This is a genomic window from Staphylococcus sp. Y174-1 (assembly GCF_049897865.1).
Taxonomy (GTDB): Bacteria; Bacillota; Bacilli; order Staphylococcales; family Staphylococcaceae; genus Staphylococcus; species Staphylococcus saprophyticus.
Map to the genome: position 1 here is coordinate 1 of NZ_JAFCXB010000003.1, position 57,671 is coordinate 57,671.

Genomic DNA, 57,671 nt, shown 5'->3' on the forward strand with positions numbered 1-57,671 from the left:
TTTGATTAGCTCATAAAATACTAATTTGTGTTATCTCTAACACTTGTTTTGAACCAACAATTTAATGTTGCGTTCGGAATTAACGTTGACATATTGCAATTCAGTTTTCAATGTTCATTAATACGTTACAAGAATTTATTATAACATTAAGTTTTTGTTAAGTCAACAATAAATTTTTGTTGTTTTTTATTAAGTTTGTTGCGTTTTTTAACTCAACATTTAATATTGTATTATCTTTCAACTATATTAACAAGTGTCAAATTTACACTTTTGATAATTTCTGTTGATTCGATTTATATTGCAGTGCGTCGTGTTTTGACGACTTTTATATAATATCAAGATTATTTATAACCGTCAATAAAAAATACAGATCTTTTTAGTTTAATTTTACTACGGATATTACCAAATATCGTTTAAATGTATTTAAATTTTATTTTGTGTAAATAGATTGTGTAACCAATTTCACATTTTGATTACTTTATTACCTTTTCTTATTATCATTAAGTTAAATTCATATTAGTTAATGTTGAAAAATTAAATTCACCTTTTTAAAAATGCACTTTATTAAATCACTTACTTCTATAATAACTAAAAGTGAAAGAAGGGACTTACTGAATAGTAAGTCCCTTCTTCATGATTAAAATTGATTTTAAAAATAGCTTTGCTTAATTATTTCTCATCATCAAGTTTATTTATCTTGGCAATCTTTGCATAACCCATATATTTCCATACGGTGATGCGTTACATTAAAGTCTGTTACGTGTTGTGCTAACTGTTCCACTTCATCTAGTTGTGGATAATGGAAGTCAACGATTTTACCACATTGTTCACATATAACGTGATAGTGATTGTGTGTACTAAAATCAAAACGACTCGAAGAATCTCCATAAGGAAGTTCTTTAACGATACCAATATCTTTAAATACACGTAAATTATTATATATAGTAGCAACACTTATATTTGGAAAATCAGGTGAAAGTGCTTGATAAATTTCATCTGCTGTCGGATGAGTATGTGAAGCAATTAAAAATTTAAGAATTGCCTGTCTCTGTGGAGTGATTCTTACACCATTATTTCTCAATGAAGTAATCGAATCCTCTAATTGATGCTCTATCGTTTCCAACTCTGCACTCATTCCCCTCACCATCTTTCTATTTAAGAATTATTATTACTTAATATTAATATAACTGTTCACATGGGGAAATGTCAATAAACAAAGCTATAAACACATCAATAGCCATTCAAAGGATTTACGACATTCTCAATTAGTTCATTGTTATTGAGAATGGATTTTAAATTTTTCTCAAATATACCTGTCACTTCGCTTTTATTTTCATTACCATTACCTGTAATATGCGCTGTAATCGTTACATTATCCAATTGATATAGGTCATTACTCGGTTGCAATGGTTCATTTTCAAATACATCTAAGTATGCATGTCTAATTAATTTTTCTTTTAAAGCTTCTATTAAAATTTCTTCTTTAACTACTGTGCCTCTGCCTACATTGATAAAAAGACAATTATGGTCCATACATTCAAAATGCTCTCTTTCAAGTAGATGAATTGTACCTTTGGTTTCTGGCAAAGTGTTTATTACAATATTCGCTTCCTGCAACGCTTCTTTCAATTCATTGATTGGATATATCTCACTAAACCCTTCAATAGTATGTCCAGTTGTATTAACACCCATCACTGTCATGCCCATAACATTTGCAATTCTCGCTGTTTGTTGAGCTATGCTTCCTGTTCCTATAAACAATATCTTTTCTCCACTTAATCTTGATCCAGTTAACGAAGAATCATAATATTTATTTTTTTGATTTATGTAGGAAGTTTTCATCTTTTTATAATCATCTAATATGTACGCAAATATAAACTCCGACATCTGTTTTGCATGTACACCTTTAGCGTTCGTTAGTTTAATATTATGCTTGCTTATGTATTCTAAAGGCAAGTTGTTTACACCTGTGGCATACCAAGCAATCCAATTTAAATTAGGACATTGTTTTAAAAACGATTCATCCAATTTACCATCATAACCAAATAATATTTCTAAAGTTTCTCTGTCCTTGTCATCTATATCTGAGAGACCATTGCTAAACACAAAGTCTACATTTGGAAAGTGTGCTTTCAATTCATTTTCTAAATCGCCCAATTTCATTAGACTGACTGCTTTCATTTATGCTCACCCCAAGATTTGTTTTAATTCATCTATTTGCGTTTTCACTTTAACTTTTTCAATTATATCAATAATTTGACCAGTTTCATCTATTACAAAGGTTGTTCTCACTATACCCATGGATTCTTTTCCAAATGATTTTTTCAGTTGATATACACCAACCGCTTCAGATAATTTATAATCTGTATCTACAAGTAAGTCAAAATTTAGATCTAATTTGTCACTAAAATTTTGATGTTTCTTTTTGCTGTCACCACTAATGCCATAGACACTGGCATTAAGATCATTAAATAAAGCGATATTATCTCTAAAATCGCACGCTTCTGTAGTACATGTTGGTGTATTATCTCTTGGATAAAAATACAAAACTGCCTTTTTACCTTTAATCGTCTCATTCGTGATTAGCTCACCATTTTGATTTTCTAATTCAAATGAAGGAAATTGATCTCCTTTTTTCAACATATAACTCACCCTATTTCTTTTTATGATTAATTTTATGATACGATAATAAGCGAAAATATTAAATTAAAAGAGGTTGATAATAATGAAATTTACTGAAAGTGAAAAACTTCAGAAATTATCTGATGAATACATTTTGGGTGGCGTTAACTCTCCATCGCGTTCTTATAAAGCAGTAGGTGGTGGCGCACCTGTAATGATGCGTTCAGGTAAAGGCGCTTATTTATACGATGTGGATGGTAATAAATATATAGATTATTTACAAGCATATGGCCCTATCATCACTGGTCATGCACATCCACATATTACAGAAGCAATACAAGAACAAGCAGCGTTAGGTATACTATATGGCACGCCAACTGAATTAGAAATAGAATTTGCAAAAAAATTGCGCGATGCTATTCCTTCCTTAGAAAAAATCAGATTCGTCAATTCTGGTACTGAAGCCGTTATGACGACAATTCGTGTAGCACGTGCTTATACAAAACGTAATAAAATAGTTAAATTTGCTGGTCAATATCATGGACACTCTGATCTTGTTTTAGTTGCAGCTGGTAGTGGCCCATCACAATTGGGTTCGCCAGATTCAGCAGGTGTACCATTGAGTGTGGCTCAAGAGGTCATTACCGTTCCATACAATGATATAGATGCTTATAAAGAAGCAATCGATTATTGGGGAGATGAAATTGCCGCTGTTTTAGTTGAACCTATCGTTGGTAATTTTGGTATGGTTGAGCCAAAACAAGGCTTTTTGGAACAAGTTAACGAGATTACACACAATAATGGAAGTCTTGTTATTTACGATGAAGTCATTACTGCTTTCCGTTTCCATTATGGTGGCGCTCAAGATTTATATAAAGTTTACCCTGATTTAACTGCTTTCGGTAAAATTATTGGCGGTGGACTCCCAATTGGTGGTTATGGTGGCAAACAAGAGATAATGGAACAAGTAGCACCATTAGGTCCGGCATACCAAGCTGGAACAATGGCTGGTAATCCCCTTTCAATGAAAGGCGGTATTGCATTATTGGAAGTATTAGAACAAGACGGTGTTTATGAACAATTAGATGCACTAGGTAAACGATTAGAAGATGGTTTACTTTCTTTAATTAACAAACACAATATAACAGCAACAGTCAATAGAGTATACGGGGCACTTACGCTATATTTCACAAATGAAACGGTTGTTCATTATGACCAAGCGGAAAATTCAGATGGAGAAGCTTTCGCTAAATTCTTTAAACTAATGTTAAATCAAGGTATAAACTTAGCACCTTCTAAATTTGAAGCTTGGTTCTTAACTACTGAACATACAGAAGAAGATATCGATTCTACGTTAAAAGCTGTCGATTATGCTTTTAGTCAAATGAAATAAACTTGAAATTTACTGCTAATAATTGTATAACAAGTATAAACACAATTATTATTAATATATTAAGGAGCGGTACATTTGAAATTAGGAGCCCGTATTCTCAAGACAGGTATAGCCATTATACTTGCTTTGTTTATCGCTTCTCTACTACCTAATGAAGCTGGTTTGAAAGCAATTGCTGGGGTCAGTGCGGTTGTTGCAATGCAGCCTAGCGTATTTCGATCAATTAAAACTGTCTCTGACCAAGCAATAGGTAATGTTTTTGGTGCATTACTTGCTGTAGCAATGGTTACGGTATTTGGAGATAATGTTGTAATTATGGGTGTAACCGTAATATTATTAATTGCTGTACTTTTCCGCTTTAATTTAGCACATGTTGCTACCTTAGCTAGTGTGACAGCATTAATTATTATGGGACAACACACAGGAGATTTTTATGTTTCTGCATTTTATCGTTTTGTGCTCGTTATGATTGGTGTAATCAGTTCTTCAATCGTTAACCTAGTATTCTTACCACCAAAATTTGAATCAAAAATTTATTACAACTCTTTAAATATTTGTTCCGATATATTTGTTTGGTTCAAATTAGTCTTAAATGATACATCTGAATACCATCATATTAAAGAAGATAGAGGCGTAATTAGTGATAGAATTAAAAAACTAGAACAAACATTTGTTTATTATGAAGAAGAACGACCTTTAACTAAAAAACAAAGGTATGCCCAAAACAGGAAAAAAATACTTTTTAAAGAAGTGGTTAGAAGTACGCGTCATGCCTATGACGTGCTGAAAAAAATGAATCGCTACCAAAACGATTTACACAATTTGAATCATGAATTGCTATTACAGATTAAATTAGAAATTGATACGTTGATTGCATATCATGAACAAATATTTATTAGCCTTTCTAAAAAAGCAAAGTATGACGTTGGCCAATTTGAAAATCAAATTGAAAATCCACAAAAGAAAGAACTAATGGATGCCTTCCAAAAGGAACTTATTAGAAATCCTTATCAAACGATGTATTCATACGCAAATGTCATGCAAATCATTTCAGCTATTGAAGAATATCGTTACACATTAGAACATTTAGACAGATTACGTATTAGTTTCTTCTCATACCATAACAATGACAATGAAATTGATATTTTAGACGAAGATTTTGATTTATAACTAATTATCGCATAGTGCAGCTAACATAAGCTGTACTATGCGGTTTTTTTATCAAGCGTCATTCCACAATGATATGCCATGTTTAAAATACCTTATTATCTAGTTAACAAAGATAAAACGAACGATTTTTGTGTATAAAAAAGCGAGACAAATATCAAAACTGATTCAGTTTGATTAGTTTGCCTCGCTTTTTTTAATTTTTATAAACATCATTAACATAATTAAATATAACTTATAGATTTAATTGTTCACATATTAATTGATTATTTCGAATAACGAATATTTATAAATTTTGAATACTATATAAATGTTCGTAAGCACCTTTTTTAGCTAATAAAGCTTCATGGGAACCCACCTCTACAATTTCACCATTTTCAACTACCACTATTTTATCTGCATGTGTGATCGTCGACAATCTATGTGCCACAATTAATGTTGTTCTATTTTCACTTAATACTGTCAATGCATCTTGAATGATAGATTCACTTTCTAAATCTAATGCACTTGTTGCTTCATCTAGGATAATGATTGGAGGTTTATTCAAGAAGATACGCGCAATGGATACACGTTGTTTTTGTCCTCCTGACAATTTAACGCCTCTCTCCCCGACTTCAGTATCGTAACCCTCAGAAAGTTCCATAATAAAATCATGTGCGTTAGCCATTTTCGCTGCTTTAATAACCTCTTCATCCGTAGCATTCGGTCTACCCAGTAAGATATTTTCTTTAATTGTATCTGAGAATAAGATATTATCTTGCTGTACTAATCCAATTTGATTTCTCAAACTGCCAGTTAAATAAGATTTAATGTTCGTACCATCTATCTTAATTTCTCCGCCTGAAACATCATAAAATCTCGGAATAAGATTAATTAATGTCGATTTACCACCGCCACTCATGCCAACGAATGCAACTGTTTCACCTTTATTAATCTTCAAATTAATATTATTTAATATAGTTGCTTCTTCTAAATTATACTTAAAGCTCACATCGTTTATCTCGATATCGCCTTCTTTAATTTCAAGCGGAAGTGCGCCTTTTTTATTTTTAATATCATAACCTTCATCCATCAATTGAAAAACACGATCCATGGATGCGAAACTTTGCGTTAATGTAGTAAATGATGACACTAATCTACGTAATGGACCAAATAATTGTTCTAAATATCCTACAAACGCAGCTAAAGTACCAACCGTGATAGATCCATTAATAGCTAAGAAAGCGCCCGAACCAATAACAATTAATGGGCCAACATCTGTCACAGTATTAATTGCTGAAAATGAATACGCATTCCAACGCGTATGATTAAACGCTCTCTGCAAGAAATTTTGGTTATGTTTATCAAAATTTTGTGCTTCATTATCTTCAATTGCAAAGCTTTTAATTACTGACATACCTTGAACACGTTCATGTAAGAATCCTTGAACTTCAGCCAACGCCTGTGATCTTTTTCTGGTTAAATTTCTTAAACGCCCAAAGAAGAAATATACAGTCAATATATACACAGGGAAAATAACTAATGCTGCTAACGTCAGTTTTACATTTAAATAAAACATAATCGTCAATGCGATAACTATCGTTATACAATCTAGCCATATATTCATTAGACCAGTTAATATAAAATCTTTTGTTTGCTCTACATCATTAATCACTCTTGAAATAACTTGACCTGCTTGATTATTAGCATAGAAACGTGCGCTTAATGCTTGTAAATGATTATATAATCTTTTCCGTATATCATATAAAATTTTGTTACTTGTCCATTGCGCCAAATATTGTCTTAAAAATTCAATTGGTGGTCTCACAATTACAAAGATGAATACTGCAATGCCCAATGCAATACCTAATCTAGTGAATTTTTCCTCCGCTGTAATCGCTCCATTATTTATGATATCGTCAATAACGTACTTTATTAATAATGGAATTAACATTGGAATACCGAATTTTAAAATTCCGACAAGAATTGTAGCAATGATTCGCCATTTATATGGTTTTACAAATTGTAAATATCTTCGAATCATAAATTTATTTCCTCCCCACACTTACTCGCAAATGAAACAGCCTGCGCTGAATTTCAACGAGGCTGCTATAAACGGACGATCTTTAATTGTTTATGTTCATTTGCCATACCATTTTTCAAATAAAAGATTTTGGTTGCTATTAATTACACGCATACCACTATATAGGATAATTTAATTAAAAACATTAAATGTGCTTAATAATTTCTAATTTTTTTATATCGTTCACGCCAAACTTTTATAAAATCAGGAGCAAATGGACCTTTTTTCTGTTCAATCCATTGTTGTAAGATATCTACATTGCGCCTTAAAATGACATCAATATCTGAAGAATAATTCATCTGTCTCATATGTTGTTCATATTCATCTTCATCTAATAAATGATACTTACCATTTGGATATACTTTAATATCTAAGTCATAGTCAATATATTTTAACGCTTCATCATCACACACAAACGGTGAAGATAAATTGCAATAATAATAGACGCCATCTTCTCTAAACATACATATCACATTAAACCAAAATTCTGAATGGAAATATACAATTGCTGGCTCACGCGTAATCCAAGTACGACTATCACTCTCTGTGACAAGCGTATGATCATTTCCACCTATTACAACATGTTCCGTACCTTTTAATATAGTAGTTTCAGACCAAACACGATGAATATTCCCATCATGTTTATAACTTTGTATTTTTATTGTCTGACCTTCTTTAGGTATGGATTCTTTTACCATGCTCCACACCACCTTTTCTTAATTTCACATTATAAATTATAACATAACTAAGTAGACTACACCGAGTCTATCAATGCGATAATAAAAATTTATATATTTTTGTCATGCTCACTGGAAAATTATAATCTTCTTTTTCATCTAAATTCATCCACTTCATATTGTTAGGTAAACTTATTTCATCTTTGTTATTAATTTCCTGGTCTGCTAAATAAACTTCAATGTCCCAAGTTAAATGTGTAAATTGATGTTTCAATTTATAAGCTGGTTGTTCTGAAAATTGGATATTTGTATTTAAAATTGAATTAATTTGATGTTCCGCTTCCGCTTCATACATCGGAAATTCCCACATATTATTCAATAATTTTTGCATACGTTTTTCAATTAATACTTCATTATCTTGCGTTTTAATGATGTAAACATGTTGCTTAATATGTTTCTTTTTAACTTTAGTGGTTTTCACAGGTAATGTTTCAACTGTACCGTTTAAAAATGCTTCGCAATGCTCTTGTACGGGACAAAACATGCACAGCGTATTTTTCGGTGTACAAACCAATGCGCCTAATTCCATCATAGCTTGATTAAATGTACCAGCGTCACTTTCGACATAAGACTGTAACTCTTTTTCAAATGCCTTTCTAGTAGATTGTAATTTAATATCTCGTGTATCATTATTTAGCCTCGACCAAACTCTAAATACATTGCCATCTACCGTTGCTAGAGGTAAATCAAATGCGATACTCATTACAGCAGCTTGAGTATATGGCCCTACACCTTTCAATTTCCCGAACGTTTCTGGATGATTCGGTACTTCTCCATCAAAGTTATGATGTACATCTTGAATGGCAGTATGAAAATTTCTAGCACGACTATAATAACCGAGCCCCTCCCAATATTTAAGCACTTCATCCTCCTGTGCATTACTTAAATCTGCAATAGTAGGAAATCGATCAATAAATTTATGATAATAGTCTATTACCGTTTTAACTTGTGTTTGTTGGAGCATAACTTCACTTAACCAAATATAATATGGATTTGAGGTTTCTCGCCATGGCATCTTTCTCTGATTTTTATTAAACCAGTCAACTAGATTTTTTTTGAATTTTGGTTCATTAAGCATAAAGCACATCACTTTCTATTTTCTAAAATTTTTCTATATGATATATAGTGTGTTATTTTTAATATTGGACGTATTAGATTATAATGAATATATTATAGACATGAAATGAGTGAATACTTATGGATACAGGAACACATATTGTCATGGGTATCGGACTCACAGCATTAGCGACCCAAGACCCTGCCATGGCGGGATCTTTTGCAGCCACTGCTACAACTTTAATAGTTGGTTCATTAATTCCGGATGGTGACACCGTTTTTAAATTAAAAGATAATGCTACTTATATATCAAATCATAGAGGCATCACACATTCAATCCCTTTTACAATTTTATGGCCTTTGTTCATTACATTATTAATATTTACATTCTTTAAAAATGTAGATACGACCCATGTCTGGTTATGGGCGCAACTTGCCGTATTTCTTCATGTATTTGTGGATATATTTAATTCTTATGGTACACAAGCACTTAGACCCATTACAAATAAATGGATTCAACTCAGTGTTATTAATACATTTGATCCAATCATATTTGTATTATGGTGTATAGGTATATTACTGTGGATTGTTGGCGTACATCCATATCTCGCATTTTTCCCAATCGTTGGCATACTTGTTGTATATTATATTATTCGCTTTAGAATGCAAGCGATTATAAAACAACAAGCATTGCGACAAATTAAACAAGAACACAATCCTGTAAAAGTATTTGTTGCACCAACAATAAGGTTTATGCAATGGCGCGTCGCAGTACAAACGGAAATGCATGATTATGTTGGTCGTAGCTATGGAAGAAACATCGTATTTAGTGACAAATCGAAACGTCAATCATTCCCAAGTGATGATTTAATGCAATATGTAAAAGACGATAAAAATATTAAAACATTTCTTAATTTCTCGTCAATATATCGTTGGCAATCACGCAAATTAAATGATAATACCACAGAAATTAGATTAATCGATTTACGTTATCTAAAAAATGGTCATTACTCATTTGTTGCAATTGCACATTTAGATGAACATATGGTTATCGATCATTCTTATATTGGTTGGGTTTTCAGTGAAGATAAATTACAACGTAAATTATTTGCTAAATAAAGTAATTAAAAACTGGAGGTACGCGTTATTAGTAACGTAAACCTCCAGTTTTTTTATCTTTTAAGTAACTAACATTATTTATTTTCATCTGCTTTATCTTCTAGATTTTCAGAAGTTTCGTTCTCTGCTTGTTGCTTATATGAAGCAACATATGAATATTTTTTATGCGCAATACTTCTATATAATGCATAAATAATGACACACACTATTGCTAAAAATAATAGGAAGTATATATGCTGTGGTATATTATTTAGACTCAGCGTTCCTAATACAACCGACTGTGAAATCCCTTCAATTATATAATATAAGGGATTGAGCATTAAAATATGCGACACTAATGTCGTATTTGTATTAGGTATGAAAATAATTGGAACAATGAAAAACATGACTGCACTTACAATATAATAAATTATATTGATTTTGTTACTCACAATTGCTATTAAACCTAGTACTGTAGAAATAACTACAATAAATACTAATGACATAGCAACAAAGAATAATGTAGATAGCACCGAACTTTCAATATTTACGGGTGTAGCTAAAATTATCATTATAAGTGAAATGAACATCACCAAACTAAACAATAGCGCTATGATAATATTTTGAAAAATTGGATTGATATTAAATAATTTTCCAGTAAAGTAATCACGTTTAAATGTGTTAAAACTTTGATATATCGCAATCCAAATATATGCAAAACTCATCACCGCTGCTAATCTAAAAAAGCCTCGTGCTTGTTTAATTTCTTCCGTACCATTCATTTTAAATATCAACATCATTATTAAGAGTACTAACATACTTACTATAAAGGGTATTACTAACCACATCCATTGCGATTTCAAACGCTGGTACGCATGTTTAATGAGATGTGGTGTATTTATAAAATAGTTAATCATACTATCAATCATTTTTCACACCTACAATTCGATATAAATCCATTTATTATTTTTCATATCTGCCATAAAATACCCATCACCCGATTTTGTTATCCAAAAATTAGTTTCAATATTAAATTTTTCTTTTAGTTTTTGTTTATCTTTTATAGGAATCGTAAAACCAACTAATTTATTTTGATCATTAAATAACATCGATATCGGTTGTTGAACGATGGGTACAACAAAACGGTCATCTTTACCACTTTCAGGTACGAGCGAATCGGTCACCGTGCTATGTTTTTTATGCAAATGGCTATTAAAGAACTCATTATAGTTACTATAATTTTTATGCATATAGGGTGCTAATGCACTTGCACTATGTTCTTCAAACAAGCTTGCTGGATCAAAATAGCGTAACTTGTTCTTTGCAACTTTATAGTTATTGTTATCAATTTCAATACGATAATTTTTTGTGTTTTCACCTGTTATCGTAACAAAAGCATATTTATCTGCTTTTATTTTTTTACCATTCGACATATTTTCTAAACTTATCGCATCTTTTAAAACAATGCCATATGCTAATTTTTCTTCATACGGATTTTTTTGTTGGTTTTGTATTGTCGTTTGATCATCATTTTTGCCTATTTCAAGCTTACCTAAATCATTAAACATTAATAATGCCATGATGACCATACCTAATAAGAACACAATAAACAATGTCCAAAAACGGACAAGTGCTACTGGTGGCTTAGCATGATTATAGCGTTCAATACGTTTGAAATTATAGGTTAACTCAGGGATTCTTGTTCTGCTTTTTTTCCAATCAACGTCAAAATTAGATTTTTCTTCTTCACTCGTCAATGATAGCCGATCTTTTTCATGTTCTCTAAAAGCAGGTAATACTTGGTTAAGCGATCCATCCATTCTAAGCTGACCATGTGAAATCCACGCAATATAATTACTCGTTCGTGAAATTCGTTCTATATTGTCATCGATAAGTATTATGGTCAAATTTTCATTTATGTATTCGTTCGTTAGTTCAATCGCTTTTTCAAAGTAACTTTCATCTAAATAACTCAGTATTTGGTTCATTACAATAATACTGGATTTTGATGTTCTCGCTAATGTGAATTGCAATCTCGCATAGGCTTCATCCGTCAAACTTTTAATAGGTGTATTTATATCTTCTTGAAGATGGGCAAACTTAATAATCTGTTCTACTTTATGATCAGATGTTTTATAAGGAAATAACGTGGTTACATTTTTCACATAATCTATCACCGTCGTAGATTGAAGCAATTTATCTTCGATATCTGCAAAGAATATATCTTTCTTTCTAACAACTTTACCCTTATCTGGTTTCATTTCACCACTTAATAAACGCCCTATCAAAGATTTTGAGGAGTCGCCTTCACCAATAATACCTAGTGCTTCTCCCTGATAGATATGTAGATTAATATTATTCAATTCAATATCTTCTGCATCATATCCAAATGGTAAATACCATTTTTTAGATTTTTTATTTCTATAATAATGAGTTACATTGAGTAACTTTAATATAATTGAACTACCCATCTATCGTCATCCTTCTATAATTTTAATAATGCAATTGGTAAACCTTCTTCAGGTTCTGCACTTTTTATTCTAAAGCCCCAAGCAAAAACACCTTTTAATCTTTCAACTTTAAAATAATTCTCAGTCCCGTCATTTAACTTATAAATTCTACCGATTTCTATTTTTGTTCTATCTACCAAATAGCTCTCGGCAATGATGACCTTACTTTGATAAACATCATATTCATTAAATATCCCATTCATCTCTGCTTTTCTCATTTTTTCTTTGTAACCTTGAATTTCGTGACGTAACTCAACCTCACTCATTTCACTCAATTTCTTCTGTTCCATCTACAATACCACTCTCTTCCAGTTTAGCTTTAATTTTATCATATTTATAGCCTTTTCTCATAAGACCTTCTATTGTTTTATTAATTAATTTTCTGCCTGAAAATTTTCTTGAATATTTATTGTAAACCTTCTCTAGTTCTTGTTGTAACAAACCGTCTAATTCTGCTTCAGGTTGTGAGAAGTCCATTTCATCCATCACTACTTTTATTATTTCAAAGCTATAACCTTTTTGCATCAAAGCTTGCGATAGTTTTTCTTTCCTTTTAACTGTAGGACCTTTTTTTTGTCTTAATATTTTATTTGCAACTTTAATAATATCTTCCATTGGTTGTTCGTTCTCATAACGCTCAGCATATACATCAATAATTGTTTGTTCAACACCAGCATCTCTCAATTTTTGTCTGAAAATACCTGGCCCCTTATCTGTAGTAAGTATCATAGTGTTTTTTAAACTATTAGCATAGTCTTCATGATCGATTAGTCTTTGCTCATGACAATAGTCAATGACACTTGCTATAACAGATTCGGAAATTTCTTTCTTTTGTAAATGTTGTATCACTTCATAATCTGTTCTTTTTCTATAAGATAAAAATTGGATTGCTACATTCACTGCTTGTCTATATTGGTCATACTTTTGGATTTTTTCCATGTCAGCAGCATCAACGATTTGACCTTTTTTTAAATTGAAATGTACATAAGTATCCATATCGATACCCATTTCAAATTCCTCATCTAAATATAAATTAAAACGCTCTTTATTTTTCTTTTGTACTTCTATTTTTGTAATTTTAGGCATTATCCTCACTCCACCTCTAAGAATAACGCATATTGTTTGGTAATGGAATCATAGTGACTAGCTTAATTAAAATGCTTAAAGATTTATTAATCTAAAAAGTGTGAGGATACAAAATCAATCACTCTTTTTGATTTCGTACCCTCACACTTAGTTATTTTTATTTTTTTAAATCTCTCTTATAAATACCATTAAAAATTAAGCGCTATTTTGATATTAAACACCTAGTTCTTGAATTGCATTCTCGTATTGACTATTTGAAATATAACCTTGCTGCTTCATTTTTTCTAAATTTGTTTTAACACGGTTAGTAAAATTATCTGACATGTCATTGATATTATATACACTTGGGGCATTTATCTTGCTTGCTAATATAGCACTTTGTAATACCGTTATTTGTGGTAAATTTGGATTGTTTTTATCAGTCGTTACCCCAAAATAGTGATTAGCAGCAGATTCAATCGTGTATTGGTCACTCCCATAATAGATGTTATTCATATAAAAACTTAAAATTTCATTTTTATCATATTCTTTCTCTACTCTATGTGCCACGAACAACTCTTTAATTTTTCTAGTAATTGACTGTTCATTATCATAGTAATAGTTTTTAACTACTTGTTGGGTAATGGTACTTCCACCTTGGACACTTTTGTCACTCAATGTTGAAAATAATGCACGTGAAGTTCCTTTCACATCAAAACCATGGTGTTTATAAAAGCGTTCATCTTCCATAGCAATGAAAGCACCTTTTGTATAATCTGGCATATCTGATGCAGAAACAAAAGATTCTTTTTCTGTTATATTCTTCAACTCATCTGTATCAGCACTAAGTGATAATGCATACATGACGCCGATGATTATTCCAATAATAATTAAGATGGGAATGAGTAGTTTTAAAATGATACCTTTACCTTTTTTCTTTTTCTGCGGTTTATTCACAGGTTTAAAATACGTATTATGATGTAATTGATTTGAGTCATTTGAGTCGTTTGGTTTGTTGTACGTTTTATAACGATCGCTTCTTTTCATGCGGTAGCTCCTTTACGTTGCTCTCATATCATTATAAGTGAGTGTATCAATAGTTTAAATGTTTATCTATAGCTAATTGCAAAAATCGGTCCAAGGGTGTATGAATGTGTCCACATGAAGTTTTACAACAATGCGTTTTTGGTTATTATGTCTAACTTAGACAACAAAAAAACTGGAAAACGACAGGTATTTTATACTACCTATCGCTTCCAGTTATGAAACTAACTCACGAAAAACTATTTTAATTACTTACCTATACATATTAATCGTTTAATTGATTTACAATTTCTCTATTAAAATCATCTAAATCATCTGGTGTACGGCTTGTAACGATATTTTTATCTACTACAACTGATTCATCAACGACTTGTGCGCCAGCGTTTGCTAAGTCTTTACGCACATTTAATACTGCAGTTAAAGTACGTCCATTTAAATCATCTGTATCAATTAAAATTTGAGGTCCGTGACAAATTGCGAATGTTGGTACATCATTTTTAGTAAAGTATTTCGCAAAAGTACCATATCTGCCTTCAGCATCGCCACGTAAGTGGTCAGGAGAAAAGCCACCAGGAATTAATAAACCATCAAAGTCTTCAGGTTTTGCGTCAGCAATACTAACGTCTACCGCAACTTTTGTGCCATGTTTACCTACGACTTCACTATTCGCTTGATCACCTATAACAACTGTTTCATGTCCCGCTTCTTCAATCGCTTCTTTAGGACTAGTTAATTCAATATCTTCAAATTCATTTGTTAAAATGATTGCTACTTTTTTAGCCATTAATAATCACCTTTCTCTATTTATGTTCTACGTTATATATAGACTAAAACTTGAAAGTTTAAACATCGGCCTAAGATAGCATTCAATTAACTTATTTATCTTCTGATGATTTTGAAACAGTTTTAACTTTTTCTTCAAGTTGATCGAGCAAACCAATCCACTCATCTATATCTTCTACGCGCACTTCGTCCGGATTTACGTGATCGATATCATCAATAAATTTTTCTAATCTTGCTCTAATTTGATCAATTGTTTGATTTTCATTCATTTTAAAAATGACTCCTTTTTATAAGATAGTATAATCCTAACATGGATTTGACAAAATTTGGTATAGTCTTAATAATATTAAGGTGAAATATTAGATGTGAGACACATACGATTATTCATAAATTTGTATACACCGTTCCCTATACAAATAAAGTTTAGTATATACTCATAGCAGATAAAAGTTAAAAAAGGAAGTTTTAATTATGTTGAATTTGTATGCATCAAATGTTAAGAAACCAATTTCAATTCATAACGACCCATGGGAAGCATACAATGATATGCAAGAACACGATCGTTTGACGTTAAGTAATATCGAATTTACGACGACGAATTTATGTAATATGCGTTGTAGTCATTGCGCTGTCGGTTATACATTGCAAACCACAGACCCAGACCCGTTACCTATGGATTTAATTTATCGCCGTTTAGATGAAATTCCAGACCTTAAAACCATGTCTATCACAGGTGGCGAACCTATGTTTTCAAAAAAATCCATAAGAAATGTTGTAAAACCCTTGTTAAAATATGCACATAGCCGTGGTATCTATGTTCAAATGAATTCTAATTTAACTTTACCATTAGATCGTTATTTAGATATTGCTGAATATATTGATGTCATGCATATTTCACATAATTGGGGAACAATTGATGAGTTTACAGATGTAGGATTTGGTGCCATGGACAAGCAACCTCCATTAAAAGCAAAACTGAGACTGTATGAACAAATGTTATCTAATTCCAGTACCTTATCTCAACAAGGTATGTTTATTTCTGCCGAAACGATGTTAAATCAAAGCACTGTACCCCATCTTGAAAAAATACATAATGAGATTGTCCATGATATGAAATGTCAAAGACATGAAATTCATCCCATGTACCCTGCTGATTTTGCTAGCCAACTAGAAGTGCTTTCTCTTAAAGAGATGAAAACAGCAATCCATCATATTTTAGATATTCGTGATCCAAATTTATGGATGCTATTTGGTACATTACCTATTTATCCATGTATCAAAGATGAAAATGATCAAGCCTTATTGCAAAGACTGAGAGATACACCGAATGTAACGATGAGAAATGACCCTGATGGACGCAATAGATTGAATGTGAATGTTTTTACAGGTAACGTCATAGTTACTGACTTTGGTGATGAAAATGGTACTATTTCTAACATTAAGCATGATAAATTACCAGACGTATTTAACCATTGGCTTGCGACACCTTTAGCTCAATCACTTAATTGTCATTGTTCCGAATTTAGTTGTCTTGGACCCAATGTACTTGTTAAAAACATGTACTACCCTAATACGGATTTTAAAAAGAAGGAGAAAATCATGCACCGTTGAAATGCAACGTATAACTAAAAAAGCGAAAGTTGTTATTTAATCTAAAGTGATTAACTGTACAACTTTCGCTTTATTTTATTCTATATTTTGTACATTGGATAAAAATTCTATCGTTTCTTTACTTTCTTGTCTGCGCTCTTTCCTACGTTTTACCCTAGCAAGTGCTGTGTCATGAAACCATTTTTCTGTTTGTGTTTCTGGATATACTTGTGGGACTTCTTGTGGTTTCCCATTTTCATCTAAAGCAACAAATGTTAAAAAGCTAAGTGCCGCTAAATGACGTTCGCTCTTAACAACACCTTCAATAATGATTTGTACACAAACTTCCATCGAAGACTTACCAGCATACGAAACCATTGCTTCGTAAGAAATGATATCCCCTGTTTTAATAGGTTTTAAAAAGTCGACTGAATCTGTTGACGCAGTTACCACTTGTGAATTGCTATGCTTCGTCGCCGTAATAGCAGAAATCTCATCTACATTAGCCATCAATATGCCACCAAACATCGTGTGAAGATGGTTCGTATCTTGTGGGAATATTTGTCTTTCTTTTATACTTCTAGATTCCGACATTGATTTGCTTGCTACATTTCCCATAATTTTAGCTCCCTTTTCAATTCTCAATGACATAAACTAAGGAGTGAGTCCGAAATCAGCATAATATAGATTTCATATCCTCACTCCCAATTTAAATAACATCAGACTTTATCATTTTTTGTAAATGTATTTAATATGATTTAACACCTATGCTTACTTTAATCGCTTATTAGCACTTATTTGATTTATAAAATAAAAAATGTTTCCATTACATTATTTTGACCAATTACCATTTTCAAATACAAGTTCTTTTTCATCATCTTGTGTTATTCCATAAATAGTTAGATCAGGGCTTCCAATCATAAAATCTACATGAATTAATGAGTCATTCAACCCATGCGCTAATTTTTCTTCCGTAGTCATTTCTGTGCCACCTTCAACATTAAATCCATAAGCTGAACCTAATGCAATATGACAAGATGCATTTTCATCAAATAATGTATTGTAAAAAATAGTGTTACGATTTGAAATTGGCGAATCATCAGGTACAAGTGCGACTTCTCCTAATCTTCTTGCACCTTCATCGGTATTTAGTAAATCTCTTAATACATCTTCGCCTTGATCAGCTTTAAAATCAACAACCTCACCATCTTTGAACGTTAATGTGAAGCCGTCAATGATATTACCATTATGACTAAGTGGCAACTTATTTGTGACATGACCATTTACATTTAAGCGATGTGGTGCGGTAAATACTTCTTCAGTTGGGATATTAGCAACAAAAGCTTGGCCTTCACTCGTATAACTCGTAGCATCTTCCCAAATATGTCCTTCCGGTAGTCCAATAACTAAATCCGTACCTTCTGAAATGTAGTGCAGTGCTTTATAATTTTTATCTTGTAATTTACGCGCGTGAATACTTAAATTTTCTACATGGTTTTTCCAATTTTTAACTGGATCATTACCATCTACACGCACGATGTCTAATACTTCATCAATAAATTTACTATATGCTTCTGTTTCAGTCAGGTCAGGATATACGCGTTGTGCCCATGCTTTTGAAGGGAATGCTGCCACACACCAAGGGAATTGATTCTTTTGACTTGCTTCCATATAACCTTTATAAGCAGTAGAATATTGTCTTTGATATGTCGATAACTTTTCACTATCAATACCATTCAATAGATCTGGATCTTGTGTAATGAGTGCTAAGTTGGCTGCACCACGTTTCACATAGTCCATACGTTTTTCAACTTCATATGATTTCACAGCGTCTTTCTCAAAAAATTCAACAGATTCATATTCAAATTTCAAACGCGATAACTTGTCATCGCTATATTCTACTTTAACGTCGGAAGCGCCACGTTTATATGCCGCTTCAACTATGTAATATGTTAGTTCTAATGCATCGACACTAGAGCGAATAAATACTGGTTGATCCTTTTGAACATTCATGCCCACACCAACTAATAGTTCGGCATATTGTTGAAGTTTATCTTGTAATTCTGTCATATGGTAACTCCCCCTATTTACGAATTTGACCAAGTGCATCAGCGATTGCCGATGCTTCACTCGGTGTAAATGATGCTTTTGATGTTACATATTCATGAATTTCACGAATTTCTTGTTCATCTGCTGATTTATAATTATCTGGATCAATCAAACTTTGATTCACAAGATTTAATCTATCTCTTATTTCTTCTATCATTTGTTCTATACTTTTTGCCACAAAATTCACCTCTTTTTCAATTTATTTTATCAAATTTACCTATCTTGTAAAACTTTTATGGCAATTACCCTTTTGAAATGATTAAAAAAGCTTTAAAATGGGAAAGAGGAGTATATAAATTTGGAGGTACACAAATGATTACAGTAGCATTCGTATGTTTAGGAAATATTTGTCGTTCACCTATGGCAGAAGCAATCATGCGACAAAAATTACTTGATAGAAATATAAAAGATATAAAAGTTACCTCTAGAGGCACAGGGCAATGGAACTTAGGTGAGCCACCTCATGAAGGTACACAAGCCATTCTATCTGAACATGACATACCTTTTGATGGTATGATTAGTGAACTGTTTGAATCAAACGATGACTTTGATTACATTATTGCAATGGATCAAAGTAACGTTGATAATATCAAACAAATTAATCCTAATATTAAAGGTCAATTGTTTAAACTATTAGAGTTTAGCGATATGACTGAAACAGACGTTCCAGATCCTTATTATACAAATAATTTCGAAGGCGTCTATAAAATGGTACAATCATCTTGTGATAATTTAATCAATTTTATAATTAAAGATGCAAATTTAAGAGAGGAGTAACACATCATGCAAAACAAACTCATTCCAGGAATTTTATTAGGTGCCGTAATTGGAGGCGCAGCAACATTAGCTGATAAATCAACACGTCAATCTTTAAAACAATCTATTAAAGACAGAAAAGAAGGTACGCGTTCTCAAAAACCTTCTGCAATCAATAACATTAAAGACGAAGTGTTATATTGGAAAGACGTTGTAGAAGAAATCAGACGTAACAATCCAGAATTAGAACGTTCAATCAAAGATGCAAAAAATACTTTTGTAGAGCGTAAGAATAATCGTTTAAACGGCTAATTCTACTTATTTTTGTATTTCAAACATAAGCTTCAATAAATGATTTAAGAGCCTGGGATGTATGACATATCTCAGGCTCAATCATTATGTTAACTTTGCTTTGTAATATCAATTTTGTGTTTATATACGAATTTACAAACGGTTGCATGCATTTATATCATTGTCTTAATATTATGTAGGTTTAATTATTATGATGCATTACCGTATTTTCACATTAATAACACTTCATTATTTACTTAGGTTTTAACATTCATTTGATACTTACGCATACACATATGCATTATTCTATTTTTTTATTAATCTAATTATCTATTTTTCCGAAAGAAAATAGCGTCACATATTTACCTAAACTAGATTTTAAAGTATATTAAAATGTATATTGAAAAATATCAATACATAAGGAGATTAGATATGTCTAAAAAAGATAAAACAACTTCTAACTTTTTGAATGAGGCAAAAAGTGTAGAAGAAAATGACAAACAGTCTAATGAAACAAATGGTCAACAAATCAAACGCGACCGCACTTACATCACACCTGATGAATTTAAATCTAAGTCACCTAAGAAAGATAACCAAGCATTCTTTGTTTCACGTATCAATAAACCAGCAAAATATACTAAAGATTCAAATTTTTTCTCATATCTTGTATATAGAATTGGTAAAGATGACGCATCAGGACTGTCAGCACAGTTATCTTATTATTTCATGCTTTCATTGTTCCCAATGCTACTATTCTTACTCTCTATCGTACCAGTTGTTGGTGTGAAACAGTCGACGATAAGAGATTTAATAAAAGATCATGTGCCATCTGATTATGCACCTCAAGTTTCAAGTATAATTGGTGATATTATGGACAATGCGAGCGGTGGATTACTATCTATCGGGTTAATCGCAGCATTATGGTCCGCATCTAACGGAATGACTGCGCTAATGAATGCCTTTAATGTTGCTTATGACGTTGAAGATAGCCGAAATTTTGTAGTTGCTAAACTTTATAGTGTATTATTCACGCTTGCCATGATTATCGTTATGCCAGTTGCACTCGTGTTACCTACATTTGGGCAACAAATTGGTGATCTGCTATTCGGCCCGCTAGGCCTTGGAGATCAAGTAAAGTGGCTGTTTGATACAATACGTTTTGTATTACCTGTAATTGTTGTTCTTATAGCATTCATGGTGTTATACACATTAGCTCCTAATGTTAAAATTAAATTATTGTCTGTTATTCCAGGCGCTATATTTGCAACAATCGTCTTCTTAGGTGGGTCATATTTATTTGGATTTTATATTTCAAACTTTGCTAATTATTCTAAAACATATGGTAGTATTGCCGGTATTATCATCTTAATGTTATGGTTATACATCACAGGTTTCATCATCATCATTGGTGCTGAAATCAACGCCATCTTCCATCAACGTAAAGTGGTACGTGGTAAAACACCTGAAGAACAAACCTTGGACGATATCGAACATAATAGAAATACATCTATTGCAGATAATCAAGATTCTGAAAATAAAAATACTGATATTACATCATCAAACAAAGCAGTTAATGATGTAGATACATCGAAAAATAACGGATAATATTAACTAATCCCCCTCAAACAAATGAGATGTCATTGTTTGAGGGGGATTTTAATAAATATAAAAGCTTTTATTGTTGCATAAAAATTAAAAAGCTAAAACAGCGTGTATGTCTACCATACGCGTTTGTTTTAGCTTGCTAGATTTATATTCCCTTTATTGAATTAAATTGTGCTGGAATGCATATATGACGGCTTGAGTTCTATCTTGAACTTCTAATTTACTTAGGATATTACTTACATGCGTTTTCACTGTTTTAATCGTAATATGTGAAGCGCTGGCAATCTCTTGGTTAGAGTAACCTTTAGCAATCAGTAATAAAATCTCCATTTCACGTTCTGTGAGCATTTCATACAATTCAGCTCGTTGTTTCATCCTATTTCTCATTTTAACTAGGACTTCTGCTTCAAATACTGACTCATTATTGTAAGTCTTACGAATCGCTTCAGCAATATCACTAGCACTTGTTGTTTTCAATATATAGCTATCTACACCGGAATCAAGTGCACGATAGACTTCGTTATCTTCAATATAACTCGTAAGCATGACAACTTTAATATTTGGCAAGTCTTTTTTAACTTGTTCAGTTGCTTCGACACCATCCATATCGTCCATAAGTAAATCCATTAAAATTAGGTCCGGTTTCAGTTCATGTGCTTTTTCGATTGCATCTTTTCCTGACTTACCTTCCCCTACGACATCTATATCAGATTGTGTGGATAAATAACTAGAAATACCTATTCGAACCATTTCATGATCATCAACAAATAATACTTTAATCGGCATTTGAATCCTCCTTATTTAATGGTGCCTTCACTTCAATTCTCGTACCTGCATCAGGCAAAGAAACGATATGAAATGTTGCACCTATTTCTAGTGCACGTTCGCGCATATTTTTTAATCCATAACTTTGTTCTACCTTATCATCTACATTAAACCCTTTACCATTATCTTGTATACGCAATAACAAATATTCTTCCCTATTAAATAATTCAATTGTGACCTTCGTTCCTTTAGAATGTCTTAGCGTATTAGAAATGGCTTCTTGCGTAATACGGAATAAATGGTCCTCGATACCTTTTGGTACTTTGAATTCTTCAATATCATGTACCACTTTCATTGGTACTTTTTTCTGTAAATCAACGACTAAATCTTTAATACCCTCACCTAAAGATTTATCTTTCAAACCAATAGGTCTTAAGTGTAATAGTAGTGCTCTCATTTCTAATTGGGAATCTTGAATCATTTTTTCTAATACTGGTATTTGTTGGTCCAATGGGGCCTTCAATTCTGTCTCTTTAATTGCTGATAACATCATACTTGCTGCGAATAATTGTTGACTAACTGAATCATGTAATTCACGCGCTAAACGTTGACGTTCGTCTTCTATAATTTTCTTAACTTTAACATCATTGATATTATAAGATTCATTCGTCAGGTTCTGTGTTTTCATTCTTAATTTATGTACTTCTTGATTTAACGGCACAAGCGTTTGATATAGTTCGATTGTTTCGTTGTATAATTCAATATTTTGATCATTGATACCCACTGTTTGACCTTCTATTGAACGTTCAATTTGATCTTTTAACCAATGATTTTGCTGATTGATTTTATATGCTAAGACAGAACCTACAATAATACAGAGTAAAATCACCATTAGATTTAAAAAAAGCAGTACAGGTATGCCAAATATTTGAGTATAAAACATACCTTGAAAATACATTATATTAACAAACACTTTATCAATAAAGAATATGGCAAAAAACGTACTATATACTAATATCAACATGGACCCGATCGCTCTAAAGTAGTGATTCATTTATAAATCACCTCAACATCACCTAAAAATGAAGAGACATAAATATTTACAGCATAGTTCTCTGCTTTTGTTTCTTCTACTACCTTAATATTATTATTCTCAACTTTATAAGAGGTTTCGTTTACATAGGCATTCCCGTATAACGTTGTGAAATGTAATATAATATTATAGTTAAGTGGTACCACGATTTGAACTTTTCCAATGATATGTCGAATAACGATTGTATTATTTTCTTTAATGTTTGCTGCTTTAGACATATCAATATGAATATCACCAATGCCATGTTGAATTTGTAAATCTTCCCATTTATAAACATATACAGGTGATCGTTGCTCGCCAAACCATTTTTGTTTTATAAATTCCGGTGAGTCTACTTCTTCTTCTGTTGCAGTAATTTTTAAAGGTTTAAATTTATAAATAATATATCTAACGATGAGTACTATTAAAAATATAAATAATATGATAATCGTATACTTATTAGATAATAAGGTAAATGCTATTAATAACGCACCAATCCAAAAAGCTAATAAACCACGTACTTTATGAAAATAGATATAACCCACATAAACTAAAATACAACCCAATAATAACACAAGTAAAAAGCCAATTTTTTCAAAGAAAATATAATAAAAATTGGCAATAATCATTAATGCTGTAAATACGATAAGCATCTCTGTGGATATATATTTATGAGTCATGTTTCGCCACCTTTCTTTAAGCGACTAAACTGATACGTTCGATTAAATCACATTCAGTTTCAATGTTTGCACGTTCAACTGCCTGATGAGATAAATCGGATTCAATTCTCGCATAGTCTGCTTCCATTTCGTTTAATTCTTTTTTAATTTTTTCTATTTCAGAATGTTCTATTTCTTGAGCACAGTAAATGTAATATTCATCTATCATATCAATATATTTATTTTCTAGCGTTAAAGTTAAGCTGTCTATTAATTTTTCAACATACGCTTTTCTTTCAATTAAATATTTTATGTACATTTCAATGCTTCTCATTTTTTTATCTAAATACTGTCTATATTCTACTAAACTTGTATAAAAAGTGTTTTTAGTCATTTTGTCTAAATAAGTCGTAATATAATTCATAGAATCACCTCATGATTGATTAGATTCCATTATAAAAAATTTCCGGAACCATTGGTATAGGCTCCGGAACCATCTTATATTAGGACTTTAGACCGAAACAAGATTAATCTATTTTAGTAGTTAATAATGGTCCATCTTTTGTCACAATAACCGTATGTTCAATTTGAGCAACAAAACTTTTATCGTTTGTTTCAAATGCCCATTCATTTTTACCTTCTGTTACAAAAGTTGCCTTTGTAGAAATGAATGGTTCAACAGCGATTACTGTGCCTTCTTTTAATAGTGTTTTATCTTTAGGTTCATAATAATTCATAACATGGCTTGGCGCTTCATGTAGAGATTGGCCTACGCCATGACCTGTTAGGTTTTTAATTACTGTAAGGTTATTTTTTCGTGCAGTCGCATGTACTGCTTTACCAATTTGGCTTAATTTAGCACCAGGTTTTACACGTGTCATTGCGGCTTCGAATGCTTCTAATGCCACATCACACACTTTTTGTTTTAATGGATTGTCCGGTTCACCAACAACAAATGAAATCCCTGTGTCTGCATAGTATCCGTTTTTAAGCGCAGACACATCTATATTCACTAAATCACCTTCACGTATTTTACGTTTACCAGGTATACCATGAGCTACTTCTTCGTTTACACTGATACATGTTTGACCTGGAAAGTTCTCATCATGAATTGGCGCTGATATCGCTCCATGCTTTTCAAATAAGTCCTTTGCAATATCGTCTAGTTCTTTTGTTGTAATTCCTGGCTTAGTTGCTGATTGCATTTCATCTCTTACTAGCGCGCAAATATAACCAATATCTTTTAATGCTGTTAATTCTTCTTCTGTTTTTACAATCATATTATCCCGTTCCTTTTTGTAATTTATATTCTTTATTATTATAGCAGACTTTTTTTGATATAATAAATTAGAAAATTTTATCAACTATAGTTTAACATTTCACAGATATTAATAATACGACTACTCACCATTTTGAGCAGTTATTTGACTATACATCACATTAGGAGTTTTTAAATGAATGATAACTGGTATAAAAAAATTATCGGTGCTCGTACAATTAAAACGGGTCTAGCCACATTTCTGACTGCATTATTTTGTTTAGCTTTAAACTTAAATCCGATATTTGCTATATTAACGGCTATTGTGACGATTGAACCTACAGCTAAAGCTTCATTAAAAAAAGGCTATCGTCGTTTGCCAGCAACCATTATTGGGGCATTATTTGCAGTCATATTCACATTTATATTTGGGGACCAATCCCCTTTCGCATATGCATTGAGCGCTACGTTCACAATTATTCTATGTACCAAACTTAATTTACATGTGGGTACTACGGTAGCTACATTAACAGCTATGGCTATGATTCCAGGTATTCATGAAGCCTATTTCTTTAATTTCTTTTCTAGATTATTAACTGCTATCATCGGACTCGTAACAGCTGGATTAGTAAACTTTATTATTTTACCTCCAAAATATTATGATCAAGTTGAATCATCTATTAATTTGACTGAATCAAAAATGTACGAACTCTTTGAATTACGTATGCGTCAATTATTACTTGGTAAATTTACAAAAGGCGCGCCTTATCGTCAATTAAATCAATTAATCGATTTAAATCAAAAAGTGGAAACCTTACTTTCTTATCAAAAAGATGAACTAAGCTATCACAAACACCATGATTCAGAATGGATTCAACTTAAAGCACTAACTACGCGCGCGCATACTAATAGGTTGTTTATTACCCATTTATCTAATTTAGTTTATTTACCGAAAGATACGATAATTACTTTTACAAACGATGAAAAATTGGCGATTTTAAGTATCGCACAAAGTATAAACAATATATATTCGACTGGACACTTCGAGCGTAAGAAACAACATGCCTCTTTACTAAAAATGTCTGTGAAAGGTTTAGATGAGTTTGATAGCAATCAACTTAAAAGTCATGTCATTTATGAAATTCTATTGATTTATCGCATATTAGATCATCGTTTTGCATAAATCTAAATTTATTCTTAAATAAAAAGCACACTCCTATAAGCATACATTGATGTGCACCCCTAAAAGTTAGATTTTTAGTCCAACTTTTGGGGTGCACATCAACATTCATATCGCTTTACGAGTGTGCTTTTTTATAATTTAATTTTTAGCTACGCGATCAACAATAACTTGTTTAGCAGCTTCTTCTTCAGTATTATCTACTTGTTTAGGCTCAAAAGCAATGCCTTTACGTTCACATGCTTTTTCTAATAAATAATCAGTAATTTCATGGTTTTTTGGTAAAATTGGACCATGTAAATATGTACCTAATAGATTTTTATAATGAATACCTTCTTTTGCATCTTCATCATTATTTCCATATCCATGTGTAACGTGACCTAAAGTACCAAACTTATGATATGTACGGCCACCATGATTTTCAAAACCAACTATTGTTCCAAAAGTTTTACTTTCAATCACAATATCGCCTGTAAGACGATTTGTTTGTGACTCAGTATAAAAGTCTAAAATATTTAAACCAGCTAATTCTGTACCATCTGGTGTAATGTATTTACTCCCCAAGAACTGATACCCACCACAAATTGTCAGACCGGGCATGCCTTCTTCAATGGCATCTTTCAATACCGTTTTTATTTTGCTTAATTCTTTCGTAGCCAAGGCTTGTTCTCTATCACTGCCACCACCAATGAAAAATATATCACAGTTATCTAGCGTGATACCTTCTGTTTCATTGATATCAACTACATTTAATTGGATATTCCTCAATTTAGCACGTTGTCTTAACGCAATGATATTACCAATATCACTATATAAATTTAATTTATCAGGCATAAAATGATAAACAGTTAATTCATTCATTTCGCTTTGACCTCCTCAAAAGAGTGGTTTAATTGTTCTAACATAGGTGCGAGCGAAGTATAATTTGGAATTGCTACAGTAAAGCTCTCTTTATATTCCATAGATTTAGCAGTCGCTTTGTAAATATCGCGCTCTAAGATAACAGGTACTGTAACACCAGCCAATTTTAATCTTAATTGAAGTTCTTCTGCTCTAGTTCCTGTAACAATAATTGTCTCTATTTGTTGTCTTGTTAATTTTTCAAAATCTGCATCATATATCCACGATGTATCTCTACCATCTGCAGCATTATCATTTAAACTGATAAGGTAAACCTTACTACCGCTTAATTGTTCACCTACTGAGAGACTTGCGTTCATCCCTGCAGGATTTTTGGCTAAGTTTATCATAGCTTCTTTGCTATCTTGTTTAAAATATTGCATACGGCCGTTGTCTGATGTATACGTTTCAAAACCTTTTCTGATGCCGTCATCATTAATGCCTAACTCTCTTAATACAGAATATGCAGCAATCGCGTTATAAGCATTAAAATCACCAGCTATTTTCATATTAAACGTTTTAGAACCAATATTTAAGTTTATAAACGGTGTCAGTGTAAATGAGGATACTTCATATTGTGTATCCTCACGTTTAAAACCACATTCACAGTGATAATGACCAATTTGGTTATATTGGATATAGTCATAATGGAGTAAACGTCCGCAGTTTGGACAATAACGGCTTTCATTCATTGTACTTTGTTCAAATTTGTGTGCGTGTGCCTTCATGCCATAGTAAACCACCGTGTCACTCGCAATTTTCAACCTACTCACAAATGGATCATCTGCATTCAATAATAATTTAATGCCTTTATTATTAATCGCCTTTGCTATGTTATTAACCATAATATCAATTTCACCAAAACGGTCCATTTGATCTCGGAAGAAATTCGTAACAACCATCATCGTTGGTGTTACTTCGTTAAGCACTCTCGGAATAGAGCCCTCGTCAATTTCAATGACTGCGATTTTTGTATTTTTCTTATTTTGCAAAATAAAAGCAGATGTAATACCTGCAGCCATATTTGCGCCTTCATTATTATGTATGATTTCTATATCATTAGCTTTTAATGTATGACCGATTAGGTTTGAAGTGGTTGTTTTCCCGTTCGTACCACTTATAAAAACAATCTCATCAACTTGAGATGCTAACTTTCTTAATATATTTTTATCTACTCTTCTAGCTACTTGACCGGGCAAGTCTGTGCCTTTTTTGCCAACAGCTTTACTTGCTTGCCTTGCCAATTTTGCTAAGCGGGTTGCAGTCCAGTATCTCATTTAGCTCCTCCTCTACTCTTCACTCAAATATTATAACACGATTATGTTGTATTCCAAACAATTCTCAACCCAATTTACATGAGTCTTTTTCAAATAAAGTAGCGTATAATTTACTACTAAGTCTAGTTTTGCTATACTGAAAAAAAGTATAGGAGGCTTATTAATTATGTTAAACAAAGAACTATTAGATGCTTTAAATGAACAAATGAATCATGAATTTTATGCTGCTCACGCTTATATGGCTATGGCTGCCTTTTGTGACGACAATTCTTACGAAGGTTTTGCAAATTTTTATATTCAACAAGCTAAAGAAGAAAGATTCCATGGTAAAAAAATATATGACTATATTAACGACCGTGGAGAGCATGCTTTATTTACAGCAATTCCTGCACCAAAAACAGAGTTCAGCAGCATCTTAGAAACGTTTGAAGATGGTTTGGCTCAAGAACAAGACGTTACACGTAGATTCTATAATTTATCAGATTTAGCTAACAAAGATAAAGATTATGCTACGATTTCATTCTTAAATTGGTTCTTAGACGAGCAAGTTGAAGAAGAAGCTATGTTTGAAACGCATATCGATTACTTAAATCGTATTGGTGATGATAGTAATACACTTTATCTTTATGAAAAAGAGTTAGCTGCACGTTCATTTGATGAATCAGAATAATTAATAGGTAATACTCATGAATTTATATATCAAAAAAGTCTGGGACATCAATAAATGTCCCAGACTTTTTTGAATTAGGCAGTAAATGTTAGTTCAATCTCATTAACTTGACTGTCTTTCATTTATTCTATAAAGTCATAACATATTCAATTATAGAAAGGGAACTTGCTCCATGAGTAACGATGCATTTATAGCTTTAGATTTTGAAACTGCCAACGGTAAACGTACAAGTATTTGTGCTGTTGGTATGGTTAAAGTAGTCAACCACCAGATAACAGAATCTTTCTATACACTTGTTAACCCTAATGACTATTTCTCACAACAAAATATCGCAGTCCACGGCATACATCCTGAACAAGTTGAAGATGCGCCTACATTTCAAACAGTATATCCCTATATGTTGCAATTTATCGGGGATTTACCCGTCGTTGCGCATAATGCAGCATTCGATATGAACGTTCTACATGAAAGTATTAGTGCATTTGGTTTTGATACCCCTAATATGACTTACTTTTGCTCTTTACAACTTTCAAGAAGAACAGTAGAAAATCATCGCTATGGTCTAAATTACATGATGCAATATTATAATTTAGATTTTCATGGACATCATGATGCGCTCAATGATGCTAAAGCATGTGCTATGATTACGTTCCGTCTCTTAAAACATTATGATGATTTACCTAGTATGTTAAATATCTACGGCAAGGATTTAAAAGATAAAGATTAATTCTATTTCCTTGATATGTCTGTAAAATAACTTAGCTACTATAAATCAATTTCTATCTTATTAAATATAATCGTATATTGTCATATTTTCATATGTCGCTTTTTCAAGATTACCAACAGTCACCCCTACAAGACGAATAGGCGTTTCAGGATTTTTTAATTCTGTATATAAATCATAAGCAATATTGTATATGTCAGTTTCTGAGCGAACCGGGTATCTAAGACTACGTTGTTTCGACAAAGATTCAAACTTAAATGTTTTAATTTTTACCGTTATTGTTTTTCCAGATTTTTGTAATTTAGCTAGACGTTCTGCTGTTTTATTACTTAATTCCCAAATTTTTTGTAAAATTTCTTCATCATCATTCATATCTGTGGCAAATGTTCGTTCTGTACCAACAGATTTCCTGATTCTAGTAGGCTTTACTGGATTATGATCTATCCCCCTCGCTTTATTGTACAAGCCATGTCCACGCTTACCAAATAGTCTAATAAGGTCCCGTTCACTTTGATTATATAAATCCTGTCCTGTATAAATCGCTTCTTGATGCATTTTTTGTTTTGAAGCTTTACCAACACCAGGAAAATCTCCAATGTCTAAGCCCATTAAAATATCATGAACATTTCTATAGTCAATAACTGTTAAACCGTTGGGCTTGTTCATACCACTTGCTAATTTAGCTAAAAATTTATTATATGATACACCTGCTGACGAAGTAAGCATTGTAGCTTCATAAATATCTCTCCTGATATATTGAGCGATTCGAGAGGCTGGTAAATCAGGTCTGACAAGATGTGTGATATCCAAATATGCTTCATCCAAAGACAAAGGTTCAACAACCTCTGTATAACTTTTAAATATATTCATAATCTTTTCCGATGCAGTTTTATAAGCTTCGAATCTTGGCGTCACATAGTACCCGTTAGGACATAATTTATGCGCTTGTGCAGTGGGCATCGCAGAATGTACACCATATTGTCTTGCCTCATATGATGCCGTTGATACGACCCCTCTTCCACTAGCTTTACCACCAACAATGACAGGTTTTCCTTTTAGTTTAGGGTTATCCCTCATTTCTACTTGTGCGAAAAAGTAGTCCATATCCACATGTATAATCCGTCTTTCTGACAATGCCCTCACCTCCTGTATTCGATATAATTTATAATTGTGTTGTTTTTATCTTACATCCTCCATCATCATTTTTCTTTGAATTTGCTCAATAAAAAAAGGAACAGTACACGTTTAAGTGAATCAGTTTGAATTTAATATTCAAATGATCATTTACTCAAACGGAGCTGATCCTTTATCAAAGTTACATTTATCATATTATGATTTCAATTCAGTTCGAAATTCTTGAGCAGGGGCATGCGCTTGTGTATAAAATTTAATCCCTTCTTCTGTATCTTCAATAAGTTGTACATGTTTATTTAATAAACCTGTAAGGAAATACATATCCATTACGCAATATCCTATGTGAAAACATGCAATAAAGATAATAGATGAGTAAGCAAAATACGAAAATATTACTAATAATACGCTTGTGATAATGACTAAAGGGGCTAACATAATTGTCATGTATTGCCATTTTTTAAAATAAACATTTGGCATATGTGTTGTAATCAAACCTGATTTAATACGATATGTAGGTTTATTACCTTTTGACATTACTCTGAACATTATATTATGAATAAATTCATGCAAGAAATACACTGCTGCAAAACCAACAATACCAAAAATAATATTAAAAATTATGTTTTGTTCTATAATATGGGTCATAGAATATGCCATTTTATAAGAAATCAAAATGCTAATCATCACAATAGTTAATTGAAATAAAATAAAACCTTCAACTGCTTTCTTATTAGAAAACAAATCAATTTTAAACATTAGACGCCCTCCTCGTCACTCGTTATTAACTAGAGTATACAACGATTATCACCACTATGAAAGGGGTTAAAGTGAAAGTAAGTTGCTTGTAATTGAATTTTAACAAACTTACTCATTTTGCAATATTTTGCAATGTTTAGCAAACAAATTATTAATTATTTTTACACAAGTCATATATATAAAACGTATTTAATTATAAGTAATACAGTCTTTGCATCAATGCTTTATATACGTTCAAATTGTGCCACTGTTTCAACATGCGTAGTATGTGGAAACATATCAACCGGTGTAATTTGTGTTAACTTATATTGGTTTGCTAATAATTGTGCATCACGCTGTTGCGTTGATGGGTTACATGATATGTAGACAATTTTTTGAGGATTTAGCTCTAATAATGTCTTCAAAAATGTTTCGTCACAACCCTTTCTAGGTGGATCAACCATTACAACATCTGGTCTTATTCCTTCTGATTTCCATTTTAAGATAACTTCTTCTGCCTTACCACAGACAAAAGTAGTATTTTCAAATTGGTTTATAGTCGCATTTTGTTGAGCATCTGTAATGGCTTCTGGCACAACCTCAACACCATAGACATGTTTTGCTTTGGGAGCCATATATAAACCAATGGTACCAATACCGCAATAAGTATCCAACACTGTTTCTTCTCCCTGTAGTTCAGCATAATCTATAGCACGTTGATATAGTTTTTCTGTTTGGATAGAATTAATTTGATAAAATGATTGGTCATTAATTTTAAATGTCACATCTGACAACGTATCGACAATCTCATCTTTACCATAAAGTGTATATGAATTTTGTCCCATTATAACGTTGGAATGTGTATCATTTACATTTTGTTTAATACTCACTATTGCTGGAAAATGTTGTTTTAAACGTTCTGTTAGGATGTCACCTTGTTTAAATTTTTTGCCATTTGTTACAAAAATGACCATGAGTTCTCTAGAATGATGCCCTGTTCTTATTACAACATGACGCATCATGCCTTGCTTTTTACGCTCATTATAAACACTGATGTTTAGTTCATTGAACCACGCTTTTAATTTATTTATAACTTCTTGGTGTAGTTGGTCTTGAATCAAACATTCATCCATATCAATAATATCGTGGCTACGTTGACGATAAAATCCTGTTATAACTTTATTCTCATTGTTTTTACCCACTGGAATTTGTGATTTATTTCTGTAGTACCAAGGATTTTCCATACCAATCGTGTCATGAATGATTGTATCTTTAAATCCAGCTTTACGTTGAAATAAATTCACAACTTGTTCTTTTTTCATATTTAACTGCGCTTGATATGTCATGTGCTGCAACTGACAACCACCACATTTATAATAATATATACACGGTGGTTCTACTCGATCAGTACTTTTTTCTTTAATTTCAACCAGCTTACCAATTGCGAAGTTCTTTTTCACTTTGATTACTTTAAACGCTATCACTTCATTAATGAGTGCATTGGGCACAAAAATTGGATAACGATCAAATTTCACAACACCATGACCTTCATGTGTTAAATCTATCACTGTTCCTTCAATTATTTCATTTTTTTGTATCGCATTCATTACTTCACCCCACATTAAAAGAGGTTAGGATGTATGTTGACTGACCTAACCTCGTAGTTTAATCTAAATTGTATTTTTATTTGTATCATTGTTCTATAATTTCTTCATTTTTAATATCATTTGGTGTGAATACTTCAATATGTTGTTTCAAGTTTAAAAAATTACCAGGTAATTTGCCTCCATATTCACCATCTACATTTAATTGCATATCGGTGAATGATGAAACGCTAATAGATTTGGCCTTCTTGTAATGTACTTTAGGATGCTTGGTATGTTCACCTCTTGATGCTAACGTCATAATGTGGCCTAATTCAGCTAAGTTAGCTTTTTCAACGATAATTAATGTAAAATAACCATCGTCCAATTTAGCATCGGGGACTAATTTTTCAAACCCAGCCATTGAATTCGTAAGCCCTAGTAAGAATAACAAGGCTTCTCCTTGGAATACTTCGTCATCATATTCAATACGAATATCCACGGCTTTCATTTGAGGTAACATTTCAAAACCTTTGATATAATACGCGAATGGTCCTACAATGGATTTCAACTTACTCGGAGTTTCGTATGATACTTGAGTTAGTTGTCCACCTGCAGCTAAGTTAATAAAATAACGACTATTCATCTTACCAATATCCACACGTGTCATATGTCCCTCAATAATGACATCTATCGCACTCATGATATCTGTGGGTAAATGTAATGCACGACCAAAATCATTCACAGTGCCCATCGGTATAATACCTAAACTTGGTCTATTTGGCTTTTCAGCAATGCCATTTATGACTTCATTTAAAGTACCATCTCCACCAGCTGCAATCAGTACATCGTAATTTTGTTCTAAACTACGTGCTGCTTCTGTAGTTGCGTCGCCTACTTTTTCTGTGGCATATGCACTTGTTTCAAATCCAGCTTTTTCTAATTTAATTAAAACATCTGGTAATGTGCGTTTAAATAATTCCTTTCCAGATGTTGGATTATAAATGATTCTAGCTCTTTTTCTCATAATTTATCCCTCTACTTCATATACTCAATACCTATATTATATGATTTACATAGATGTTAAAAGCATTTTAGGTTAAATTCCAAAGAAAATATTTAAGGCACATCGCATTTAAAAGACCCTGTAGCATAATTTGAGCTACAGGGTCTAGATATATTGAATTATCGTTTATCCAATTCTTGTTTTAACAATTGGTTAACTAACTGTGGATTAGCTTGACCTTTAGAAGCTTTCATAATTTGTCCAACTAAGAAGCCCATAGCCTTACCTTTACCATTCTTATAGTCTTCAATAGATTGCTCGTTATTATCCAATGCTTCATTTACAAATTTAAGCAATGTTGCTTCGTCAGAAATCTGCACTAAGCCTTTATCTTCCATAATTTGTTTTGCATCCCCGCCATTTTCAGCTAGTTCAGGGAATACTTTTTTAGCTATTTTACTACTCATTGTGCCATCTTCAATTAATTTAATCATACCCGCTAAGTTTTCTGGTGTTAACTTAGTATCTAATAAATCAATTTGATTTTTATTTAGATATTCGTTTACGCCACCCATTAACCAGTTAGATGTCAATTTAACATCTGCACCTTCTGCAACTGCACCTTCGAAGAAATCAGACATTTCTTTTGTCAGTGTAAGTACGTGTGCATCGTAGGCAGGTAAACCATATTGATTTACATACTTTTCTTTTCTTTCATCAGGTAATTCAGGAATCGTTTGACGAACGCGTTCTTTCCATTCTTTATCTACATATAAAGGTACAATATCTGGTTCTGGGAAATAACGGTAATCGTCAGATCCTTCTTTAACACGCATTAATAATGTCTTACCATTAGACTCGTCAAACCGACGTGTTTCTTGTAAAATTTCTCCACCATTTAACAATTCTTCTTCTTGACGTTTTTCTTCGTATTCAAGACCTTTACGAACATATGTGAAGGAGTTTAAGTTTTTCAACTCAGCTTTTGTACCAAATTCTTCTTGACCATACGGACGTAATGAAATGTTGGCATCACAACGTAATGAACCTTCTTCCATCTTACAATCTGAAACGCCTGTATATTGAATGATTGAACGTAGTTTTTCTAGGTATGCGTATGCTTCTTGAGGAGAGCGAATATCTGGTTCCGATACGATTTCAATTAATGGTGTACCTTGTCTATTTAAATCAACTAAAGAATAACCATCTTTATGTGTTGATTTACCAGCATCTTCTTCCATGTGTAAACGCGTGATACCAATGCGTTTTGTTTCACCATCAACCTCGATATCGATATAACCATTTTCACCAATTGGTTGATCAAATTGTGAAATTTGATAAGCTTTTGGATTATCTGGATAAAAATAGTTTTTACGGTCAAATTTAGATTCTGTAGCAATTTCCATGTTCAATGCCATTGAAGCTCTCATGGCCCAATCAACAGCACGTCTGTTTACAACTGGTAATACACCTGGATATGCTAGGTCGATAACATTTGTGTTTGAGTTCGGTTTTGCTCCAAAATGCGCTGGCGCTGGAGAAAACATTTTAGAATCTGTTTTTAACTCAACGTGGACTTCTAGTCCGATAACTGTTTCAAAATGCATGATTTCCACTCCTTATAGTTTTTCGTATTCATTATGAAAATTAAATTTTGTTTCATATTGGTAAGCGACACGATATAGTGTTTTTTCATCAAATGGTTTACCTATAAATTGTAAACCGATTGGGCGGCCATTTGATTGTCCACAAGGAACAGAGATACCTGGTAAACCAGCTAAATTAACTGGCGTTGTTAATAAATCGTTCGCATACATTGTAAGTGGATCATCTATTTCGTCACCTAAATTGAAAGCTGTTGTAGGTGTAGTTGGACCAACGACAACATCATAATTTTCAAATATACGATTGAAATCATCTTTGATTAATGTTCTAACTTTTTGTGATTTTTTATAAAATGCATCATAATAACCTGAACTTAATGCAAATGTTCCCAAGAAGATACGGCGTTTAACTTCCTCACCAAAGCCTTCACTTCTAGACATTTTATATAATTCTTCTAATGAGTTCGCTTCTGGAGAATGATATCCATATCTAATACCATCGAAACGAGACAAGTTAGAAGAAGCTTCAGAAGATGCAATTACATAATAAGAAGGAATCCCATACTTCGTATTCGGTAATGATACTTCTTCTACAGTGGCACCAAGACCTCTTAAAGTTTCGACTGCTTCTTTTACAGATGCTTTGACTTCATCAGAAACACCTTCACCTAAATACTCACTTGGAAGTGCGATTTTCAATCCTTTAATATCTTTACCGATATCAGAAGTGTAATCAGCATCTTCAACTGGCGCACTTGTTGAATCATTTTCGTCTACCCCAGTAATTGCTTCCAAGACTAATGCATTGTCTTTAACTGTACGTGTCAATGGTCCAATTTGATCTAATGACGATGCAAAGGCTACTAGACCAAAACGTGATACACGGCCATATGTTGGTTTCAAACCGACAATTCCACAATAAGCTGCTGGTTGACGAATTGAGCCACCAGTATCAGAACCTAAACTGAAAGGAACTAAACCAGCTGCAACTGCTGCGGCAGAACCACCCGAAGAACCACCAGGTACTGCAGTATGATCGAAAGGATTTACAGTTTTTTTGTAATATGATGTTTCAGTAGAACCACCCATAGCAAATTCATCCATATTTAATTTGCCGATAAGCACTGCTTGTTCATTTCGTAATTTATTCATCACAGTTGATTCATAAATTGGTACAAAGCCCTCTAACATTTTACTAGCACATGTTGTTTCTACACCTTCAGTAATAATGTTATCTTTAATACCCATTGGAATACCAAATAACTTGCCTTCCATTTGGTCTTTTGCTTGTAATTCATCTAATTCTTGTGCTTTTTTAATAGCATTTTCTTTATCTAATGCAAGAAACGATTTGATCGTTGGATCAGTTTCTTCAATTGCATCGTAAATATCACTTACAACTTTAGATGGTGTAATTTCTTTGTTTTTGATTAAGTTGATCAAATTCTCAACAGATTCATAACGGATGGTCATCTTAAGCGTCCTCCTCATTCATGATAGATGGTACTTTAAACTGTCCATCTTCCGTCTCTTTAGCATTTTTTAATGCAAGCTCTTGAGGGATGCCCTCGATTGCTTTATCTTCACGTAATACATTTTGTAAATCTAGTACGTGATATGTTGGTTCAATTTCACTAGTATCCGCTGTATCTATTTGATTAGCAAAGTTTAAAATGCTTTCTAATGTATTTTGCATTTCAGTCGTTTCATCTTCAGTAATTTGAAGTCTTGCTAAATTTGCTATATGTTCAACTTCTTCTCGTGTAACTTTAGCCATTAAATAAAAGCCTCCTTTTTACTCATTCATTACAAAATTGTACCAAAATTTCGTTGAAAAATCTAAGTTTTTCAATAATAACAGTAAATTAAAACTTTAAATTGCTATTATTTGCTTGTCATTCATACGTTAAAAATGGCCATTGTTTAAATTTTACCACCTAAATCACGCACGATTTATTTTTTAAAATGCATAATCAATCATTGTACTTTATATTTCATGTAACTATACATCATTTAATGGAAGCGCTTAACAAAGCATGGATAAAATGTATTTTTTTATTAAACTAAAATAATACTATTCTATTTATAAATTACATTGTATAATAATTCATGTAGTACAATAGAATCATTTAAAACAAAGGGAGATGAGGACGATGCTGATATTAGGCACTTCATTGGCCAACCAAGTACATGCAAGTTGGCAAACATATATAATGATCATCATATATTTCATTATATTATTATTTATCGGTTACTACGGATACAAACAAGCTACAGGTAATTTAAGTGAATTTATGTTAGGCGGTAGGAGCATCGGTCCTTATGTGACAGCACTTTCAGCAGGTGCATCAGATATGAGTGGCTGGATGATTATGGGGCTACCAGGATCAGTTTATAGTACTGGGTTATCTGCTATGTGGATTACCATCGGTCTTTCATTAGGCGCCTATGTAAATTATTTTGTCGTTGCACCTCGTCTACGTGTCTATACAGAATTGGCTGGTGATGCGATTACATTACCAGATTTCTTTAAAAACAGATTAAATGATCACAATAATTACATAAAAATTATATCCGGCTTAATTATTGTTGTTTTTTTCACTTTATACACACATTCCGGTTTTGTATCAGGTGGTAAATTATTCGAAAGTGCCTTCGGTTTGAATTATCATTGGGGATTACTAATGATTGCATTTATAGTCATATTTTATACATTTTACGGTGGTTATCTTGCTGTATCTATCACCGACTTCTTCCAAGGAGTGATCATGTTAATCGCTATGGTGATGGTCCCTATCGTTGCACTTATCGATTTAAACGGCATCGATACGTTTAAACAAGTAGCAGAGATGAAACCAACAAATATGAATCTATTTAAAGGCACAACCGTTTTAGGTATCATTTCACTGTTTGCTTGGGGATTGGGTTATTTCGGACAACCTCATATTATTGTTAGATTTATGTCTATAAAATCGCACAAATTATTACCAAAAGCACGAAGATTAGGTATTAGCTGGATGGTGATTGGGTTATTAGGTGCTGTTGCAGTTGGTTTAACAGGTATTGCCTTTATTTCTGAACGCAACATCAAGTTAGAGGATCCTGAAACTTTATTTATCGTTATGAGCCAAATTTTATTCCACCCTTTAGTTGGAGGCTTCTTATTGGCAGCAATTTTGGCAGCCATCATGAGTACAATTTCTTCACAATTACTGGTAACTTCAAGTTCCTTAACGGAAGACTTTTATAAACTCATTCGTGGTGAAGATAAAGCTAAAGCACACGAGAAAGAATTCGTAATGGTTGGTCGTTTATCTGTATTAATTGTAGCGATTGTGGCTATATGGATTGCTTGGTCGCCAAACGATACGATACTAAATTTAGTTGGTAATGCTTGGGCAGGATTTGGTGCCGCATTTAGTCCATTAGTTATTTTCTCACTCTATTGGAAAGGTCTATCACGTACTGGTGCACTTGCAGGCATGATTACCGGCGCATTGGTCGTAATTATTTGGATTGTTTGGATTAAACCATTAGCTTCTATCAATGAGCTATTTGGTATGTATGAAATTATTCCTGGATTCTTAGCAAGTGTGATTACTACTTACTTTGTTAGTAAATACACTAAAAAACCTGGTTCATTTGTGACACATGACCTAGATAAAGTAAAACAAATCGTAAAGGAATAGTTTGATATTATAACTGTTAATTCAATACAAAACGCCAAACTGGTATATCATTATAATTGATATCAGTTTGGCGTTATTTTTTGTCTATGCAAGATTGTCATTATCTTGGTTAATTGTTTCGGTTAATTGTTGTTTTTATAAATATGAACTTGTGGTTCTTTGTCGTCTTTCGTTTTACTTATAAGTGCTTTCGGATTATTACCATCTTTAATATGAATTTCATATTCATCAATACCATCAAAATATTTATCAGCTTGTTCTGTTACATATTGAGTGATACCAATCGTTTCTGCTTTACCATAATAATCTATAGGTAAATCAACGGATAGTTGTTTCGCTTTTTTATTATCAAATTTAACTGTACCCACTGCTTGTGTGAAATTATTAAAATAGGTTTGTAGGTTGTCATTAAATTGTTTGAAATCGGAATTTAAATTTTCATCAAGCTCTCCCGCTTCTTCAGAAGGTAATAAGGCTGTTTTTTGATTAATATCTTTCCAATCATTAATACGTGTCTTACCATCTTCAACCGTTGTCCCTGCAATAAACTCACCTGGAACAATTGAATTTTCACCAGATTGTTTATAAATAGCAAAATGTATAGGTATTTCTTTCAAATCCTTATTTTCCCGAATTCGAGAAAGTAATTCTTCTGCCATTTGTTTACCTTGTTTTTCAATTTCTTTATCGTCGAGGTCTTTGCTATAGGTTTCACCGTCTTTTTCTTTTTGATAATAATATGTACTATTCATAGCTAAACCTATTGTCATACCTTTTATTTTTTTACCTTTTGTATCACCACTCGCATAAAAATCTTGTTCTAAAATATTAGATAAATATGCAGGTGATTGTTCAGCAATTTTTTCAGGATCTGTTTCACCTTTATGAGATGGATTTAGCCCCAAGTTTTCATTTGCTTTTTTCTCTTTTCTATCACTTTCATCCATTTTGTTAACTTCATCTTTAGTATACTTTGGATTTAGAAAAGCATTAATCATATCTTTATCTAAGTATTGTCCATCTTGATATAAGTAGTCATCCGTTGGAAATACACTTTTACTTAAATCTAACAAACCATTTTCAAAGTCTTCACCATTGTAACTGTTCGCCATGTTATCTTGTAATAATCCACGTGCTTGGCTCTCCTTAAATGGTAAAATCGTTCTATAATTATCACCTTGCACATTTTTATCCGTTGCAATTTCTTTTACGGAACCTGACTCTTTTTGTTGCTCTTTTTCATTAGATTGTTCTTTTGATTTTTCATCATTATTTCCACAAGCTGTTAATACCAAAATTGCTGAGATGAATAGTATAATCGTTCGTTTCATGCATTATCTCCTCTATCCCTCTATTTCATTTTGTTTCTGAACAAAAGCTTCTTCTGACCAAATTTCTGTACCAAATTTTTCTGCTTTAGCTAGTTTAGAACCAGCATCTTCACCTGCTATGACCAAATCGGTATTTTTTGTTACGCTATTGGTTACTTTTGCACCTTGTAATGCTAACCAATTGGATGCTTCATTTCTTGTCATTTGATATAACTTACCAGTTAGGACAATTGTTTTATCTTTAAAATCTGGGTGTCCTTCTAATTCTGTTGTCTTAACACCTTTATAAATCATATTAACATTTTTTGCTTTTAATTTATCAATTAATGCACGTATATCTTCATTTTCTAAATAAGTTACTACAGATTGAGCTAGCTTATGCCCCACATCATGAATATCCATTAACGCTTCTTCCGTCACATGAAACAGTTCATCTATCGTTCCATATTTTTCAGCAATCACTTGGCTAGCTTTAACGCCTAAATGTCGAATACCAAGACCAAATAATAATTGTTCTAATGAATTCGATTTAGCTTTTTCAATAGCATTGAGTAAATTATCTACTTTTTTCTCGCCCATACGGTCCAGTGGTAAAAGATCTTCTTTCGTCAAATAGAAAATATCAGCTACATCTTTTATTTTCTCATTTTCATATAACTGTTGGATTATTTTAGTTCCTAAGCCATCTATATTCATCGCTTGTCGTGAAACAAAGTGAATTAATCCTTCTACTAATTGCGCTTGGCATTTAGGGTTAATACAACGTAATGCCACTTCGCCTTCTATTCTAACTAATTCATGTTCACAACTAGGACAATGTGAAGGCATGTGATAGATTTCTGCATCATCAGGTCGTCTGTCTAATACACTTTTAATTACTTCAGGTATGATGTCGCCTGCTTTTTTAATTACAACGCTATCACCTATTCTTATATCCTTATCATGGATTAAATCTTCATTATGTAGTGAAGCGCGAGAAACGGTTGTACCTGCTACCCTAACTGGTTCAAGAACAGCTGTGGGTGTAACAACACCTGTTCTGCCAATACTCAATTCAATATCTAATAATTCCGTAACCACTTCTTCAGCGGGAAATTTATATGCAATAGCCCAGCGCGGTGATTTTTGAGTGAAGCCTAATGTTTCCTGTTGTTCTAAAGCATTGACTTTAATAACAATACCATCAATATCATAAGGCAAGTTTTCACGTTGTTCTGTCCATTTGTCAATGTAAGTCATAACTTCTTCTATCGTTTGAACGCGTTGACGTTCTTGGTTTGTTTTAAAGCCTAGTTGGTCAAGTTCATCTAATGCTTCACTTTGAGTATCTGCATTAAACTGGGTAAAATCATTCACACTATATAAGAAAACGCTCAGTTTACGTTTGGCAGCTAACTTTGAATCTAATTGTCGTAATGAACCAGCTGCTGCATTTCTTGGATTAGCAAATGGCTGTTCTTCATTCGCAGCTTTCGCTTCATTTAAATTAACAAAAGACTTTCTAGGCATATACGCTTCGCCTCTGACTTCAAAAGTTCTACTTTCATTAATTTTTAATGGTATCGCGTGTATTGTCTTTAAATTTTCAGTAATGTCTTCGCCCGTGGTGCCATCCCCACGAGTTAAACCTTGAACAAATCGACCGTTCTCATATTTTAATGAAACTGCAAGTCCATCAATTTTCAATTCACACATGTACTCAACATTTCCTATATTATCACGTATACGCTGATCAAATTTTCTTAAATCTTCTTCGTTAAACGCATTACCTAAACTAAGCATAGGCGTATCATGATTCACTTTTTCGAATGTGGACTGCGCACTACCACCTACTCTAACTGTAGGTGAATCCGCAGTACGATATTCTGGATGTTGCGTTTCTATATCTATCAATTCATGGAGTAATTTATCATACTCACTATCAGGTACTGATGGATTATCTTTCACATAGTACTCATAGCTATATTGATTTAATAATCTATGCAACTCATCTACACGCGATTGTATATCAGCCACTTGTTACTCCCCCTTTTTTTCAATAGGTGCAAATTGTGCTAGCAAGCGTTTTGGTCCTTCAGATTTAAAGATAATATCTAATTCGACAGAACCATTTTTTTCTTTTACATTACTTACCATGCCTTCGCCCCATGACTTATGCATTACTTTATCACCAACATTCCAATTGGTAGCTGATTGCTTTTGTTTTGTTGCAGTAGCACGTTGGCTGTGCGCTCGTTTAGCAGGTTGTTTGGTAGCATTCTGGAAACGATTGCTCGTTGCCTGTGCTTGAGATTTTGATTTACCTTTAGATTCAATTTCCAATAAATCTTCAGGAATTTCTCTTAAAAATCTCGAAGGCATATTGGATTGAGGACGACCAAATAACATTCTAGATGTTGCATGTGTTAAGTATAAGGTCTCCTCAGCACGTGTTATTGCAACGTAACAAATACGTCTTTCTTCCTGCATTTCATGTTCATCATCACTCTTAATCGCTCTGATATGTGGGAATAAAGATTCTTCCATACCCATTATAAATACAATTGGAAACTCAAGACCTTTGGCAGAGTGCATCGTCATGAGCGTAATACCATCTTCAATTTGAGCATCATCAATATCAGCAACCAGTGATAAATCAGTTAAAAAGTTAATTAGCGATTGCTCTTCTAGGGGTGTGTTTTCTTCATAATCTTTAGGTACAGACATAAATTCATCGATATTTTCTAATCTACTTCTAGATTCGAGCGTTTGTTCACGTTCTAACATGTCTCTAAAGCCTGTCTTAGTCAATACTTCTTCTACAATCTCTGTAATTTCAAGAAATTCTTGTTGTTTAATTAAATTTTGCATAACATCATAAAAACTAATACATTCTTGCGTCACTTTTTTAGATAGTCCTATAAAATCAACCTCTGCTAATGCATCAAACATACTTAAATCATTTTGTGCCGCATATGCTTGAATTTTATCTACAGATGATGGACCGATGCCGCGTTTAGGAATATTGATTACTCGACGTAAACTAATGTCATCATTACTATTTGCAATAATACGTAAGTAACTTAATAAGTCTTTAATTTCTTTTCTGTCATAGAACTTTTGACCACCAACCATAGTATACGGTAAGTTCGATTTCATAAATGTTTCTTCAAGTACACGTGATTGTGCGTTTGTACGATATAAAATGGCCATATCTTGATACTTTTTACCATTTCTTTGGTGTTTCATAATTTCACGCACGACGTATTCAGCTTCATCTCGCTCAGTCGTAGCTTCATAGTAATGAATTTTATCGCCACTCGTATTACCAGTCCATAACCCTTTCGGTTTACGTTCTGAATTATTTTTGATGACTTCATTCGCTGCATTTAATATATTTTTTGTAGAACGATAATTTTGTTCTAAGAAAATCGTTTTGGCTTCTGGATAATCTTCTTCAAAAGAAAGAATATTTTGGATATCTGCACCACGCCAACCATAAATTGATTGATCTGAATCTCCAACAACGCATAAATTTTTAAATTTAGCGGCAAGTAATTTAACTAAAGTATATTGTGCTTTATTCGTATCTTGATATTCATCGACATGAATGTATTGAAATTTATTTTGATAATAATCTAATACATCTGGTACACGTTCGAATAATCGAATCGTCACCATGATCAAATCATCAAAATCAAGTGCTTCATTTCTAGATAATTGTCTTTGATAACCTTTATAAACGGTTGCAACCATTTGTTCATGATAGTCATTTGCTTCTTTTTGTGCATCCTCAGGTGTTTTCAATTCATTTTTAAGGTTACTTATCGCCCCGATAAACATTCTAGGTTCGAATTTTTTACTATCTATATTTTCATTTTTCAGTACATCTTTAATCACTGATTTTTGGTCAGTTGGATCAATAATTGTAAAGTTACGTTCTATACCAATACGGTCTGCATCTCTTCTTAAAATCCTCACGCACATTGAGTGGAATGTAGACATCCACAATACCTGAGCTTGTTCTCCAACTAATGTTTCAACACGTGCTTTCATTTCTTTTGCTGCTTTATTAGTAAAAGTAATCGCTAAGACGTTATACGGAGACACGTCTTTTTCATCTAGCAAGTATGCGATACGATGGGTTAACACACGTGTTTTACCTGAGCCGGCACCTGCCATAATTAGTAGTGGCCCCTCTGTCGTACGTACTGCTTGACTCTGTTCATCATTCATCTTGTTTACTAATGCATTCATTAATGTGTCTCCTTTACTTTAACTGTTTTTAGTGCTTTGTTTATATCTTCGTATATAATATTTCCGACAATGATTGTATCTGCAATAGAAGCCATCATTTCTGCTTCTTCGTAGTTACTAATACCGCCACCATAAAATAATTGTGTTTCCGTTAACATGTCTGCTGCTGCCTTTACCAAGTTAGTTTCGCCATACACACCACTATACTCTATATACATAACTGGTAGTTGATACATATCATTAATCATTTGTGCATAAGCTTCAATATCTTCATCATCTATCATCGTGTCAGCTTGCGTTAATTTGGCTACCTTGCAATCTGGATTAAGTACCACATATCCTTCGAACACAACTTCATTAAAATCTATCAATGTACCATATGACTTTAACGCTTCTAGTAATAAACCATTATGGTATTTTACATCCCTACTGTTTAAAACAGTTGGAATAAAATATAAGTCAAAGCCAGGTACAACACTTTCAAGATTAGATATTTCAAGTACTATTGGTAATGAATAACATTTAACTTTATGCATTAAGTGCGCAACATTTTCTTCAGTGATGTCATCCGTTCCACCAATCATAATTGCGTCCGTATCTGATGTACAAATTTTCATTAAATCTTCGTCACTGATGGGCTTTGCGGGGTCCAATTTAAAAATATGTCTCCACTTATTCATGTCAGTCATGATATGTTTCTCCTTCTTTTAGCATACATATGATTATATCATTTTTATGTCTCGAGTTCTAAAATACTGAAGAAAAAATCACCCCAAATTTCTGAGGTGATTTTGCATCATCTTGATATTACTTATTAAGATGGTAATAGCTTTCTAAATTTGTATTTTTCTCATTGATTGTTTTTGCCAATTGAGGTCCTACATACCTTAAATGCCATGGTTCATAAGCATAGCCAGTTTGTTTTGATTGGTTCTTAGGATACCTAATAATAAAACCATAATTGGCTGCATGTTTAGCTAACCATTGTGCTTCTTTAGTTTTTTCAAAATCTGTATGAAAATCATTTAATGGTTGGCTTGTTCCTACATCAAATGCTAAACCTGTTTGGTGTTCAGAATGTCCAGGTTTAGCAGCATATTTAGTTGTCTTTTGCTTACCATCCTTCTCAACAAAAGTATCTACCACTTTTTCTTGATTCTCAAAATTTCTATATCCACTTGTCATGGTCAAATCTAAATTTCTTTTTTCTGCTTGCTTCAATAATTTGTTTAGTTGCTTTTTAGCTATTTTATTTTCGCCTGGTTTATATTTCGCCGGAAGTGCAAGTTGTTTATTCACAATGACATGACCATTGACATAAGTTACACCATTGTTTTCATATTTGAGTGGTAAGGCATTCTTGGGTTTACCAATATTGTCATTAGTTGGTTTAAAATTATTAGCTGATAGAATCATAATAAAAATAACAATAAGACATAAACATACTAAAGTGAACAGAAAAAGCATCACTTTTTTTGACATAGCTCTCTTCCTTTCATTCTATAAAAACCATCGCCTATTTTAAAATGGAATCCCATTTTCATAAATGTCTGCTACATATTTCATTACCCTTCTTCAATGTTATAAACCGCAAAAATAATACAAAATGCCAGACAATCACATCGTTATAATATCTCATATTTTAAAATCAAATCCATCATTGTATAAAAAAATGACGACTTTGGTTACTATACCTAGTCGTCATTTGATAAAATTTATGGTTTAAATCATTAATCGGCCGTTTCTATATTCATACGATCAAGAATCATCGTGTAAGCATCATTACCCCATTGTAGTGATCTCTTCACACGAGAAATTGTGGCTGTTGATGCACCTGATTCTTGTTCGATGGTTGCATATGTGTAACCTTGTTTAATCATTTTTGCAACTTGTAATCGTTGTGATAATGATTGGATTTCGTTCACTGTACATAAATCATCAAAGAATTCATAACACTCTTCTCTATTTTCAAGTGTCAATATTGCATCGAACAGTTCATCTAATGCTTTTCCTCTAAGTTTTTCTATTTGCATTTAAAACAACCCCTGTATTTTTCAATATAATCTTATTTTAACGTATTAGTACATTAAAGTGTAACGATTTCACTTGAAAAATTTTATTATTCTAAACCAGCTCTTTGGAAAATTGTATCCACTTGATTTAGATGATGCTTTGGATTGAAACACTCATCTAAATCTTCTTTTGTTAGTAAGTCTGTAATTGTTGCATCTTCTTCAATTAAAGTTCTAAATGGTGTTTTTGTTTCCCAAGATTCCATAGCCTTTGGTTGTACTTTATCATATGCAGCTTCACGTGCCAAACCTTTGTTAATCAATGCTAATAATACGCGTTGAGAGTATATTAAACCAAATGTTTTATCTATATTCGCTAACATATTATCTTCGAAGACAGTTAGTCTTTCTACAATATTTGTAAACCTATTCAATCCATAATCTAATGCAATGGTTACATCTGGTAACATAATTCGTTCTGCAGATGAATGAGAAATATCTCTTTCATGCCATAATGGCACGTTTTCATATGCTGTTGTAACGTATCCTCTGATTACACGTGCAATACCAGTGATATTTTCTGAACCAATCGGATTACGTTTATGTGGCATGGCAGATGAACCTTTTTGACCTTTTGCAAATGCTTCTTCTACTTCACGTGTTTCTGTTTTTTGTAAATTACGAATTTCTACAGCAAATTTTTCCATTGAAGTGCTAATTAAAGCTAATGTTGCAACATAATATGCGTGACGATCACGTTGTAGTGTCTGCGTAGACACTGGTGCGGCATCTAATCCTAAATGCTCACACACATAGGCTTCAATTTCTGGAGGAATGTTCGCAAATGTACCAACTGCCCCGCTCATTTTACCAACTTCAATCTCTTTTCTTACTTGTTTAAAACGTTCTAAATTACGTTTCATTTCTGTATACCATAAGGCCATTTTCACACCGAAAGTAGTTGGTTCAGCATGAACACCGTGTGTACGTCCCATCATCAAAGTATATTTATAGTCTTTCGCTTTTTGTGCTAATACATCAATAAAACGTTCCAAGTCTTTTTCAATAATTTCATTTGCTTGTTTGATGACGTAACTTAATGCAGTATCAACTACATCTGTTGAAGTTAAACCATAATGGACCCACTTGCGCTCTTCACCTAATGTTTCAGAAACTTGTCTTGTAAACGCAACTACATCATGACGTGTTTCTTGTTCAATTTCTTGTGCGCGAGCGACGTCTACTTTAGCATTTTCACGTATTTTCTTAACATCTTCAGCTGGAATATCACCTAATTTGCTCCATGCTTCACATGCAAGTATCTCTACCTCTAACCATGCCTCATAGCGATTTTGATCCGTCCAAATATTAGACATTTCTTCTCTAGAATAACGTTCAATCATTGAAATAAGCTCCTATCATACATAAATTTAGTTTGATTCCATTAAAACATGTACATTAATAAATAATTCAGACTAAAAGTTCGTGTTTACCTTTTCAGTAATAGTTTAACAGAATTATATTAAAAAGTATAAGGCTTTTAAGTCATCTTTATAAAATATTTACACATTCCAAAAATAACCGCTACGGATACGATGATCCATAACGGTTCATAAATTATTGCTCTATCATTTTTCCTACAAATTCAATTTCTTGCTTCAATACTTCTAAACTGCCATCTTTATTCTCTTTATAAATTGGCTTTTCGAACCGTTTGACCGGCGCATACCCCGCTTCACGCATACGTTGTAAGCAATCTTGAATCGTCTCGTTATCTGCGACTTTAAATTTTTGCTGTTTTTTCATATACTTTCAACTTCATCCGTATCGTATTGCTTAAGTTTTTTACTTCTAACACCTTTCGCCCAGAAACCACCGTGTATTTGACGTGGTTCATATGCCACAATAAATGCTTTTTCATCGATTTGCTTAATGGTATCTATTAATTTAAATTCAAAACGTCTTGGCGTTAAAATTTGTAATATTAAGCGTTTGCCATCTCGACCATATGCTGTATTGTGGGTTACACCATAACCTAAATCTCTTAATTGTCTTGGTAAGTCTAACTCATATTCTGATGATGTCACATTTACAACAGTGTAGCCAAGCGCAAGTTTTTCTTCTATCTTCATGCCTACTATGATACCAATTGAAAATCCAAAAGCGTATGCGAACACATTTTGAATTTGATCTAAACTAGACATGACCATACCTAATCCAACAACATATACAAGTACTTCTAAGAAACTGACAATGGCAGCTACATAGCGATATCCTTTAAGTGTTAAGATTGTTCTCATTGTAAGACACGTCACATAAGCAACGTTTATAATAAAAATTGCTAAAACCATTAACCATGGATTAGATGTTATTACTGACATGACCATTTTCCTTTCTCTTACATTAAATTCAAGTAATTTTATCAACTACGATTTCGTTTGTCACTAAAAAGTTATCGGAATTAAATTAATTTTTAGGCCATGTGTATCTTGTATAAGCTAATTCTCGTTTATGCGCATTTTTTATATAATGATTTTCTATTATTTCTTTAGATTCACTTGGTACAGATTTGCCTTCTAGATAATCATCAATATCATCATAACTTACACCCAATGCTTCTTCATCAGGCAATTGTGGTTTGTCATCTTCCAAATCAGCGGTTGGCGTTTTTTCATACAAATGCTTAGGCGCTTCTAAATACGCTAAGAGCTGTTTCCCCTGGCGCTTATTCAAACCAAATAAAGGTGCAATGTCTGCAGCCCCATCACCATATTTTGTGTAAAAGCCTGTGACATTTTCAGCGGAATGATCCGTACCAACGACAATCCCTTTTTGGTTAGAAGCAATAGAAAATTGAACTTTCATCCGTTCTCTTGCTTTTTCATTGCCTTTTTGAAAATCTGTTAGATTCACACCAGCTTCTTTCAACGACTGAATACTTTGATCCACAGCTGGTTTAATATTTACAGTTATAATTTTGTCTGGTTGGATATAAGTTAATGCGTCTTCTACTTCTGCAGCATCTTTTTGCTCACCATAAGGGAGTTTAACAGCTATAAATTCACAATCATTGCCGTCCTCTTTCAGTTCGTTTACTGCTAATTGACATAATTTACCTGCTAAAGTTGAATCTTGACCACCAGAAATACCTAGTGTTAAAGATTTAATAAACGAATGCGATTGAACATAGTTTTTTATAAATTGGATAATATGTCGTGTTTCACTTTTACTTTCAATCGATGGTTTCACTTTCATTTCTTTCACAACTATATCTTGTAAATTACTCATTTTCTTCCTCCATCTCTTTAACATGTTCTGCAACTTCAAAGATACGTTTGTGTTTATTTTCCCAACATAACGTACTTAAATCAACCGGATATTCCTGTGGGTTTAAGTGACGTTTATTCTCGTCCCATAAATATGCGAGACTATCTTTCAAATAGGCTTGTGCTTCATTTTCATTTGGTAAATCATATACAAGTTCTCCATCTATGAAGATGTCATGATGTAAGTCTTTAGCAATAAATGATTTTATGAATTTCATTTTATATGTGTGTACTGGGTGGAATAATTTCAAAGGCGATTCATCGTATGGATCTTCATGTTCTAAAGTAATGTAATCTCCTTCTGCCTTATTCGTTTTTTTATTTATTATGCGATACACCTTTTTCTTACCTGGTGTCGTTACTTTTTCTGCATTATTTGATAACTTAATGCGGTCAACGTATGATCCATCACTGTCTTCTACAGCAACGAGTTTATAAACAGCACCTAATGCTGGTTGATCGTAACCCGTGATTAATTTAGTTCCTACACCCCAAGAGTCTACTCTAGCGCCCTGTGATTTTAAACTCGTAATCGTTTGTTCATCTAAGTCATTAGATGCAATAATTTTTGCATCAGTAAATCCTGCTTCGTCTAACATACGTCGTGCTTCTTTTGAGAGGTAGGCAATATCACCTGAATCTAGTCGAATACCAACAAAATTAATCTTATCGCCTAATTCTTTAGCAACTTTAATCGCTGTTGGCACACCAGATTTTAATGTATGGAAGGTATCTACTAGAAACACACAATCTTGATGTCTCTCAGCATACTTTTTGAATGCTATGTATTCATCACCATATGTTTGAACCATCGCATGCGCATGCGTCCCTGAAACAGGTATCCCAAATAACTTACCAGCGCGTACATTACTAGTTGAGTTAAAGCCTCCTATATATGCAGCTCTAGCTCCCCACAATGCTGCATCTGCTTCTTGCGCTCGGCGCGTACCAAATTCCATTAACATATCATCATGTGCAACTTGTCTAATTCTGCTTGCTTTTGTCGTAATTAATGTATGAAAATTAACAATATTTAAAAGCATTGTTTCTATCAATTGAGCTTGGATGAGTGGTGCTTCTACTCTAAGCAATGGCTCATTTCCAAAGCAAAGTTCTCCTTCTTGCATTGAACGTATGCTTCCAGTAAAACTCAAGTTTTTCAAATAATTTAAGAAGTCGTCTTGATACCCTATTGATTTCAAATATTCAATATCTGACTTTGAAAAATGAAAATTATTAATATATTCGATAACACGTTTTAATCCATTAAACACTGCATACCCACTATCGAATGGCATACTTCTAAAATATAGATCAAACACTGCCATACGCTCATGGATCCCATCATCCCAATAACTTTCTGCCATATTTATTTGATATAAATCATTATGCAACACTAATGTATCATCTTCATATTGGTACACAACCATCTCTCCAATCAGCTTTTCCATCATTTTAGCATAAATGAAGTATTGTTAGCACTTTAAATAGGACTGATTTACGAATTCAAAATAGAAGTAAAGATATCAGTTATTTATTTAAAATTTGTTTAAAATGTGACATGGTTAACGACAAAGTCATAACAGTTATATGTTTTATCATTTTATAAATTTAAAAATGATATATAATATTTATGAGGTGTTTTTAATGCTAAATGAAGCTAAGTCTTTTATAGAAACCATGTATAATGAATTAAATTATGATAAAAATAAAATAACAGAACGAATTGCTGAAATTGAGTCAGCTATCCTTTCTACTGGCACTTATGAGCATACATTTGAAGAATTGAATTATGGAGCCAAAATGGCATGGAGAAATTCCAATCGTTGTATCGGACGATTTTTTTGGGATTCTTTAACTGTGTCTGATGCAAGACACATACAAAGTGAAGATGAATTTATAGAAGCAATTGAAAACCATATTGACATTGCGACTAATAATGGAAGAATCAAACCTTACATCACAATTTTCTCAAAAGATAACCCCCCGCAAATTTATAACAATCAATTAATTAGATACGCAGGGTACGAAACATGTGGAGATCCAGCTGAGAAAAAGATTACCAAATTAGCACAACATCTTGGATGGCAAGGTCAGTATACACATTTTGATATTTTGCCCTTAATTTACAAAATGCCGAATAGCAAAATAAAATATCATGAATACCCTAAAAATTTAATTAAAGAAGTATCTATTACACATGACAGATTCCCCAAACTGCAACAACTCGGTTTAAAATGGTATGCCGTCCCTATTATTTCAAGTATGGATTTAAAAATTGGTGGCATCACTTATCCTACTGCGCCATTTAACGGTTGGTATATGGTAAATGAAATTGCCGTTCGTAATTTTACTGATGTCTATCGCTATAATTTGTTAGAAAGTGTTGCAGAAGCATTTGAATTTGATACACTTAAAAATAATTCTTTCAATAAAGATCGTGCATTGGTTGAATTAAACGATGCTGTGTATCATTCTTTTAAAAATGCTGGCGTCTCTATCGTCGATCATTTAACAGCATCTAAACAATTTGAAAGATTCGAAATGAATGAAACGAAACACGATAGAGAAGTTACTGGTAAATGGTCTTGGTTAGCACCCTCTTTGTCTCCCACATTGGTGCCCAATTATCATCACGGATACAAAAATGTGATGAAAGAACCTAATTTCTTTTATAAAAAAACCGAAGACTCAGGTTGTCCATTCCATTAAATGATTCACTATATTTAGATAAACAAGGGGTTACATTACATGAAACTTTATTATTTAGGACCAAAGGGCACATTTTCTTATTTAGCTGCGACACAATATAAATCAGAATCAGAAATTGAATTTGTTCCAAAATCTAATTTATACGAAGTCGTCGCATCTGTTTCAGAAGATAGTCAAAGTATTGCTGTTGTGCCTATAGAAAATTCAATAGAAGGTACGATTAATATCGTAGCCGACGCATTAACACAACAGAATATATATACACAAGGTGAACTTCATTTAGATATACAATTTGCTTTATATGGTTCAGAAAACGCAACCGTAAATGATATTTCAACAGTATACTCAATTGGGCCTGCTATTAGTCAAACCAGCCAATATATACAAGCGCATGGATTTGATATTGCTTATGTAGACAGTACAATTAAAAGTTTAGATAAAATTTCACAAAATGTTGGTGCAATCGCACCTTTAGGTAGCGGTGAAGCTTATGGCTATACATCAATTGCACAAAACATTGAAGATTATCCACATAACGTCACTCGTTTCCTAGTCGTCAGTAATCAACCAAAACACATCGAACAAGCAACCGACACGATGTTATTAATTACACCGAAATTTGATAAACCAGGTCTATTAGCCAGTATATTAAATACGTTTGTATTATTTAATATTAACTTGTCTTGGATTGAATCTCGTCCATTAAAAACGCAATTAGGTATGTATCACTTTTTCGTTCAAGCAGACACACCTATTTCCGAAGACCTTTCAAAAGTGATAAAGATACTTAATACTTTAGACTTTCAAGTCACGATTATAGGTACCTTTAATAAACTCAATTAATTCTTGCTAGTAACTGTCCCATACAACTGTTTAGATGTTTTCATAGCAAAACTTCATCTTGTTATCATGTTGAATATGAAAAGAAGCGTTTGTAACAAAGTTTTGTTACAAACGCTTCTTTTATTTCAATGGCAATGGTTGTGTAACATCTATACCTAAAACAGGTGGCACTAAGAAGTATACAACCAACACGATTACGACAATACTTAATAAATTCACCCAAAAACCAACCGATGCCATTTTTTTGATACTGATTTTGCCAGTGCCAAATACAATGGCATTCGGAGGCGTTCCTACTGGTAACATATATGCACAATTTGCTGCCATAGCAGCAGGAACCATGAGTAACAATGGGTGCACATTAACTGCGACAGATAATGTGGCTAAGATCGGTAATATCATTGTAGCTGTAGCTGTATTGGATGTGATTTCAGTTAAGAATAAGACAAAAATTGTAATTACAAGCACAATAACCAATGGGCTGACACCTTCAATTAACTTTAATTGTTCTCCTAGCCAATTCGCTAAACCACTTTCTGAGATACCTTTTGCTAGTGCTAAACCGCCACCAAACAAAATTAATACTCCCCATGGTAAATCCTTAGCTACTTCCCAGTCTATAATACGTTTATGCTTTTCTTTATTTTTAGCAGGAATTAAGAATAATAAGACAGATATAAACATGGCAATCGTCCCATCAGCAACTTCTGAAGTGAATGTCCAATGCTTTAATAAAAATTCTCGTGTTATCCATAAAAAACTAGCAAGTAAAAATACAATCAATACTACTTTCTCTTCATATTTCATTTTTCCAAGTTCACTTAATTTTTTTCTAATTAAATCTTGCCCACCTGGCAATGTTTTCATATCATGTTTAAACGCAATGTAACGAATATATATCCAAACTAAAAACAGTAAGACGATGACTGTTGGTACACCAATAATCATCCATTTTGCAAAGCTAATTTCTTCACCAAAAGCTGATTGATATTGCCCCTTTAATATAATTAATGGTGGTGTTCCAATTAATGTACCTAAACCACCAATCGTACCTGCATAACCTATCGCTAAGACTAATGCTTGCTCAAATTTAGAAATACTTTCAGGTTTTGTATCTCCGTTTTTCAATTCATTTGCTTCTTTAATAATTGCTAAACCAATAGGTATCATAATCATAACCGCTGCAGTGTTCGAAACAAACATGGATAAAAAACCGGTTGCTATCATAAAGCCTAATAATATGCTTCCTGTACTCGTACCTAATGTATTAATGATTCGGAGCGCTACCCGAGTATGTAGATTCCACCTTTCCATTGCAATAGCTAGAATAAAGCCCCCTAAAAATAAGAAAATAATGTCATTACCATATTGAGCAGATACTTCTTCTGGATTGAGCACATGACCAACTGGAAGTAATATCAAAGGTAATAAACTTGTAGCAGCAATTGGAATCGCTTCGGTAATCCACCAAGTGGCAATCCATAATGTGATAGCTAAGACAAATACACCTTTATCAGATAAATTGTCAGGTTGAAATAACAACAATGTTAGTACAAAGAGCAAAGGACCTAAAATTAACCCTACTAATTGACCAACATTATAAGATTTATTCTCTTTTTTATTTGAGAAAAACATCAAATACTGCGACCTTCTCATATCCCCTTTATTTAAATTATTCATCAAGCTCCCCCTTTAAATTATTATCAGAATATTCACAATAATTTATTAGAGTATAACATAATATATTTCAAATTGGTTTATAATTTTAAATCGTTTACATCACCATTATTTATTATTCAATTTACAAATGATAATCAATCTATATTTACTTTTTTGAATCTGATATCGGCTTCGTTAGATATGTAAAGATGTTTGATATCCTTTAAATACACGCTTTGTGACTCATGATCAAATTCATTTTTTGCTATAACGATATTTTCATGTTTGATATTATTATAACTTTGAATACGTATAGCTTCTTTACGCATTTCTCCTATAAATTGATTTTGGAAAATATTTAAATTGTTTCCTGCTTGTGTCCCCCTTTCATTACCTTTCATATCTTTCGCATTTTTCCCATCTTTTACAGCTAAAAAGCGTATACCGCCCTCACAATTTTTAAAAACATTATGGTGAATATACGTATTTTTATTTTTCAATGGTGTGAGTGCATATTGTTTCATATTTTCAAAAACATTATAGCGAATATGAATATTGTCATAGTATTTATGATAACGGCTTGCATGAGAACCAATTGCTCGGTTCCAAGGTTGCATACCGGGTGTTTCTGAATTACCAAAATAGCAATTTTCTATTATGACATTCTTCGTAATTGTCCCATCAGTTGCACCAAATTTTGGAAAAGCACCTGAAACTTGTATATCTAACTGCACCGCTTCAGAAAAAAATCTTGTGCCATCCGGATCATTGAAACCTAAGAACTTGCATTGATTGATGTACAAACCGTTCACTCCACATGCATCCAAACAATGTCCTCCAACCACATCTTTAAAAGTAACATCCACAATTTGAACGTCACATGCATGTCCCATGCACATCGTCGTATTATTATAAGGGTAGTCGTACCCATTCATATCAAACGTGCCACCTGCTATATGAATATGACTATTTCCGTTATAACCATAATACGATTTAAAACGACGTCCGTTTTTCAATAATGTATCTTTACCGCATCTTTTTAAAATTGCTTTATCATCTAAAAGTAATGTTGTTGCCTCATATATCACAAGCGGCTTGCGAATATGATATTCTCCTTGAGGCACATATATCGTTGTTCCTTTATTTTTCTTTGCATAATTGAGTGCTTTTTGCATTGCACGTGTATCTGCCCATTTGTGTTCCCCTTTTAAACCAAATTGTTTTGCATTAATAATCATAGGCCAGTTCCTTTCATCGTTATTACTTAATAATTAACATAAATATGTTTTTTTAAACGCGTTTACTATATCTTTAATGATTTATCATCTTAGTATATAATTACTATTATATTTAATATTGGGAGTGTAACCATAATATGAAAAAAAGTGCGTTAATTGTAGTAGACTAT

The 57,671-nt window shown here is 32.7% G+C and carries 57 protein-coding genes (1 of these 57 running past the window's edge); 14 read left to right on the top strand and 43 right to left on the bottom strand.

Going from position 1 to position 57,671, the window contains the following annotated elements:
• Window positions 1-688 precede the first annotated feature (688 nt).
• The 3 genes from perR to ACP7BT_RS10770 all read right to left on the bottom strand — a co-directional run bounded on the left by perR (window position 689) and on the right by ACP7BT_RS10770 (window position 2,643).
• Entirely contained in the window at window positions 689-1,135 is a 447-nt protein-coding gene (perR, locus tag ACP7BT_RS10760) for a peroxide-responsive transcriptional repressor PerR (RefSeq protein WP_002482869.1), read from the bottom strand.
• A 95-nt stretch (window positions 1,136-1,230) separates the two neighbouring features.
• Complete coding sequence (locus tag ACP7BT_RS10765; protein ID WP_041079976.1) at window positions 1,231-2,181, bottom strand: phosphoglycerate dehydrogenase; 951 nt, start codon at window positions 2,179-2,181, stop codon at window positions 1,231-1,233.
• Window positions 2,182-2,187: 6 nt separating this feature from the next.
• Window positions 2,188-2,643, bottom strand: coding sequence for a peroxiredoxin (locus ACP7BT_RS10770; protein WP_002482867.1), 456 nt, complete (start codon window positions 2,641-2,643; stop codon window positions 2,188-2,190).
• An 82-nt stretch (window positions 2,644-2,725) separates the two neighbouring features.
• Between ACP7BT_RS10770 and ACP7BT_RS10775 the strand changes: the two genes are divergently transcribed.
• Both ACP7BT_RS10775 and ACP7BT_RS10780 read left to right on the top strand, forming a co-directional pair.
• Window positions 2,726-4,015, top strand: coding sequence for a glutamate-1-semialdehyde 2,1-aminomutase (locus tag ACP7BT_RS10775; protein ID WP_002482866.1), 1,290 nt, complete (start codon window positions 2,726-2,728; stop codon window positions 4,013-4,015).
• 75 nt (window positions 4,016-4,090) lie between these two features.
• Complete coding sequence (locus tag ACP7BT_RS10780) at window positions 4,091-5,185, top strand: FUSC family protein (protein ID WP_002482865.1); 1,095 nt, start codon at window positions 4,091-4,093, stop codon at window positions 5,183-5,185.
• A gap of 283 nt (window positions 5,186-5,468) precedes the next feature.
• Here the strand turns inward: ACP7BT_RS10780 and ACP7BT_RS10785 are convergent, their stop codons facing one another.
• The 3 genes from ACP7BT_RS10785 to mutY all read right to left on the bottom strand — a co-directional run bounded on the left by ACP7BT_RS10785 (window position 5,469) and on the right by mutY (window position 9,059).
• Complete coding sequence (locus tag ACP7BT_RS10785; RefSeq protein ID WP_426303770.1) at window positions 5,469-7,205, bottom strand: ABC transporter ATP-binding protein; 1,737 nt, start codon at window positions 7,203-7,205, stop codon at window positions 5,469-5,471.
• A gap of 194 nt (window positions 7,206-7,399) precedes the next feature.
• The gene (gene ntdP / locus ACP7BT_RS10790; protein ID WP_002482863.1) at window positions 7,400-7,942 is read right to left on the bottom strand and encodes a nucleoside tri-diphosphate phosphatase; all 543 of its coding nucleotides are present in this window, start codon (window positions 7,940-7,942) and stop codon (window positions 7,400-7,402) included.
• 70 nt (window positions 7,943-8,012) lie between these two features.
• On the bottom strand, window positions 8,013-9,059 hold the full coding sequence (gene mutY, locus ACP7BT_RS10795) for an A/G-specific adenine glycosylase (protein ID WP_037538136.1): 1,047 nt from the start codon (window positions 9,057-9,059) through the stop codon (window positions 8,013-8,015).
• Window positions 9,060-9,178: 119 nt separating this feature from the next.
• Between mutY and ACP7BT_RS10800 the strand changes: the two genes are divergently transcribed.
• Window positions 9,179-10,156 carry a metal-dependent hydrolase gene (locus tag ACP7BT_RS10800; protein ID WP_002482861.1) on the top strand — a complete coding sequence of 326 codons (978 nt, stop codon included), beginning with the start codon at window positions 9,179-9,181 and terminating at the stop codon, window positions 10,154-10,156.
• 74 nt (window positions 10,157-10,230) lie between these two features.
• Here the strand turns inward: ACP7BT_RS10800 and ACP7BT_RS10805 are convergent, their stop codons facing one another.
• From ACP7BT_RS10805 to ACP7BT_RS10835, 7 genes are all read right to left on the bottom strand, one after another.
• On the bottom strand, window positions 10,231-11,064 hold the full coding sequence (locus ACP7BT_RS10805; protein WP_002482860.1) for a hypothetical protein: 834 nt from the start codon (window positions 11,062-11,064) through the stop codon (window positions 10,231-10,233).
• Window positions 11,065-11,073: 9 nt separating this feature from the next.
• Window positions 11,074-12,606: an ATP-binding cassette domain-containing protein gene (locus tag ACP7BT_RS10810; RefSeq protein ID WP_041079974.1), complete on the bottom strand. Its 1,533-nt coding sequence runs from the start codon at window positions 12,604-12,606 to the stop codon at window positions 11,074-11,076.
• Window positions 12,607-12,620: 14 nt separating this feature from the next.
• Window positions 12,621-12,935: a YfhH family protein gene (locus ACP7BT_RS10815; RefSeq protein WP_011302789.1), complete on the bottom strand. Its 315-nt coding sequence runs from the start codon at window positions 12,933-12,935 to the stop codon at window positions 12,621-12,623.
• Complete coding sequence (recX, locus tag ACP7BT_RS10820; RefSeq protein ID WP_041079973.1) at window positions 12,913-13,731, bottom strand: recombination regulator RecX; 819 nt, start codon at window positions 13,729-13,731, stop codon at window positions 12,913-12,915. Before recX ends, ACP7BT_RS10815 begins: the two co-directional genes overlap by 23 nt.
• 213 nt (window positions 13,732-13,944) lie before the next feature.
• Window positions 13,945-14,757, bottom strand: coding sequence for a monofunctional peptidoglycan glycosyltransferase SgtB (gene sgtB / locus ACP7BT_RS10825; protein WP_002482856.1), 813 nt, complete (start codon window positions 14,755-14,757; stop codon window positions 13,945-13,947).
• A 262-nt stretch (window positions 14,758-15,019) separates the two neighbouring features.
• Window positions 15,020-15,538, bottom strand: a complete 519-nt coding sequence (locus ACP7BT_RS10830; RefSeq protein WP_002482855.1) for a type 1 glutamine amidotransferase domain-containing protein — start codon at window positions 15,536-15,538, stop codon at window positions 15,020-15,022.
• Window positions 15,539-15,629: 91 nt separating this feature from the next.
• Entirely contained in the window at window positions 15,630-15,806 is a 177-nt protein-coding gene (locus tag ACP7BT_RS10835; RefSeq protein ID WP_002482854.1) for an SE1561 family protein, read from the bottom strand.
• A gap of 202 nt (window positions 15,807-16,008) precedes the next feature.
• Here ACP7BT_RS10835 and yfkAB point away from each other — a divergent pair, with 202 nt between their 5' ends.
• Entirely contained in the window at window positions 16,009-17,148 is a 1,140-nt protein-coding gene (yfkAB, locus tag ACP7BT_RS10840) for a radical SAM/CxCxxxxC motif protein YfkAB (RefSeq protein WP_041079971.1), read from the top strand.
• A gap of 75 nt (window positions 17,149-17,223) precedes the next feature.
• On the opposite strand, the gene ACP7BT_RS10845 is transcribed toward yfkAB, so the two are convergent.
• From ACP7BT_RS10845 to ACP7BT_RS10855, 3 genes are all read right to left on the bottom strand, one after another.
• A complete protein-coding gene (locus tag ACP7BT_RS10845) occupies window positions 17,224-17,745 on the bottom strand; it encodes an acyl-CoA thioesterase (RefSeq protein WP_037538134.1) in 522 nt (173 codons plus the stop codon).
• A gap of 213 nt (window positions 17,746-17,958) precedes the next feature.
• Window positions 17,959-19,197 carry an aminopeptidase gene (locus ACP7BT_RS10850; protein ID WP_041079969.1) on the bottom strand — a complete coding sequence of 413 codons (1,239 nt, stop codon included), beginning with the start codon at window positions 19,195-19,197 and terminating at the stop codon, window positions 17,959-17,961.
• A gap of 13 nt (window positions 19,198-19,210) precedes the next feature.
• Window positions 19,211-19,414, bottom strand: coding sequence for a DUF1128 family protein (locus tag ACP7BT_RS10855; RefSeq protein WP_002482850.1), 204 nt, complete (start codon window positions 19,412-19,414; stop codon window positions 19,211-19,213).
• Window positions 19,415-19,548: 134 nt separating this feature from the next.
• Between ACP7BT_RS10855 and ACP7BT_RS10860 the strand changes: the two genes are divergently transcribed.
• From ACP7BT_RS10860 to ACP7BT_RS10870, 3 genes are all read left to right on the top strand, one after another.
• A complete protein-coding gene (locus ACP7BT_RS10860) occupies window positions 19,549-20,013 on the top strand; it encodes a low molecular weight protein-tyrosine-phosphatase (RefSeq protein WP_037538133.1) in 465 nt (154 codons plus the stop codon).
• A gap of 6 nt (window positions 20,014-20,019) precedes the next feature.
• Entirely contained in the window at window positions 20,020-20,304 is a 285-nt protein-coding gene (locus tag ACP7BT_RS10865; protein ID WP_002482848.1) for a hypothetical protein, read from the top strand.
• Between the two features lie 411 nt (window positions 20,305-20,715).
• A complete protein-coding gene (locus ACP7BT_RS10870; protein WP_002482847.1) occupies window positions 20,716-21,888 on the top strand; it encodes a YihY/virulence factor BrkB family protein in 1,173 nt (390 codons plus the stop codon).
• A gap of 156 nt (window positions 21,889-22,044) precedes the next feature.
• On the opposite strand, the gene ACP7BT_RS10875 is transcribed toward ACP7BT_RS10870, so the two are convergent.
• The 5 genes from ACP7BT_RS10875 to map form a co-directional block, all read right to left on the bottom strand.
• A complete protein-coding gene (locus ACP7BT_RS10875; RefSeq protein ID WP_002482846.1) occupies window positions 22,045-22,674 on the bottom strand; it encodes a response regulator transcription factor VraR in 630 nt (209 codons plus the stop codon).
• Complete coding sequence (locus tag ACP7BT_RS10880) at window positions 22,664-23,707, bottom strand: sensor histidine kinase VraS (protein WP_011302781.1); 1,044 nt, start codon at window positions 23,705-23,707, stop codon at window positions 22,664-22,666. Before ACP7BT_RS10880 ends, ACP7BT_RS10875 begins: the two co-directional genes overlap by 11 nt.
• On the bottom strand, window positions 23,704-24,405 hold the full coding sequence (gene liaF, locus ACP7BT_RS10885) for a cell wall-active antibiotics response protein VraT (protein ID WP_011302780.1): 702 nt from the start codon (window positions 24,403-24,405) through the stop codon (window positions 23,704-23,706). The genes ACP7BT_RS10880 and liaF overlap by 4 nt, the downstream gene beginning before the upstream one ends.
• A gap of 16 nt (window positions 24,406-24,421) precedes the next feature.
• Window positions 24,422-24,808, bottom strand: a complete 387-nt coding sequence (locus tag ACP7BT_RS10890; RefSeq protein ID WP_041079966.1) for a hypothetical protein — start codon at window positions 24,806-24,808, stop codon at window positions 24,422-24,424.
• A gap of 103 nt (window positions 24,809-24,911) precedes the next feature.
• The gene (gene map, locus ACP7BT_RS10895) at window positions 24,912-25,664 is read right to left on the bottom strand and encodes a type I methionyl aminopeptidase (protein WP_011302778.1); all 753 of its coding nucleotides are present in this window, start codon (window positions 25,662-25,664) and stop codon (window positions 24,912-24,914) included.
• Between the two features lie 174 nt (window positions 25,665-25,838).
• Here map and ACP7BT_RS10900 point away from each other — a divergent pair, with 174 nt between their 5' ends.
• Complete coding sequence (locus ACP7BT_RS10900; RefSeq protein ID WP_002482841.1) at window positions 25,839-26,825, top strand: FUSC family protein; 987 nt, start codon at window positions 25,839-25,841, stop codon at window positions 26,823-26,825.
• Window positions 26,826-26,963: 138 nt separating this feature from the next.
• On the opposite strand, the gene ACP7BT_RS10905 is transcribed toward ACP7BT_RS10900, so the two are convergent.
• Both ACP7BT_RS10905 and ACP7BT_RS10910 read right to left on the bottom strand, forming a co-directional pair.
• Window positions 26,964-27,683 (bottom strand): type 1 glutamine amidotransferase, encoded by a 720-nt coding sequence (locus ACP7BT_RS10905; protein WP_002482838.1) that lies wholly within the window; start codon window positions 27,681-27,683, stop codon window positions 26,964-26,966.
• On the bottom strand, window positions 27,680-28,999 hold the full coding sequence (locus ACP7BT_RS10910; RefSeq protein WP_041079965.1) for a Mur ligase family protein: 1,320 nt from the start codon (window positions 28,997-28,999) through the stop codon (window positions 27,680-27,682). The genes ACP7BT_RS10905 and ACP7BT_RS10910 overlap by 4 nt, the downstream gene beginning before the upstream one ends.
• 166 nt (window positions 29,000-29,165) lie before the next feature.
• Between ACP7BT_RS10910 and ftnA the strand changes: the two genes are divergently transcribed.
• Window positions 29,166-29,669: an H-type ferritin FtnA gene (ftnA, locus tag ACP7BT_RS10915; RefSeq protein ID WP_002482836.1), complete on the top strand. Its 504-nt coding sequence runs from the start codon at window positions 29,166-29,168 to the stop codon at window positions 29,667-29,669.
• A 172-nt stretch (window positions 29,670-29,841) separates the two neighbouring features.
• Window positions 29,842-30,396 carry a 3'-5' exonuclease gene (locus ACP7BT_RS10920; RefSeq protein ID WP_002482835.1) on the top strand — a complete coding sequence of 185 codons (555 nt, stop codon included), beginning with the start codon at window positions 29,842-29,844 and terminating at the stop codon, window positions 30,394-30,396.
• A gap of 60 nt (window positions 30,397-30,456) precedes the next feature.
• Here ACP7BT_RS10920 and dinB read toward each other — a convergent pair whose 3' ends face one another.
• The 7 genes from dinB to gatC all read right to left on the bottom strand — a co-directional run bounded on the left by dinB (window position 30,457) and on the right by gatC (window position 38,232).
• The gene (gene dinB, locus ACP7BT_RS10925; protein ID WP_069821653.1) at window positions 30,457-31,527 is read right to left on the bottom strand and encodes a DNA polymerase IV; all 1,071 of its coding nucleotides are present in this window, start codon (window positions 31,525-31,527) and stop codon (window positions 30,457-30,459) included.
• A 195-nt stretch (window positions 31,528-31,722) separates the two neighbouring features.
• Window positions 31,723-32,283: a DUF3267 domain-containing protein gene (locus ACP7BT_RS10930; protein ID WP_002482833.1), complete on the bottom strand. Its 561-nt coding sequence runs from the start codon at window positions 32,281-32,283 to the stop codon at window positions 31,723-31,725.
• A 224-nt stretch (window positions 32,284-32,507) separates the two neighbouring features.
• Window positions 32,508-33,869: a 23S rRNA (uracil(1939)-C(5))-methyltransferase RlmD gene (gene rlmD, locus ACP7BT_RS10935; protein ID WP_041079962.1), complete on the bottom strand. Its 1,362-nt coding sequence runs from the start codon at window positions 33,867-33,869 to the stop codon at window positions 32,508-32,510.
• Window positions 33,870-33,954: 85 nt separating this feature from the next.
• Window positions 33,955-34,872, bottom strand: coding sequence for a diacylglycerol kinase (locus tag ACP7BT_RS10940; RefSeq protein WP_002482831.1), 918 nt, complete (start codon window positions 34,870-34,872; stop codon window positions 33,955-33,957).
• Between the two features lie 158 nt (window positions 34,873-35,030).
• Window positions 35,031-36,458 carry an Asp-tRNA(Asn)/Glu-tRNA(Gln) amidotransferase subunit GatB gene (gene gatB / locus ACP7BT_RS10945; RefSeq protein ID WP_037538122.1) on the bottom strand — a complete coding sequence of 476 codons (1,428 nt, stop codon included), beginning with the start codon at window positions 36,456-36,458 and terminating at the stop codon, window positions 35,031-35,033.
• A gap of 12 nt (window positions 36,459-36,470) precedes the next feature.
• A complete protein-coding gene (gene gatA, locus ACP7BT_RS10950) occupies window positions 36,471-37,928 on the bottom strand; it encodes an Asp-tRNA(Asn)/Glu-tRNA(Gln) amidotransferase subunit GatA (protein ID WP_002482829.1) in 1,458 nt (485 codons plus the stop codon).
• Window position 37,929: 1 nt separating this feature from the next.
• Entirely contained in the window at window positions 37,930-38,232 is a 303-nt protein-coding gene (gatC, locus tag ACP7BT_RS10955) for an Asp-tRNA(Asn)/Glu-tRNA(Gln) amidotransferase subunit GatC (protein ID WP_002482828.1), read from the bottom strand.
• A gap of 376 nt (window positions 38,233-38,608) precedes the next feature.
• Here gatC and putP point away from each other — a divergent pair, with 376 nt between their 5' ends.
• Window positions 38,609-40,144 (top strand): sodium/proline symporter PutP, encoded by a 1,536-nt coding sequence (gene putP / locus ACP7BT_RS10960; RefSeq protein WP_041079961.1) that lies wholly within the window; start codon window positions 38,609-38,611, stop codon window positions 40,142-40,144.
• A gap of 122 nt (window positions 40,145-40,266) precedes the next feature.
• Here putP and ACP7BT_RS10965 read toward each other — a convergent pair whose 3' ends face one another.
• The 11 genes from ACP7BT_RS10965 to ACP7BT_RS11015 form a co-directional block, all read right to left on the bottom strand.
• Entirely contained in the window at window positions 40,267-41,475 is a 1,209-nt protein-coding gene (locus tag ACP7BT_RS10965; protein ID WP_011302765.1) for a CamS family sex pheromone protein, read from the bottom strand.
• A gap of 12 nt (window positions 41,476-41,487) precedes the next feature.
• Window positions 41,488-43,491: an NAD-dependent DNA ligase LigA gene (gene ligA, locus ACP7BT_RS10970; protein WP_002482825.1), complete on the bottom strand. Its 2,004-nt coding sequence runs from the start codon at window positions 43,489-43,491 to the stop codon at window positions 41,488-41,490.
• Between the two features lie 3 nt (window positions 43,492-43,494).
• Window positions 43,495-45,711, bottom strand: a complete 2,217-nt coding sequence (pcrA, locus tag ACP7BT_RS10975) for a DNA helicase PcrA (RefSeq protein ID WP_037538117.1) — start codon at window positions 45,709-45,711, stop codon at window positions 43,495-43,497.
• The gene (locus tag ACP7BT_RS10980; RefSeq protein ID WP_011302762.1) at window positions 45,711-46,400 is read right to left on the bottom strand and encodes a heptaprenylglyceryl phosphate synthase; all 690 of its coding nucleotides are present in this window, start codon (window positions 46,398-46,400) and stop codon (window positions 45,711-45,713) included. Before ACP7BT_RS10980 ends, pcrA begins: the two co-directional genes overlap by 1 nt.
• A 118-nt stretch (window positions 46,401-46,518) precedes the next feature.
• Window positions 46,519-47,193, bottom strand: coding sequence for a M15 family metallopeptidase (locus tag ACP7BT_RS10985; protein ID WP_037538114.1), 675 nt, complete (start codon window positions 47,191-47,193; stop codon window positions 46,519-46,521).
• A 248-nt stretch (window positions 47,194-47,441) separates the two neighbouring features.
• Window positions 47,442-47,744 (bottom strand): YerC/YecD family TrpR-related protein, encoded by a 303-nt coding sequence (locus ACP7BT_RS10990; RefSeq protein ID WP_002482821.1) that lies wholly within the window; start codon window positions 47,742-47,744, stop codon window positions 47,442-47,444.
• An 86-nt stretch (window positions 47,745-47,830) separates the two neighbouring features.
• Window positions 47,831-49,126 (bottom strand): adenylosuccinate lyase, encoded by a 1,296-nt coding sequence (gene purB, locus ACP7BT_RS10995; protein WP_041079959.1) that lies wholly within the window; start codon window positions 49,124-49,126, stop codon window positions 47,831-47,833.
• Between the two features lie 214 nt (window positions 49,127-49,340).
• Window positions 49,341-49,529, bottom strand: coding sequence for an NETI motif-containing protein (locus ACP7BT_RS11000; RefSeq protein WP_002482819.1), 189 nt, complete (start codon window positions 49,527-49,529; stop codon window positions 49,341-49,343).
• On the bottom strand, window positions 49,526-50,104 hold the full coding sequence (locus tag ACP7BT_RS11005) for a DUF2179 domain-containing protein (protein WP_037538142.1): 579 nt from the start codon (window positions 50,102-50,104) through the stop codon (window positions 49,526-49,528). The genes ACP7BT_RS11000 and ACP7BT_RS11005 overlap by 4 nt, the downstream gene beginning before the upstream one ends.
• 85 nt (window positions 50,105-50,189) lie before the next feature.
• Complete coding sequence (gene nadE, locus ACP7BT_RS11010) at window positions 50,190-51,011, bottom strand: ammonia-dependent NAD(+) synthetase (RefSeq protein ID WP_002482817.1); 822 nt, start codon at window positions 51,009-51,011, stop codon at window positions 50,190-50,192.
• A complete protein-coding gene (locus ACP7BT_RS11015; RefSeq protein ID WP_037538105.1) occupies window positions 51,004-52,473 on the bottom strand; it encodes a nicotinate phosphoribosyltransferase in 1,470 nt (489 codons plus the stop codon). The genes nadE and ACP7BT_RS11015 overlap by 8 nt, the downstream gene beginning before the upstream one ends.
• A 223-nt stretch (window positions 52,474-52,696) precedes the next feature.
• Here ACP7BT_RS11015 and ACP7BT_RS11020 point away from each other — a divergent pair, with 223 nt between their 5' ends.
• Both ACP7BT_RS11020 and ACP7BT_RS11025 read left to right on the top strand, forming a co-directional pair.
• Window positions 52,697-53,761, top strand: coding sequence for a nitric oxide synthase oxygenase (locus tag ACP7BT_RS11020; protein ID WP_011302756.1), 1,065 nt, complete (start codon window positions 52,697-52,699; stop codon window positions 53,759-53,761).
• 39 nt (window positions 53,762-53,800) lie between these two features.
• A complete protein-coding gene (locus ACP7BT_RS11025; RefSeq protein WP_002482814.1) occupies window positions 53,801-54,604 on the top strand; it encodes a prephenate dehydratase in 804 nt (267 codons plus the stop codon).
• A gap of 120 nt (window positions 54,605-54,724) precedes the next feature.
• Here ACP7BT_RS11025 and ACP7BT_RS11030 read toward each other — a convergent pair whose 3' ends face one another.
• Both ACP7BT_RS11030 and ACP7BT_RS11035 read right to left on the bottom strand, forming a co-directional pair.
• Window positions 54,725-56,284 carry an SLC13 family permease gene (locus ACP7BT_RS11030; RefSeq protein WP_041079958.1) on the bottom strand — a complete coding sequence of 520 codons (1,560 nt, stop codon included), beginning with the start codon at window positions 56,282-56,284 and terminating at the stop codon, window positions 54,725-54,727.
• A gap of 134 nt (window positions 56,285-56,418) precedes the next feature.
• The gene (locus ACP7BT_RS11035; RefSeq protein WP_011302753.1) at window positions 56,419-57,501 is read right to left on the bottom strand and encodes a glycosyl hydrolase family 28-related protein; all 1,083 of its coding nucleotides are present in this window, start codon (window positions 57,499-57,501) and stop codon (window positions 56,419-56,421) included.
• A gap of 137 nt (window positions 57,502-57,638) precedes the next feature.
• On the opposite strand from ACP7BT_RS11035, the gene ACP7BT_RS11040 reads away from it, so the two are divergent.
• On the top strand, window positions 57,639-57,671 hold the 5' end (the start) of the coding sequence (locus ACP7BT_RS11040; protein ID WP_002482811.1) for a cysteine hydrolase family protein. It continues 519 nt past the right edge of the window; only the first 33 of its 552 coding nucleotides appear in the window; the start codon lies at window positions 57,639-57,641; the stop codon falls past the right edge of the window.

Bases quoted from the DNA above. Each gene is read 5' to 3' on its own strand.
- perR (WP_002482869.1), bottom strand. From the start codon at position 1,135: ATGAGTGCAGAGTTGGAAACGATAGAGCATCAATTAGAGGATTCGATT.
- ACP7BT_RS10765 (WP_041079976.1), bottom strand. From the start codon at position 2,181: ATGAAAGCAGTCAGTCTAATGAAATTGGGCGATTTAGAAAATGAATTG.
- ACP7BT_RS10770 (WP_002482867.1), bottom strand. From the start codon at position 2,643: ATGTTGAAAAAAGGAGATCAATTTCCTTCATTTGAATTAGAAAATCAA.
- ACP7BT_RS10775 (WP_002482866.1), top strand. From the start codon at position 2,726: ATGAAATTTACTGAAAGTGAAAAACTTCAGAAATTATCTGATGAATAC.
- ACP7BT_RS10785 (WP_426303770.1), bottom strand. From the start codon at position 7,205: ATGATTCGAAGATATTTACAATTTGTAAAACCATATAAATGGCGAATC.
- ntdP (WP_002482863.1), bottom strand. From the start codon at position 7,942: ATGGTAAAAGAATCCATACCTAAAGAAGGTCAGACAATAAAAATACAA.
- mutY (WP_037538136.1), bottom strand. From the start codon at position 9,059: ATGCTTAATGAACCAAAATTCAAAAAAAATCTAGTTGACTGGTTTAAT.
- ACP7BT_RS10800 (WP_002482861.1), top strand. From the start codon at position 9,179: ATGGATACAGGAACACATATTGTCATGGGTATCGGACTCACAGCATTA.
- ACP7BT_RS10805 (WP_002482860.1), bottom strand. From the start codon at position 11,064: ATGATTGATAGTATGATTAACTATTTTATAAATACACCACATCTCATT.
- ACP7BT_RS10810 (WP_041079974.1), bottom strand. From the start codon at position 12,606: ATGGGTAGTTCAATTATATTAAAGTTACTCAATGTAACTCATTATTAT.
- ACP7BT_RS10815 (WP_011302789.1), bottom strand. From the start codon at position 12,935: ATGGAACAGAAGAAATTGAGTGAAATGAGTGAGGTTGAGTTACGTCAC.
- recX (WP_041079973.1), bottom strand. From the start codon at position 13,731: ATGCCTAAAATTACAAAAATAGAAGTACAAAAGAAAAATAAAGAGCGT.
- sgtB (WP_002482856.1), bottom strand. From the start codon at position 14,757: ATGAAAAGAAGCGATCGTTATAAAACGTACAACAAACCAAACGACTCA.
- ACP7BT_RS10830 (WP_002482855.1), bottom strand. From the start codon at position 15,538: ATGGCTAAAAAAGTAGCAATCATTTTAACAAATGAATTTGAAGATATT.
- ACP7BT_RS10835 (WP_002482854.1), bottom strand. From the start codon at position 15,806: ATGAATGAAAATCAAACAATTGATCAAATTAGAGCAAGATTAGAAAAA.
- yfkAB (WP_041079971.1), top strand. From the start codon at position 16,009: ATGTTGAATTTGTATGCATCAAATGTTAAGAAACCAATTTCAATTCAT.
- ACP7BT_RS10845 (WP_037538134.1), bottom strand. From the start codon at position 17,745: ATGGGAAATGTAGCAAGCAAATCAATGTCGGAATCTAGAAGTATAAAA.
- ACP7BT_RS10850 (WP_041079969.1), bottom strand. From the start codon at position 19,197: ATGACAGAATTACAAGATAAACTTCAACAATATGCCGAACTATTAGTT.
- ACP7BT_RS10860 (WP_037538133.1), top strand. From the start codon at position 19,549: ATGATTACAGTAGCATTCGTATGTTTAGGAAATATTTGTCGTTCACCT.
- ACP7BT_RS10865 (WP_002482848.1), top strand. From the start codon at position 20,020: ATGCAAAACAAACTCATTCCAGGAATTTTATTAGGTGCCGTAATTGGA.
- ACP7BT_RS10870 (WP_002482847.1), top strand. From the start codon at position 20,716: ATGTCTAAAAAAGATAAAACAACTTCTAACTTTTTGAATGAGGCAAAA.
- ACP7BT_RS10875 (WP_002482846.1), bottom strand. From the start codon at position 22,674: ATGCCGATTAAAGTATTATTTGTTGATGATCATGAAATGGTTCGAATA.
- ACP7BT_RS10880 (WP_011302781.1), bottom strand. From the start codon at position 23,707: ATGAATCACTACTTTAGAGCGATCGGGTCCATGTTGATATTAGTATAT.
- liaF (WP_011302780.1), bottom strand. From the start codon at position 24,405: ATGACTCATAAATATATATCCACAGAGATGCTTATCGTATTTACAGCA.
- ACP7BT_RS10890 (WP_041079966.1), bottom strand. From the start codon at position 24,808: ATGAATTATATTACGACTTATTTAGACAAAATGACTAAAAACACTTTT.
- map (WP_011302778.1), bottom strand. From the start codon at position 25,664: ATGATTGTAAAAACAGAAGAAGAATTAACAGCATTAAAAGATATTGGT.
- ACP7BT_RS10900 (WP_002482841.1), top strand. From the start codon at position 25,839: ATGAATGATAACTGGTATAAAAAAATTATCGGTGCTCGTACAATTAAA.
- ACP7BT_RS10905 (WP_002482838.1), bottom strand. From the start codon at position 27,683: ATGAATGAATTAACTGTTTATCATTTTATGCCTGATAAATTAAATTTA.
- ACP7BT_RS10910 (WP_041079965.1), bottom strand. From the start codon at position 28,999: ATGAGATACTGGACTGCAACCCGCTTAGCAAAATTGGCAAGGCAAGCA.
- ftnA (WP_002482836.1), top strand. From the start codon at position 29,166: ATGTTAAACAAAGAACTATTAGATGCTTTAAATGAACAAATGAATCAT.
- ACP7BT_RS10920 (WP_002482835.1), top strand. From the start codon at position 29,842: ATGAGTAACGATGCATTTATAGCTTTAGATTTTGAAACTGCCAACGGT.
- ACP7BT_RS10930 (WP_002482833.1), bottom strand. From the start codon at position 32,283: ATGTTTAAAATTGATTTGTTTTCTAATAAGAAAGCAGTTGAAGGTTTT.
- rlmD (WP_041079962.1), bottom strand. From the start codon at position 33,869: ATGAATGCGATACAAAAAAATGAAATAATTGAAGGAACAGTGATAGAT.
- ACP7BT_RS10940 (WP_002482831.1), bottom strand. From the start codon at position 34,872: ATGAGAAAAAGAGCTAGAATCATTTATAATCCAACATCTGGAAAGGAA.
- gatB (WP_037538122.1), bottom strand. From the start codon at position 36,458: ATGCATTTTGAAACAGTTATCGGACTAGAAGTCCACGTTGAGTTAAAA.
- gatA (WP_002482829.1), bottom strand. From the start codon at position 37,928: ATGACCATCCGTTATGAATCTGTTGAGAATTTGATCAACTTAATCAAA.
- gatC (WP_002482828.1), bottom strand. From the start codon at position 38,232: ATGGCTAAAGTTACACGAGAAGAAGTTGAACATATAGCAAATTTAGCA.
- putP (WP_041079961.1), top strand. From the start codon at position 38,609: ATGCTGATATTAGGCACTTCATTGGCCAACCAAGTACATGCAAGTTGG.
- ACP7BT_RS10965 (WP_011302765.1), bottom strand. From the start codon at position 41,475: ATGAAACGAACGATTATACTATTCATCTCAGCAATTTTGGTATTAACA.
- pcrA (WP_037538117.1), bottom strand. From the start codon at position 45,711: ATGAATGCATTAGTAAACAAGATGAATGATGAACAGAGTCAAGCAGTA.
- ACP7BT_RS10980 (WP_011302762.1), bottom strand. From the start codon at position 46,400: ATGACTGACATGAATAAGTGGAGACATATTTTTAAATTGGACCCCGCA.
- ACP7BT_RS10985 (WP_037538114.1), bottom strand. From the start codon at position 47,193: ATGTCAAAAAAAGTGATGCTTTTTCTGTTCACTTTAGTATGTTTATGT.
- ACP7BT_RS10990 (WP_002482821.1), bottom strand. From the start codon at position 47,744: ATGCAAATAGAAAAACTTAGAGGAAAAGCATTAGATGAACTGTTCGAT.
- purB (WP_041079959.1), bottom strand. From the start codon at position 49,126: ATGATTGAACGTTATTCTAGAGAAGAAATGTCTAATATTTGGACGGAT.
- ACP7BT_RS11000 (WP_002482819.1), bottom strand. From the start codon at position 49,529: ATGAAAAAACAGCAAAAATTTAAAGTCGCAGATAACGAGACGATTCAA.
- ACP7BT_RS11005 (WP_037538142.1), bottom strand. From the start codon at position 50,104: ATGTCAGTAATAACATCTAATCCATGGTTAATGGTTTTAGCAATTTTT.
- nadE (WP_002482817.1), bottom strand. From the start codon at position 51,011: ATGAGTAATTTACAAGATATAGTTGTGAAAGAAATGAAAGTGAAACCA.
- ACP7BT_RS11020 (WP_011302756.1), top strand. From the start codon at position 52,697: ATGCTAAATGAAGCTAAGTCTTTTATAGAAACCATGTATAATGAATTA.
- ACP7BT_RS11025 (WP_002482814.1), top strand. From the start codon at position 53,801: ATGAAACTTTATTATTTAGGACCAAAGGGCACATTTTCTTATTTAGCT.
- ACP7BT_RS11030 (WP_041079958.1), bottom strand. From the start codon at position 56,284: ATGAATAATTTAAATAAAGGGGATATGAGAAGGTCGCAGTATTTGATG.
- ACP7BT_RS11035 (WP_011302753.1), bottom strand. From the start codon at position 57,501: ATGATTATTAATGCAAAACAATTTGGTTTAAAAGGGGAACACAAATGG.